At 52.2% G+C, this 43,412-nt stretch carries 40 protein-coding genes, 2 tRNA genes and 2 other RNA genes (2 of these 44 cut by a window edge); 8 read left to right on the top strand and 36 right to left on the bottom strand.

The features are described 5' to 3' along the window. From V2S86_RS21975 to V2S86_RS21935, 9 genes are all read right to left on the bottom strand, one after another. A non-coding RNA gene (locus V2S86_RS21975) (RtT sRNA) lies at window positions 1-74 on the bottom strand; it reaches 155 nt to the left of the window's first position. Between the two features lie 34 nt (window positions 75-108). Beyond that, window positions 109-237: non-coding RNA, RtT sRNA (locus V2S86_RS21970), on the bottom strand. 34 nt (window positions 238-271) lie between these two features. Then, a tRNA-Pro gene (locus V2S86_RS21965) sits at window positions 272-348 on the bottom strand. 119 nt (window positions 349-467) lie between these two features. Then, a complete protein-coding gene (locus V2S86_RS21960) occupies window positions 468-1,799 on the bottom strand; it encodes an MFS transporter (RefSeq protein ID WP_330764128.1) in 1,332 nt (443 codons plus the stop codon). Between the two features lie 96 nt (window positions 1,800-1,895). Then, the gene (uhpB, locus tag V2S86_RS21955) at window positions 1,896-3,437 is read right to left on the bottom strand and encodes a signal transduction histidine-protein kinase/phosphatase UhpB (protein WP_330764127.1); all 1,542 of its coding nucleotides are present in this window, start codon (window positions 3,435-3,437) and stop codon (window positions 1,896-1,898) included. After that, complete coding sequence (gene uhpA, locus V2S86_RS21950) at window positions 3,437-4,027, bottom strand: transcriptional regulator UhpA (protein WP_006316823.1); 591 nt, start codon at window positions 4,025-4,027, stop codon at window positions 3,437-3,439. Before uhpA ends, uhpB begins: the two co-directional genes overlap by 1 nt. Window positions 4,028-4,221: 194 nt before the next feature. Beyond that, the gene (gene eptB, locus V2S86_RS21945) at window positions 4,222-5,916 is read right to left on the bottom strand and encodes a kdo(2)-lipid A phosphoethanolamine 7''-transferase (RefSeq protein ID WP_330764126.1); all 1,695 of its coding nucleotides are present in this window, start codon (window positions 5,914-5,916) and stop codon (window positions 4,222-4,224) included. Window positions 5,917-6,139: 223 nt separating this feature from the next. Beyond that, on the bottom strand, window positions 6,140-6,565 hold the full coding sequence (locus V2S86_RS21940; protein ID WP_004950797.1) for an organic hydroperoxide resistance protein: 426 nt from the start codon (window positions 6,563-6,565) through the stop codon (window positions 6,140-6,142). A gap of 158 nt (window positions 6,566-6,723) precedes the next feature. After that, on the bottom strand, window positions 6,724-7,188 hold the full coding sequence (locus tag V2S86_RS21935; RefSeq protein WP_330764125.1) for a MarR family winged helix-turn-helix transcriptional regulator: 465 nt from the start codon (window positions 7,186-7,188) through the stop codon (window positions 6,724-6,726). 110 nt (window positions 7,189-7,298) lie between these two features. Here V2S86_RS21935 and V2S86_RS21930 point away from each other — a divergent pair, with 110 nt between their 5' ends. Further along, a complete protein-coding gene (locus V2S86_RS21930; RefSeq protein WP_330764124.1) occupies window positions 7,299-7,898 on the top strand; it encodes an HD domain-containing protein in 600 nt (199 codons plus the stop codon). Window positions 7,899-7,901: 3 nt separating this feature from the next. Here the strand turns inward: V2S86_RS21930 and V2S86_RS21925 are convergent, their stop codons facing one another. The 4 genes from V2S86_RS21925 to V2S86_RS21910 form a co-directional block, all read right to left on the bottom strand. Then, window positions 7,902-9,296 carry a carbohydrate porin gene (locus tag V2S86_RS21925; protein ID WP_330764123.1) on the bottom strand — a complete coding sequence of 465 codons (1,395 nt, stop codon included), beginning with the start codon at window positions 9,294-9,296 and terminating at the stop codon, window positions 7,902-7,904. 129 nt (window positions 9,297-9,425) lie between these two features. Further along, the gene (locus V2S86_RS21920) at window positions 9,426-10,829 is read right to left on the bottom strand and encodes a glycoside hydrolase family 1 protein (protein WP_330764122.1); all 1,404 of its coding nucleotides are present in this window, start codon (window positions 10,827-10,829) and stop codon (window positions 9,426-9,428) included. A gap of 14 nt (window positions 10,830-10,843) precedes the next feature. Further along, complete coding sequence (gene bglF, locus V2S86_RS21915; protein ID WP_330764121.1) at window positions 10,844-12,715, bottom strand: PTS beta-glucoside transporter subunit IIABC; 1,872 nt, start codon at window positions 12,713-12,715, stop codon at window positions 10,844-10,846. A 395-nt stretch (window positions 12,716-13,110) separates the two neighbouring features. Beyond that, window positions 13,111-13,305, bottom strand: a complete 195-nt coding sequence (locus V2S86_RS21910) for a hypothetical protein (protein ID WP_330764120.1) — start codon at window positions 13,303-13,305, stop codon at window positions 13,111-13,113. Between the two features lie 359 nt (window positions 13,306-13,664). On the opposite strand from V2S86_RS21910, the gene V2S86_RS21905 reads away from it, so the two are divergent. Next, the gene (locus V2S86_RS21905) at window positions 13,665-14,147 is read left to right on the top strand and encodes a winged helix-turn-helix domain-containing protein (protein WP_330764119.1); all 483 of its coding nucleotides are present in this window, start codon (window positions 13,665-13,667) and stop codon (window positions 14,145-14,147) included. Between the two features lie 415 nt (window positions 14,148-14,562). Here the strand turns inward: V2S86_RS21905 and V2S86_RS21900 are convergent, their stop codons facing one another. The 12 genes from V2S86_RS21900 to V2S86_RS21845 all read right to left on the bottom strand — a co-directional run bounded on the left by V2S86_RS21900 (window position 14,563) and on the right by V2S86_RS21845 (window position 28,138). Next, the gene (locus V2S86_RS21900; RefSeq protein ID WP_330764118.1) at window positions 14,563-15,624 is read right to left on the bottom strand and encodes a fimbrial protein; all 1,062 of its coding nucleotides are present in this window, start codon (window positions 15,622-15,624) and stop codon (window positions 14,563-14,565) included. Between the two features lie 63 nt (window positions 15,625-15,687). Next, a complete protein-coding gene (locus V2S86_RS21895; RefSeq protein ID WP_330764116.1) occupies window positions 15,688-18,219 on the bottom strand; it encodes a fimbria/pilus outer membrane usher protein in 2,532 nt (843 codons plus the stop codon). A gap of 22 nt (window positions 18,220-18,241) precedes the next feature. After that, the gene (locus tag V2S86_RS21890; RefSeq protein WP_330764115.1) at window positions 18,242-18,985 is read right to left on the bottom strand and encodes a fimbrial biogenesis chaperone; all 744 of its coding nucleotides are present in this window, start codon (window positions 18,983-18,985) and stop codon (window positions 18,242-18,244) included. 101 nt (window positions 18,986-19,086) lie between these two features. Continuing rightward, the gene (locus tag V2S86_RS21885; protein ID WP_330764114.1) at window positions 19,087-19,629 is read right to left on the bottom strand and encodes a fimbrial protein; all 543 of its coding nucleotides are present in this window, start codon (window positions 19,627-19,629) and stop codon (window positions 19,087-19,089) included. 139 nt (window positions 19,630-19,768) lie between these two features. Beyond that, window positions 19,769-20,005 (bottom strand): hypothetical protein, encoded by a 237-nt coding sequence (locus V2S86_RS21880; protein ID WP_330764113.1) that lies wholly within the window; start codon window positions 20,003-20,005, stop codon window positions 19,769-19,771. An 18-nt stretch (window positions 20,006-20,023) separates the two neighbouring features. Then, complete coding sequence (locus V2S86_RS21875; protein ID WP_330764112.1) at window positions 20,024-20,236, bottom strand: hypothetical protein; 213 nt, start codon at window positions 20,234-20,236, stop codon at window positions 20,024-20,026. 58 nt (window positions 20,237-20,294) lie between these two features. After that, a complete protein-coding gene (locus V2S86_RS21870; RefSeq protein WP_330764111.1) occupies window positions 20,295-20,612 on the bottom strand; it encodes a hypothetical protein in 318 nt (105 codons plus the stop codon). A gap of 298 nt (window positions 20,613-20,910) precedes the next feature. Continuing rightward, window positions 20,911-23,082 carry a peptidase domain-containing ABC transporter gene (locus tag V2S86_RS21865; RefSeq protein WP_330764110.1) on the bottom strand — a complete coding sequence of 724 codons (2,172 nt, stop codon included), beginning with the start codon at window positions 23,080-23,082 and terminating at the stop codon, window positions 20,911-20,913. Window positions 23,083-23,122: 40 nt separating this feature from the next. Further along, on the bottom strand, window positions 23,123-24,382 hold the full coding sequence (locus V2S86_RS21860; protein ID WP_330764109.1) for an HlyD family secretion protein: 1,260 nt from the start codon (window positions 24,380-24,382) through the stop codon (window positions 23,123-23,125). Next, on the bottom strand, window positions 24,382-25,752 hold the full coding sequence (locus tag V2S86_RS21855; RefSeq protein WP_330764108.1) for a TolC family outer membrane protein: 1,371 nt from the start codon (window positions 25,750-25,752) through the stop codon (window positions 24,382-24,384). Before V2S86_RS21855 ends, V2S86_RS21860 begins: the two co-directional genes overlap by 1 nt. Window positions 25,753-25,797: 45 nt before the next feature. Next, window positions 25,798-26,463 carry a response regulator transcription factor gene (locus tag V2S86_RS21850; protein WP_330764107.1) on the bottom strand — a complete coding sequence of 222 codons (666 nt, stop codon included), beginning with the start codon at window positions 26,461-26,463 and terminating at the stop codon, window positions 25,798-25,800. 916 nt (window positions 26,464-27,379) lie between these two features. Then, window positions 27,380-28,138 (bottom strand): SDR family NAD(P)-dependent oxidoreductase, encoded by a 759-nt coding sequence (locus V2S86_RS21845; protein WP_330764106.1) that lies wholly within the window; start codon window positions 28,136-28,138, stop codon window positions 27,380-27,382. A 114-nt stretch (window positions 28,139-28,252) separates the two neighbouring features. Between V2S86_RS21845 and V2S86_RS21840 the strand changes: the two genes are divergently transcribed. Next, window positions 28,253-29,116: a LysR family transcriptional regulator gene (locus V2S86_RS21840; protein ID WP_330764105.1), complete on the top strand. Its 864-nt coding sequence runs from the start codon at window positions 28,253-28,255 to the stop codon at window positions 29,114-29,116. A gap of 92 nt (window positions 29,117-29,208) precedes the next feature. Continuing rightward, entirely contained in the window at window positions 29,209-29,958 is a 750-nt protein-coding gene (locus V2S86_RS21835) for an NAD-dependent epimerase/dehydratase family protein (RefSeq protein ID WP_330764104.1), read from the top strand. Here the strand turns inward: V2S86_RS21835 and V2S86_RS21830 are convergent. Both V2S86_RS21830 and V2S86_RS21825 read right to left on the bottom strand, forming a co-directional pair. Next, window positions 29,955-31,403, bottom strand: a complete 1,449-nt coding sequence (locus V2S86_RS21830; RefSeq protein ID WP_330764103.1) for an alpha/beta hydrolase — start codon at window positions 31,401-31,403, stop codon at window positions 29,955-29,957. The genes V2S86_RS21835 and V2S86_RS21830 overlap by 4 nt on opposite strands. A 131-nt stretch (window positions 31,404-31,534) precedes the next feature. After that, window positions 31,535-31,771 (bottom strand): DUF4282 domain-containing protein, encoded by a 237-nt coding sequence (locus tag V2S86_RS21825; protein WP_004950762.1) that lies wholly within the window; start codon window positions 31,769-31,771, stop codon window positions 31,535-31,537. Between the two features lie 154 nt (window positions 31,772-31,925). Between V2S86_RS21825 and V2S86_RS21820 the strand changes: the two genes are divergently transcribed. Beyond that, entirely contained in the window at window positions 31,926-32,513 is a 588-nt protein-coding gene (locus V2S86_RS21820) for a histidine phosphatase family protein (protein ID WP_330764102.1), read from the top strand. A 422-nt stretch (window positions 32,514-32,935) separates the two neighbouring features. Further along, window positions 32,936-33,568 carry an acyl-homoserine-lactone synthase gene (locus tag V2S86_RS21815; protein WP_330764101.1) on the top strand — a complete coding sequence of 211 codons (633 nt, stop codon included), beginning with the start codon at window positions 32,936-32,938 and terminating at the stop codon, window positions 33,566-33,568. Here the strand turns inward: V2S86_RS21815 and V2S86_RS21810 are convergent. Both V2S86_RS21810 and V2S86_RS21805 read right to left on the bottom strand, forming a co-directional pair. Beyond that, window positions 33,540-34,289, bottom strand: a complete 750-nt coding sequence (locus V2S86_RS21810) for a LuxR family transcriptional regulator (protein WP_330764100.1) — start codon at window positions 34,287-34,289, stop codon at window positions 33,540-33,542. The genes V2S86_RS21815 and V2S86_RS21810 overlap by 29 nt on opposite strands. Before the next feature lie 511 nt (window positions 34,290-34,800). Then, entirely contained in the window at window positions 34,801-35,553 is a 753-nt protein-coding gene (locus tag V2S86_RS21805; protein WP_330764099.1) for a nucleotidyltransferase domain-containing protein, read from the bottom strand. 493 nt (window positions 35,554-36,046) lie between these two features. Between V2S86_RS21805 and V2S86_RS21800 the strand changes: the two genes are divergently transcribed. Continuing rightward, window positions 36,047-36,373, top strand: a complete 327-nt coding sequence (locus tag V2S86_RS21800) for a hypothetical protein (RefSeq protein WP_330764098.1) — start codon at window positions 36,047-36,049, stop codon at window positions 36,371-36,373. A 45-nt stretch (window positions 36,374-36,418) separates the two neighbouring features. Here the strand turns inward: V2S86_RS21800 and V2S86_RS21795 are convergent. From V2S86_RS21795 to V2S86_RS21785, 3 genes are all read right to left on the bottom strand, one after another. Continuing rightward, window positions 36,419-36,513, bottom strand: a tRNA-Sec gene (locus tag V2S86_RS21795). Window positions 36,514-36,615: 102 nt separating this feature from the next. After that, a complete protein-coding gene (locus V2S86_RS21790; protein WP_330764097.1) occupies window positions 36,616-37,962 on the bottom strand; it encodes an esterase-like activity of phytase family protein in 1,347 nt (448 codons plus the stop codon). A 76-nt stretch (window positions 37,963-38,038) separates the two neighbouring features. Next, window positions 38,039-39,238, bottom strand: a complete 1,200-nt coding sequence (locus V2S86_RS21785; RefSeq protein WP_442996111.1) for a CynX/NimT family MFS transporter — start codon at window positions 39,236-39,238, stop codon at window positions 38,039-38,041. Window positions 39,239-39,364: 126 nt separating this feature from the next. Here V2S86_RS21785 and V2S86_RS21780 point away from each other — a divergent pair, with 126 nt between their 5' ends. Next, window positions 39,365-40,219 carry a LysR family transcriptional regulator gene (locus V2S86_RS21780; RefSeq protein WP_330764096.1) on the top strand — a complete coding sequence of 285 codons (855 nt, stop codon included), beginning with the start codon at window positions 39,365-39,367 and terminating at the stop codon, window positions 40,217-40,219. Here V2S86_RS21780 and V2S86_RS21775 read toward each other — a convergent pair. The 4 genes from V2S86_RS21775 to xylH form a co-directional block, all read right to left on the bottom strand. Beyond that, window positions 40,193-40,666, bottom strand: a complete 474-nt coding sequence (locus V2S86_RS21775; RefSeq protein ID WP_330764095.1) for a DNA-binding protein — start codon at window positions 40,664-40,666, stop codon at window positions 40,193-40,195. The genes V2S86_RS21780 and V2S86_RS21775 overlap by 27 nt on opposite strands. After that, window positions 40,617-41,237 (bottom strand): nucleotidyltransferase domain-containing protein, encoded by a 621-nt coding sequence (locus V2S86_RS21770; RefSeq protein ID WP_330764094.1) that lies wholly within the window; start codon window positions 41,235-41,237, stop codon window positions 40,617-40,619. The genes V2S86_RS21775 and V2S86_RS21770 overlap by 50 nt, the downstream gene beginning before the upstream one ends. A gap of 61 nt (window positions 41,238-41,298) precedes the next feature. Continuing rightward, window positions 41,299-42,477: a D-xylose utilization transcriptional activator XylR gene (xylR, locus tag V2S86_RS21765; protein ID WP_330764093.1), complete on the bottom strand. Its 1,179-nt coding sequence runs from the start codon at window positions 42,475-42,477 to the stop codon at window positions 41,299-41,301. 221 nt (window positions 42,478-42,698) lie between these two features. After that, a protein-coding gene (xylH, locus tag V2S86_RS21760; protein ID WP_330764092.1) for a xylose ABC transporter permease XylH crosses the window boundary here: on the bottom strand, window positions 42,699-43,412 show its 3' portion. 471 nt of this gene lie beyond the right edge of the window; the window shows 714 of its 1,185 coding nt (coding positions 472-1,185); the start codon falls outside the window, past its right edge; the stop codon is at window positions 42,699-42,701.

The raw sequence follows: 43,412 nt of genomic DNA, 5'->3' as shown, positions 1-43,412 counted from the left end.
TAAAGCAACGTGGTCTCGCTACGCTCGGCTCAAACCTCCTTCGGAGGTTCTCATCCTCATAAACTCCAGGCGAAAAAAAACCTGCTTGAAAAGCAGGTTTCTTAAATGTGGTCGGCGAGAGAGGATTACGCGCATCTTTGATGCTTGCCCTGCGGGCCGTTGCTAAAGCAACGTGGTCTCGCTACGCTCGGCTCAAACCTCCTTCGGAGGTTCTCATCCTCATAAACTCCAGGCGAAAAAAAACCTGCTTGAAAAGCAGGTTTCTTAAATGTGGTCGGCGAGAGAGGATTCGAACCTCCGACCCACTGGTCCCAAACCAGTTGCGCTACCAAGCTGCGCTACTCGCCGATGGGGGCGCATGTTACTGCCGGCCATCCTGGGCGTCAACGACTTTTTCAACCGCGCCCGTCAAGTGGCGATAAAAGCGGCACAAAGCGCTGCACCAGAGCCTGCGCAGCGCTTTTTCATTATGCCTTGGCGGTATTGAGCGCCGGCGACTGAGCGCGCAGGAACGGCAACAGGAACAGCGCGGAGAGGCAGGCAGCGATGGAGATCACCACAAAGAAACCGTTCCAGTGCCAGATTTCCATCACCCGCGCAATCGGGTAGCCGGACAGCGCCGCGCCAAGGTAAGCGAACAGGCCGACAAAACCAGTCGCCGCGCCGGCAGCATCCTTGTGCGAACATTCCGCCGCCGCCATGCCGATCAGCATCTGCGGGCCAAAGATGAAGAAACCGATGGCAAAGAAGCAGGCGGCCTGCAACAGGAAGGTGACGCCCGGCATGATCCACAGCGCCGCAACCGACAGGAAGATACCGATGGCGAAGATCAGGTTCATCGGCCCGCGGTTACCGCGGAACAGCTTGTCAGAACCCCAGCCGGCCACCAGCGAGCCGATAAAGCCACCCACTTCGAACAAGGAGATCGCCGAGTTGGCGGTCATCAGCGAATAGCCTTTCTCCTGCGTCAGGTACAGGTTGCCCCAGTCGTTGATCGCGGTACGTACGATGTACACCAGCACGTAAGACACCGCCAGCAGCCAGATGTACTTGTTGGTCAGCACATAGCGCTTGATGATTTCCCGGTTGGTCAGCCCCTGGCCTTCCGATTCCTGCACCAGTTCCATGGCGTCGTTGCGCCATTTGCCGACGCTGGGCAGGCCCAGGGTGGACGGCTTGTCACGCAGGCGCCAGCACATCAGCAGGCCCAGCACCACGCCGATGATGCCTGGAATGATCATGCCGTAGCGCCAGCTGAAGTGCAGCGAGATAAAGCCGACCAACAGCGGGATCAGCGCGCCGCCGAAGTTGTGCGAGGTGTTCCAAATGGCCCACCAGCCGCCGCGCTCGGAGCGGGAGTACCAGCTGGTGAGAATTTTTGAGCATGGCGGCCAGCCCCAACCCTGAAAGAAGGCGTTGAGGATCCACAGCGTACCCAGCATCAGCAGCGACGAGCTGAGCCCGAAGAAAATATTGAGTATGCCGGTCATGATCAGGCCCAGCCCCATGAAATAGCGCGGGTTGGAGCGATCGCTGATCATGCCCGAGATAAACTTCGAACAGCCGTAGGTGATGTAAAACAGCGTGCCTAGGATGCCGACATCGGACATCGTCAGGCCAAGATCGCTCAGCATTGCCGGCATGATGAAGTTGAAGCTTTTGCGCGTGAAGTAAAACGCGGCATAGCCGATGTACATCGTCCACATCAGTTGGATACGCCAGTATTTATAGCTGGCATCGATCTGTTTTTGATCGGTGACCTGCGGCACATCCTGGCGGCTTTTAAGGAAAGACCACATGTGAAACCTCAGAAAGAGTGGGAAAAGTGCCGCTATCATGCTGCGCGTGCGCGCGAATGGCTTACGCCGGATTCCCGACGCGGCTAGGAGTATTTCCTAGTTTTGCCCCTCTGTCGGCGAAACTGTGGGTAAGATCACATTCAAACAGGTGCCCTGTTCTGACGTTAGCCGCAACCGGCCACCCAGTGCGCTGATACGCTCCTGCATGCCACGCAGACCGTAACCCGGCTCGTGGCTGGCGGGATCGATACCCACACCGTTGTCGCGAATAGTCAACAGGATGTGCGGCGGCTGCCCTTTGCGGCGGCCAAGACGCGCATCCAGCTCAATCCGGCTGGCGGCCGCATGACGACAGACATTGGTCACCCCCTCCTGACATACCCGATACAACGTAATCTTCAGCGTTTCGTCCAGCAGTTCATCCGGCACCTGCCACTGCATCACGCTCACCAGCGAGGCATCTTGCGGCAGTGATTCACGCAGCATCGCCGCCACCGCCGCCGACAGCGGCAGGTTATTCAACGCCGCCGGCCACAGTTGAGTCAGCACGTCATGTACGCCGTCATAGACCCGCAGCGCCAGCGTATCTATGGCTTCGGCGCACCCCACCACCTGCGGCTGCGGTGCCAGGCGTTTAATGATACTGGCCTGGGTACGGATGACGGTGACGGTCTGCCCGACCTCATCGTGCAGTTCCCGCGCCACTTCACGCCGGGTCTGTTCCTCGGCGGTGACCAGCGCACGCGCCAGTTGGCGGTTCTCCGTCAGCCGCAACCGCAGTTGCTGGTTCAGTTCGCGCTGGCGCTGGATGCCCGCGCCGAGCAACAGGCCGGTCAGGCTCTGGGCCAGCAGCGACAACAGCAGATCGCGGTGTGATTCCGGCTGCGGCGGCTCGTTGGCCACCAGCACCACGCCGTTGAGCAGCGTCGCCAACAGCGCACCCTGCCAGCCATAACGATAGGACATAAAGACAATCGGAATAGCCAGGCAGAACGGTGCGAAGCGGCGCAGTTCGGCGGCGTTCACCTGCTGCTGCAGCCAGATGCTGAGCGCGAACAGCAGCAGATAACTGGCCAGATGGTGCAAACGCAGCGTCACCGGTTTATGGATCAGGCCCGGCTCGAGCGGCACCCAGATTTGCCGCGCCAGATAATGCCACAGCAGCAAGCAGGTCGGCGCAATGGTGAAACCGCCCGCCAGGCCAAGCAGCAGCGCGCGCGCACCCTCACCGTTCACCAGTTGCCACACCATGGCCTGCAACAGTGCCGCCACCGCCACCACCGCGCCCTGCAGCAGCGGCCATTGCCATTCGCTGTCGCTTTGCTGATGGCGCAACAGCCAGGGGGAGGCCAGCAGGCTGAGCAGCACAGTCAGCGCCAGTACCACCACCGAAGCCCACAGCGCCGGACCATAACCGAACTGATCCGCCAGCAGCACCATCAGCAGCAGATCGGCCAGCAAAATCCCTGGCCAGAAACGGTAAGGGCTTTGCAGCAAAATGCCCATCCGCAGGCCAAACGGGAACAGCAACAGCGCCTGCCACGGCGGGTCGATCAGCGCAGTACCTATGCCCCATAGGCAAAAAGCGCTGGCGGCATAGATAAAAAACAGTGCCAGCTGGGTGATCAGGCGTTGCATCACAGGTTCAGCATCCGCTTGGCCAGTTCGACGTTGTTATTGATGCCCAGCTTGGCGAACAAATTGGCGCGATGCACATGCACCGTTTTCGGCGACAATCCCAGTGCGACGGCGATCTCCCGCACCTCCTGTCCCTGCGCCAGCAGCAGCGCGATTTCGCGCTCGCGGCGGGTAAGCGGATCAACCTTCACCCGCGCCAACTGTTGGGCGATTTCAGGCATCAGGTACACGCCACCGCTGGCGACGGTGCGCACCGCGGTGATCAAATCTTCCGGCTTGCAGCGCTTGGACAAAAAGCCGCAGGCGCCGCGTTCCAATGCCAGCTCCACCAGCGCCGGATTGTCATGCATCGACAGCATCACAACCCGGATCCCGGATGGGATGTCCGCCAGCAGATCCAGCCCGCTGCCGTCCGGCATCGAAATATCGCAGATGCAGATTTCCGCCTCCAGGCCCGGCAATCCGGCGCGCGCCTGAGCCGCGCTGCTGAACTCTCCGACCACCTGAATGTCCGCCTCCAGCGACAGCAGTTGTACAAAGCCCGATCGCACAATGTCATGATCGTCGATAAACGCCACGCGCAAGGTCATGGAAATCTCCGGTCCGAGGGGAAAGTGCGCAAGTATACCGCAGCCTGAGCCAGATGAATTGATGAAGGAAATGTATTGAAGAGAATATATCCCCAAAATAATTGGCGTTGCATCACGGCCGCAGCCAACTCAGATACAGCTTCAAATATGACGGGGATATTAACACCGGGCGCAACCGCGCCCGGCATGGGGAGTTACAGCGGGGTCGCCGCCGCTTTTTCCTGCGGGATGTTGCACCAGTTGTTTTTATCGACGATGCCGCCATCCGGCGAGGTATAACCGAGGCAACCGAGAATGGTATCAAACAGCTCGACGTGACGGTGGGTCTTACCGATACGCTGCTGCGCCTGCAATTGCTCAAACGCGCTGCGATGCTGCGGATCTTCCAGGAACTTGTCAGAGGTCCATACCATCATCGGCACGCGGAATTGCTCCGGCGGCGCCATTTCGCGCGGCGTGCCGTGCAGGTGTGAATTCTCGCCTATCGACTCGCCGTGATCGGACGAATAGAACACAATCGCCTTCTTATCGCGCACCTGGTCGATCACATTGGCGATAAAGCTGTCGGTATACAGCACCGAGTTATCGAAGGCGTTAACCAACTGATCTTTTGAACAGAAGTCGTCAACGCCGATGCACTCCGGCTGATAGCGCGCGTAGCTGCGCGGATAACGCTGCGAATAGAGGTAATGCGAGCCTTTGGTGTGCAAGATCACCATGTGCTTGCCTTTCGGGTAACGCGACAGCGACTCCTTCATTTCGTCCACCAGCAGCATATCGTCGACCGATTTGCCGTCGTTGCGTTTCTCGGAGGCGATCATCTCGCGGAACGAATAGTTATCCACTTCGGTATTGTTGTAGAACCAGACCTCGCTTTGCATGGCGAACAGTTCGGAGGTGAAGCCCAGGTTTTTCAGCACCGCGAACACGTTTTGCTCTTTCAGCGTGCGCTGCGGATTGTCCGACGTGCCGCCTTCGCGCACGAACATGCAACGCAGCGACAGCTTGGTGGCGGTATCGCAGGATTCACCGCGGAACGCCACCAGGTTTTTCTCCTGCGACAACCTTGGCGTGGTATCACGGTCATAGCCGAGAATGCCCATGTGATCCCAACGCGTGGTCTCACCAATGATGAACACCACGTAGGTATCATCGATATCCGCCGGCGGCACATAGGTAAAATTCTTGGCCGGATCGAACAAATTGGCCTGATCCAGGCTTTCGTCGTAGCGGGTATAGGCAAACAGCCCCAGCGCCGAGATCCAGTTGGATGGCAGGTAGGAATGCGCCACTACGCCGCCGTAACTGGGCAGATCGACGTTGGTGATTTTTTCCTGTGCGCTTTGCTCTTTGTCCAGCATGCGCAGCGGCAGCCAGACCAACGCCACCACCGCCACCAGCACCACCAGCGGTTTTATCCGGTGCCCAGGGGTTTTCAGCTGTTCGATCAGCGTGTAGCGCAGGTTGTTTTTCCAGATGCACAACAGCGGCAATGCGCTGAGCACCAGCATCCACAGTACGAAGTGCATTCCGACCACTTCTTTCGACAGGTCGATATCCGTGGTCATCACCGAGACGACGATACCGTAGCCAATCACCACGTTGAAGAACGTCATGTAATAGCTGGCGGCAACGGAAATCAGCACCAATAGCGAAGCGATAATGCGGTAAAACAGCCGGCCGCCCAGCGATACCAGCCGCATAATGAAGAAGGTAAACAGAACGATAGCGATCACTTCGGTGACCGCAGAAATAACCTTAATCCCCTGAATGCCGTGCGAAAACGAATCAAAGCGACGATAAAAAACGGAAAGGTTCAAAAAGATGCCGATATAGATCGCTAACAATAACGATAAATTCTGCTGTGATAGCGATTTAACTTTGTTCATGTAACGCGGTGGCTCCGGAGCTTTAACAGTTCTGAATCAGTCAGACATTGGATGCGGCTGCAGGTTCAGCCGATCGGCAATAAGCGCTATTTTGGGGGTAATAATCAAGTGAATTCTCAAAAAATAGGCATTTTTTGCCGTTTTTTGTGATGAAGATAAATGCGGGGCTGAGGGGGAAATGGAGGGTTATCCCTCCATTTTTTCCGTGGTGTCGGCGAAAACGTTATTTAACGTTAAGAGTTACATCAATATTGCCGCGGGTGGCGTTGGAGTATGGGCACACCACATGGGCTTTTTTCACCAGGTCTTCGGCTACGCTGCGTTCAATGCCCGGCAGCGTGATATCCAGCTGCACTTCGATGCCGAACCCGTTGGGGATTTCACCGATGCCGACGGTACCGTCGATTTTGGCTTCGGCCGGGATCTTCACTTTTTCTTTCGCCGCGACAAACTTCAGTGCGCCAAGGAAGCAGGCCGAGTAACCGGCGGCAAACAACTGTTCCGGGTTGGTGACTTCACCGCCCGCGCCACCCATTTCTTTCGGCACGCCCAGTTTTACATCCAACACGCCGTCGGATGAGGTCGCACGGCCATCGCGGCCACCGGTGGCGGTTGCATGAGCGCGGTAAACAACTTTTTCAATGGACATAAATCGTTCCTTCTTGCTGGGTTGGAGGTATGACATCGGGTTCAGTAGGCTGAACGCCGTCACTGGTCTATCTTTCACGATTAAATCGTACACTACTTATATTCAGCGCTTAACTCAGTGTAGTGCACGATCGGCGATCGTGCTTCTGGCACTGGTCATCAAATCTGGTCGATCAGCTTGCCGCGCAACTTTTCCAGTTGCTGCTTGATATTCACTATTTCGTCGAGGCTGCAATCGGTGGCGCACATCACCGCTTCCGGCACCGCCTGCGCTTTTTCGCGCAGCGCGCGGCCGTTATCGGTTAAGGCGATAATCACCTGCCGCTCATCGGTGGTGGCGCGATAACGCACCAACAGGCCGGCGGTCTCGAGCCGCTTCAGCAGCGGCGTCAGGGTGGCAGAATCGAGAAACAGCCGTTCACCGATGTCCGAGACCGTAATTTCATCCCGCTCCCACAGCACCAGCATCACCAGGTATTGCGGATAGGTGAGTTCGAGTTGGCTCAACAGTTTGCGATACACCTTGTTCAACGCCAGGTTGGCGGAGTACAGGGCAAAACACATCTGCTGGTCGAGCAGCAGCAGGTTTTTCGCAGTGGGTTGTTCGGTGTCTTTGGTTTTCATGAGGTAAATATAGATAGTGCACGATGCAATCGCAAACTATTTTTTTCGCGATGTGCTACATTTTTAATGCAGGGGATGCCACAGCAGGGTGCTGTGCGGAGGGGAAGGATATGACAACCACACTGGTAGAACGTGCGCGCCGTTACGCCACCAAAGCGCATGCGGCGATCGATCAACGCCGCAAATACACCAATGACCCCTACATTGTTCACCCGCAGGCGGTGATGGAAATCGTCAGCAGCGTACCGCACAGCGAAGCGATGCTGGCCGCCGCCTGGCTGCATGACACGGTGGAAGACACGCCGACCACCCTCGGGGATATCGCAAGCCATTTTGGGCCGCAGGTCGCTGAACTGGTGGGCATGCTGACTAACGTCAGCGGCACCGGCGGCGGCAACCGCTTTGAACGCAAAAACCGCGATCGGCGGCACAGCGCCGGCGCCTCGCCGCAGGCTAAAACCATCAAACTGGCGGACCTGATCGACAACACCCGTTCACTGCTCGAATACGACAGCCACTTTGCACGAACCTATCTGATTGAAAAACAGCGGTTGCTGGAAGTACTGACCGAAGGTGACCCGACGCTGTGGCGACAGGCCAGCCATATCGTCGAACAAGGGCTGGCCAGGCTCCAGTTGCCGCCGCATAACGTCCCGGCAAGCTGGTTCGAACATGCGCGCCGGCGTTACCGGGAAAGCGATACGGCATAACCGTCAGAACGTCACCACCGTTTTCAGCGCCGTCACCCAGGCGTCCTGGGTTTCGCTGACGCCCGCCGGGTGATGCCAGTATTGCAGACCCGGCTGCAACTGCAGCCAGGGGGTGACGTTGAAGCGATAGAACAGCTCCGCCGTCACCGAATGCCCCGGCACCGGACGATAGGTGGGATCCTGGTAATCGGTGGCCTGGTTGATTTGATTCAGGTAACGCTGATTATCCCGGTAACGATCGCTCAACTTGACCATAGATACCCCCAGCCCCAGCCAGTCGTCCGGCCGCGCGTCGAACAGGCCGTGATAACGAATGCCGGTCGACGTGGAATAGTGCATATAGTTAGAGCGCTGATCCGCCAGCCCCAGGCTGTAGAACAGGCTCAGTCCCCGGCTGGCATCGCCACGGTGGCGCGTCACCTGCTGGTTGAAACCGCTGTACAGGAACCAGGTGCGGTTGTGGCTGCGATACCCGTTAGGATCGGTCGCGCCGGCCCCACCGGAAACCCCTTCATACAAATCCTGCTGCCTGGCGTTGGTGAACAGGACACCGATGTTGTACACCCCCGGCAACTGATTGACCGCGTTGGTTTTCAGCTCCAGTTCCATCGGCAGTAAAAAGCCCTTGCTGCCCTGGGTGGTGGTGCTCCAGGCATGGCCGCGACTCGTGGCGTTGGGGTTCTGCTCCATCACGCCGGTTTTGAAGGTCAGCCCGTCGGTCAATTTGTACTGCAGGGTGGTGCCCCAGTAGTGCACGTTCCAGTTATACCAGGTCAGCGAGTTGGCGGACTTGCCGCCGCATAGCGCCAGCGTCTGGAAATCGCAGGGAATGATTTGATCGAAATCCTGCACCTTGTTCATCATGCCGACGCGCCACTGCAGCCGGCGCTCGAGAAAACTGCGGCTGAAGGTCAGCCAACCCAAGCGGGTGATCGACTGGCCGCCATAACTTTCCTGCGACAGATCGGTCGGATTGGCGCGCGGATCCTGCAAGCGGTCGCGCGTCAGGTTATTGTCGTGGTTGCGGTTAACGATATTACCCTCGATCGCCGCGTCCGGAATACCGGTCAGCGCCTGCAAATCCTGACTGAAGGTCAACGAGAACTGATCGATATATGAAGCCTGCTTATCCTGGTTATACCCACCGCCGGCGTTATACGACAGCTGGCTGAGATAACCGAGGTTATAGTGAAAGCCGCTCTCTTCGAGAATCGGTCTGATCCCCAGCATATCGCCCAGCAGCCCCGGCGAAGGTGGCTCGAAACCGAGCGCCAGGCCATCCCATTTGGCGGTTGGCGCTTCGACGTCTTTGCCGGTTTGCAGCGTTTCCGCCTGCACGCTGCTGCAAAACAACAGCAGTGCCGCGAGTGTCCCGGTGTGAAGTAATGGATATTTCATTATTATATTTCTCCGCATATAAAACGCTGACTGCGGGCAACAGCATTCCCTGGGCGAGAATTCCCCATAATTGACAGCAGTGAATAAAGGTCATTGCCCGACGATGGCCGCCGGGCGGATTGATGAAAGTTAGCCTTGGTCTTTCAGGCTGTTACCGTTGCTCTGGATCACATCGCGATACCAGTAGAAACTCTTTTTGCGGCGACGCTCCAGGCTACCCTTGCCTTCATCGTCGCGATCGACATAAATAAAGCCGTAGCGCTTGGACATCTCGGCTTTAGAGGCGCTGACCAGATCGATCGGTCCCCAACTGGTGTAACCCATCACCTCCACGCCGTCGTCAATCGCTTCGGCCACCTGCACCAGATGATCGTTGAGGTAGTCGATGCGATAGTCGTCGTTGATGCTGCCGTCGGCTTCAATGCGGTCCTTGGCACCCAGCCCGTTCTCCACGATAAACAGCGGTTTCTGGTAGCGGTCATACAGCACGTTGAGCAGGTAACGCAGGCCAATCGGGTCTATCTGCCAGCCCCACTCCGAACTGGCCAGGTGCGGGTTCGGTACCATGTTGAGAATGTTGGCGCGGGCGGTCTCGTTCTGCGCCTCGTCGGTAGTGACGCAGCCGCTCATGTAGTAGCTGAACGAGATGAAATCGATAGTCTCGCGCAGCGCCTGTTGATCCTCGGCGGTGATCTCGACCTGAATGCCGTTTTCGCGGAAATAGCGCTTCATATAGGCCGGATAACCGCCGCGCGCCTGCACGTCGCCAAAGAACAGCCAGTCGCGGTTCTGACGCTGGGTTTCCAGCAGGTCTTCCGGCCGGCAGCTCAACGGATACAAAATACCGCCCAACAGCATGTTGCCGATTTTGCCTTCCGGTACAATCTCATGGCAGGCCTTCACCGCCTTGGCGCTGGCGACCAGCTGATGGTGGATCGCCTGATAAATCTCGCTCTTGCTGCTGCCTTCCGGCAGGCCGACGCCGGTAAAGGGCGCGTGCAGCGACATATTGATCTCATTGAAGGTCAGCCAGTGCTTTACCTTGTGCTTATAGCGTTCAAACACAGTACGCGCATAACGCTCAAAGAAGCCGATGGTCTTGCGATTGCCCCAACCGCCGTACTTTTTCGCCAGCCCGTACGGCATCTCATAGTGCGACAGCGTAATCAGCGGCTGGATGCCGTACCTGGCCATTTCGTCAAACAACCGATCGTAAAACGCCAGCCCCGCCTCGTTGGGGGTTTCCTCATCCCCCTGCGGGAAAATGCGCGTCCAGGCAATCGAGGTGCGCAGGCACTTGAAGCCCATTTCCGCGAACAGCGCGATGTCCTGCGGGTAGCGATGGTAAAAGTCGATCGCCACGTCCTTGATGCCGCTGTCACCGTCAACCCGTGGCGTCACCGCGCCGAAAATGCCCTGTGGCTGCAGATCGGACGTCGATAGCCCTTTACCGTCGGTCTGGTAAGCCCCTTCCACCTGATTTGCCGCAACGGCGCCGCCCCACAGAAAATGGTCTGGAAATTTGCTGCTCATCGCTTTCTCCTTGGTTAACGTAATAAAGTCAGCAGCGGCGCCTGTTCCTGCACCCTGCCCTGGCCGCTGGCCAACACGTCGACGTAGTCATCGCTGTTGCTGACGATGATCGGCGTGGTGGTATCAAAGCCGGCGGCGTGGATCGCCGCCTGGTCAAACTCAATCAGCAGATCGCCCACATTGACCCGATCCCCTTCTTGCACGTGGGCGGTGAAATGCCGCCCATCGAGTTTGACGGTATCTATGCCGACGTGAATAAGGATTTCCGCGCCGTCGTCCGACTCAATGCCGATAGCGTGTTTGGTTTTAAACAGTGAAGCCACATGCCCCGCCACCGGCGCCACGACCCGGCCTTGCAATGGGACGATCGCCGCACCTTTGCCCAGCAACCCGCTGGCGAAGGTGGCGTCGTTGACCTGTTCCAGCGGTATCACTTCGCCGGCTATCGGGCTGACGATAACCTCCCTGCGGTTAAGCGGTGCGACGGGTACCGGCTCCTGTGGTGCCGCCTCTTCTGCCGGCACCACGCCGAACAGATAACTGGCCACCGCGGCGAAGCAGAACGACAGCAGGGTACCGCCAATCGCCCCCCACACCGTGGCATCGAAGCCGCCGGCGGGAATAATCTGCGCAAAGGTAAAGACGCTCACCAGACCGAAAGAGTAAGTGGCGGTATGGAAATAGCCGATTACCGCGCCGCCGAGCGCACCGCCGATACAGCCAAAGATAAAGGGCCGTTTGTTCGGTAAGGTCACGCCGTACACCGCCGGCTCGGTAATGCCAAACACCCCGGCACCGATGGCCGAGCCGGCCAACGCCCGCAGCTTGGCGTCGCGGGTGCGCAACATCACGCCCAGCGTGGCGCCCACCTGCCCCATCACCGCCGGCAACAGCAGCGGCACCATGGTGTCGCGCCCCAGCACGCTCAGGTTATTGATCATCAGCGGCACCAGGCCCCAATGCAGGCCGAAGATCACGCACACCTGCCACATCGCCCCCATAAAGGCACCGGCAACTATTGGGTTAAAGGCATAGATACTTTGATAACCATTGGCCAGCAGGTGGCTGAGCCAGGTTGCTGCCGGGCCGATCAGCAAAAAGGTCAGCGGTACGGTGATGGCCAGGCACAGCAGCGGCGTAATGAAGTTGCGCAGCGCGCTGTGGATCACCCGGTTAAACAACGGCTCCAGCCGGCAGGAGACCCAGGCGGCGAAAATAATCGGGATCACCGATGAGCTGTAATTGATGAAGGTCATCGGGATGCCGAGGAAATACTCGCGCACTGCGCCTGGCTGCTGCGCGGCTTCGAACGCCGCCATCATCAGCGGGTGGGTCAGCGCGCCGCCGATCGCCATGGTGACGAACGGATTGCCGCCGAACTTTTTCCCGGCGGTATAGCCCAGCATGATCGGCAGGAAGTAGAACAGCGAGTCGCTGGCGGCAAACAACATTTTAAAGGTGCCGCCGCTTTCCAACAGCCAGCCACAGGCCAGGCTCAGCGCCAGAAAACCTTTCAGGATCCCTGAAGCCGCCATTACCCCCAGCAGCGGGGTAAAAATGCCCGACACCACGTCGATAAAACGGCTGAACAGGTTTTCCTTCTTGCCATCGTCCCCGTCGCTCGCAGCCGCACCGTCGCTCAGGCCGGCGACCTGATTGACCGCGTTATAGACTTCCGCCACATGGTTGCCCACCACCACCTGGAACTGCCCGCCGCTCTCTACCACCATGATGACGCCGGGGTTGGCTTTCAACGCCGCAGCATCGGCGCGTTGACGGTCACGCAGCTTAAAACGCAAACGAGTGGCGCAATGCTCCAGGCTTTTCACGTTGTCGCGGCCACCGACGCCGGCCAAAATCTCACTGGCTAATGTTTCATATTTCATAGCGTTATCCTTACAAGCGATGTACTGCCGCTCCGGCATAACGATGGCCAATCGCCGTGACGGAATTCAGCGCAAAAAAAAACCTAAACCTCATGGCCTCTGATCCCAATAAGGGCAGAAGCACGAGGTTTAGGTTTTGCCTGCCAGAGCAGTGACAACCCTAAATCGGCTGAGTTATGACGTTAACATCCGGCTTTTTGCCGAGGCAAGATTTTCTGGCAGCAAATTACAGAACTGTGATTGCACTCTCATGATTCTTGGGACTGAAAATATATAAAAAAGCCATTACCGTAAAAACACATTACCGCCAGTCAGACGCTGACTGGTTGAAAATTCCAATGATAAAAACCGTGATGCTATTAGCATCACGGTTTTTTATTAAAACAACGCTAAAATTACACTTTAGCTGGCAGAGGACGTACTTTTGGCATCAAGATAAAGTCTTTAATTTTCGAAAAAATATTACCTAACCAGCAAGTTTTCCCAACGCTAAAGCCAGGATCAACCATCACATCTTTAATGTTCAGCAGAGGGAAAGCGCTGATGCCACCTGAAACGCTTTTCATTTCACCCATAGAAATATTTCTCATTACGTACTGCTCCTGTTTTATCGCCATCGGGGATAAATTATAAATCGCCACGAAATTTCACGAATTAATGTATATTGGTTTTAAGGCAAGGCATCCATTACGCCTTGTCGTTAACTATAAAATCACACAGAAAACAAAAAACAAACCCTTTAATTAAAGTTTATAAAAATATAATTCAAAAACCATAAAAAACAAAGATATAGATGAAACCCATGTAACAATATATAACTATCATTAAGCTACATTTAACAATATTAATAAAACTTTATTTGAATAAATTATTTCTACACGTAAAATTATGGTATATTTTCCTTAAATGTTAAAAAAGAGAGCTACAGGAAAAGGATAATAGGGAAATCATGTATATAATTAACGGGAAAATCCTATTTGATGAAAAAAGATGTTTAATAATCCATTTACCCCACAAGAGCCGAAAGGGAACTATAAAGCTTAATTTGCCGGTATGCCGGTGTTTGACCCTGTTGATAGAAAGCCAGGGAGAGATCGTATCGCAAGAGAAATTCATCAATGATGTATGGCGCAGAAATGGCATAGAAGTATCAACAAATACATTCTACCAAAACATTTTTCTGCTCCGTAAAAACTTGAAAATAGCGGGGGTCATGGATGACATAATCATAACCATACCTAAAAAAGGTTTAAAACTTTCAAAGTTAGTCATCATAAAAAAAACTGACGACTACGACAACGATCTTCATTCACAACCAACTAAAAAGGAAATCACGAGAGGAGAGGTAAAGTCAGCACTGAGGATATCGCCCTATATCATTATTACCGCTATAATTTCATTTATTTTTATTTGGTATTTTTCTCAACAATGATCAAAAAAAATAAGACCGACATATAATAATACTTCTCATTGTAAATAATATGTCTATCAGCACGATGATAAATTATCGCATTAGTTAAGATTAATGAATAAAGCCCGCTACGACGATGACATTAAATATGGCGCCAGGGGAGACCCGCCTCACCGGTGCCATGTCACTCCTCGTTAGGAAGTCCTTATCGATTAGACTAGGAGGAAAAAGATGCTACAGCCTTCTGAAGCACGGCACCTTCACTTAGCCTAATACGCGTGATCAAATAGCTCGTTGGAAACGGCAGCGCCTGAGACTACGACGAAAAGCAGGTCAAATCTAACACCATGATATAATATAGATGATTCGGTTAATTTATATAGTTATAAAAAAATCTTCCCCAAATGGCAATCCATTCGGGGAAGGAGATTTAATGCTATTGATAATTAACGGTATAGGTCACCAGACTCTTTACCATACCCGCCTCAACCTTGGCATTTGTTGTTCTGTAATAACGTGCTCTGAAGGGTACACTTATCAGCGTTTGACCCTCGCCAAACTGGCCAATCTTAAACCATGCACCATTGGTGATTTCTTCATAAGCCGAGGATGAAAGTTGGCGTAACATCTGCACGCCGAGACCGGATATAGCGTCACCTGACGTCGAATTTCTAAACTCGAACACACCGTTAGTTCCCGTCCCTCCGGCTGATGTTCCTGCGAGAGACATCATGATATTCATCGTACTCCATATATCAGCACTACAATTTAAATTTATTGTAAAATCTTTGCTATGTCCTTCTATCGGCCCCACTGTTCTTAACTCATTGATATTGAGATCGGGCAAGGCAATCTGAATATTTTTATCGCCGGAGATATCACAGGTTTGCATTGTAAATTGCAGATTATTCGCATTATTCATCAGAAAGCTCAGACTACCGTCAGACTGTGAGCCAACACTAAAAAGTATCTGATAGAATCCCCCCTTAGCTTCGATTATATTATTTGGCCCCGTCTTAACCAGCTCAATACGCACTGAGGTTTTAAAATTTAAATAGTTTTCCACTGGCAAACCCTGAACATAGGGTATATTAGTAGAATAGCCAGTATCAATCATTTCATACTTATCACCTCGCTTGCCATTCAACGTAACAAAAACGGTCAAGCCACTATCCTTGCCCAAAACATCCGTTAAATCCATCCGGTTTAAATACACAGACTCAGCCCCAAAACTGCCCATTTTTTTAGCACACCAAATAGGCAGTTCAACCGTTTTATCATAGATAGTGCTACCCATCGGCAAGTCTTTTGGAATTTTATTTGGAAAAGACAAGAAATCAAAGAGCACATAACTTGGCGCCTGAGGAGTTTGGATGAACTCACACCGCAATGCAGCATCAGAATAAAAACCCCAGGAAATTAAGCATGAAAAGGTCAGGTACTTTATCCATAAATTTACTCTGAAACTATTTTTCATATACTTCGCTACAGATAACATATATCACCTCTTCATCCCTGCTTTTTACTGCTAATGGCATCAACATTAACGTAACATTCTTGCTTAACCACATGTCACATCCAGACGTTCAAATTTTTTCTGCGATGCACTGGATTCATATTTCTTCAGATTGACATCGAATGAACAACTTCTATCGTTTTTACTTCCCCACATCACCTTGAGGCGATTAGTTTTCTCGTTAAGACGGGCATAAATTAGCCCCCCTTGAGCCACTACACCAACGTCATTATCATTACTATCTTTAACAACAGCACCGAAGGGAAGTGATTTTCCTTCCGGCAGCTTTGCTTTAATTAATACCATCCGCCCCTTGGTAGTTTGATAATTCAGCCGGACAATGGCTCCTGAGTAAGGTGCAATTTGTTGGCTAGTCGTTTGCAGTTCAACATCTAACGGCAATCCTTCCGGATTGATGGCAATTTGGTTCATTCGATATGGCGTAATATAAGGAACAAGAGCATAACCTGAATCATTTAATATCACGCCAGGATAACCCTCGACTCTGGCCCCTGCCGCACCTTCCGCTTTCACCACCGCCATGGTTTCTCCCATATAGGGGCTTGCGATCATCCCATCGGATATCCCAACCAAGCTTCCCGATAATCCTGCTGAGTAAGAATGGTAACCTTTACCTTCCGCGTATCCGCCTTTCAATTTGGTCTCTCTAAAACGGTAACTTCCTGAAATATTTCCAGAATTATTATTTTCTGCGTCTTTGACCAGACCTACGTTATAAGCGAACTGATCGCGCTCGCCCAAAATGCCATCCATACCCAGCTGACTAGAAATCCCCCTGCTATCATGGCTGGTGTAGCTGGACAGATTAGGTGAATGCATCAAACCGCCTAATGGCAGGGAAAGCATAAACATATACTGGGTTTCATTACGTCCAAGAGACTTCGACTGATTGACAGAGAGCCCATAGCTCAGACGCTGATAACGGTTGTTGTAACCAAGTTGATACTGCGTGTCCCTGCTTGCTTGTCCCCAATAATTTTGGGTATAACCGCTAACATACAGTTGCCCTCGTGCATCACCGAGGTTCTGGCTTAAGGTCAATGAAAATTTGTTTCTTGGCAGATCAAAGGGTTGCTGTCCGATTTTTTCTTCCCCTTTTTTATTCATATCGGCTAAAAGCACTGAATTATGAAGATCCAGATAGCCAGACGATGAAAATCGGTATGCAGCAATGGAAATGCTGCTATCGGTGGCAGAAATAAATTTACTGTAGCTGGCCCGCAGGCTACTGCCCTGCCGTTCATCAATACCATCGCTAAAGTGAGAGCCTGTAATATCTAATGCAAAAGCCCCAAGCGGCGTACCCAGAGCTCCCCCAGCTAATGCCGCGTAATAATCATTAGCCCCCATCAGGCCGGTGTAGCCCGTGAACCAATTATTAAAACCATACTGTAATGTCGACTGGAAAACTTTGGGGGACCAGGATACATTCTGATTACGCACTGTCCCCATAACAACGCTATATCGATAGTTACCCGGGCGAATTAGCTCGGCAACAGAAGCATAGGGAACCGTAAAGGTAGATACCCTGCCATCAGATTCTGTTACGGTGACCTGCAAATCGCCACCATAACCGGTTGGATAGAGGTCATCAATCGCAAACTCGCCCGGTGGCACAGTGGTTTCATAAACGACAGAGCTGTTTTGCCTGACGGTAACACGGGCATTACTTTGCGCTATACCACGAATTACCGGGGCATAACCGCGTTGAGAATCAGGTAACATCTGCTCTGCCGTCGCCATTTGCACGCCGCGAAAAGCGAAAGAATCAAACAAAGCGCCAGACGTATTGGAATCACCCAATAAAAAACGCGACTGAAGCGAGGAAATATCGCGTTGAACATTATTATTAATGGTCGAATAATGGCCTCTGCTCTCCTTATTCCAGTTGAGTGCGCCATTGTGACGAAACATCCAACCATTGATGTTCATTCCACCTTGCAAACCACCATAAAACGACTCCGTCGATGAGCCACTATTATTTTGCTGAAAGTACATAGTGTCGTAATTTGCGAATAAGGCATTTTCGCCCTTTTCCCAGAGTGACGGATCGACATAACCGTGTACATTACGCAGGAGGAAAGCTTGTGGCACAGCAACTTCCAATCGCATATCGGAAACATTTAGCCGAATGCTAGCAGCAGGGATTAACTCTTTCAACGTCAAACAGTTTGCCGACAGCTTAAGCAACTCAGTTTTCTGTTGATGCTGCGAGTCCAGTTTCAGGCCTAATTTATCAACCAGAGGAGAGGTCATGCAAACAACGGATTTCCCGTCCATTTCACGAACAGTTATTTTTTGCCGACCAAGCAATTGTTGATTAACATAAATATCAGGTTCATATATCCCAGGTAAAACTTTATATTCCCCATTAAACCTGGAAACATCAACCTCACTCCCCGTTGTTTTATTCAGGAACAGAGGATCAAAGTGAACAGCAGCGGCAACAGAATCAATTTTGACAACTCCAAAAATAACTGCAGAAGCGCAAGATGAAAGAAAAAAAGCTCTTTGGCAAAAGAGTATCTTCTCGTAAATAATACTTAGCACTCTCATAAATACATCCTTGTTTCACTTTTTATACTGAAAGATCTCGCTCTTTGGCTGTCACTACGGTTCCATAATCATTGATATACTGATACTTTATTTTACTCGCCGATAGATTTGTTTTTATTTTGAATATTTCTTTACTAAATGGCGAAATCATTCCCCCTTCGTCATCCTCTGCTCTATTCTTATTTTCATAAATTTCTACAGAGGCCAGAGATATATGGAATGGCGAGTTGTTTTTTGCTTCCAGATACACGTATCCTTTTTCCTTCGATGGCAAGGTTCGCCAGGTTATGCCTTCAGACGCATCAATAAGAGAAAGTTTTTCCAAACTCCTTGGCCTGAAAAATAATTTAATTCGCGTTCGGATTGCCATTTGCAAGGTATTAGCGTTAGAATTCTCTAACTGTGGTGGAATATCCAATACATTTAACCAATATACCGACTCTCTGTCTTTTGGCAGTGAACTCCCTGTGTAAGAAATTCGTAATGTTTGTCCTTGGCTCGGTTCAATACGAATAACCGGCGGTAAAATAACAAAAGGAACATCCATTTTATCTATTTGTGCATTAGCGCGACCGTCATCAATCCAAGATTGAACTAACGAAGGTTCAGAATTTTTGCTCTCAAGGCGCACGGTAACTTCACTATTACTCTCTGGATAGATAACACGAGTGCCAATGATGATGATACTTGCCAAAGCAGAGCTACTGGCAAACGTCACACCTAATAGAAAAAAGGCAATGAAATATAGTTTATTGCGAAATTTCATGCTGATAGACTTCCATCCAGAATATAATAACAATGGTGTAATGCAAGGAGCTTAATAGCTCCTTGCATTGTATTAATCCAACGAATACCTAACTAAAATAATTAGTTGTAGTCGATTGAATAAGTAACTGAAGTATTCAATTTACCTGCAGTGGTTTTACCTGTAGCAAAGTAACGAGCTTGATAACCCAGAGTAGCCGCACCATCAGTCAGGGCGGTACCATCCAAGCTACGCTGGCTGGTATTACCGGCTTCCAGAACGTTATCTTTAGCATCCAACAGTTGGACATCAACCTTTCCTGCGGCTTCAGAGGCTAATGCGGTATTCTTCAGGCGACCGGTAGCGGCATCAACATTAGCGCCGGCTTCAAAATAAGCACGAACGGTACCGGTTTTTGGAGTACAGTTGCTCAACTTCATAGTGAAATTGGTATTACCCGCAGTGGCATTTGCTGCAGCAAGCTGAGATACCGGCAAAGTTGGAAGGGTAATTGTAGCATTACCATTCGCACTGTCATTAACCTTAACATCACAGGTTGAGTCGGTCAGTTTTCCTGTAAAGGTAATGGTGCCTATCGGAGCCGCCATAACGACTGCAGGTGAAAGGCCCAATACTACCAGTGAAACGATCAATTTCATTTTCATTATAAGTTCCTTTTACATTTCTATATTATTTCAGTGCCGCTATTAAACTATTAAATGACGACATCAAGAGCGCAATCAACCTGTCAAGGCATATGCTTGAGTAATGACTCTAAAGGCAGGTTAAATTACGATATTAGGACTAACGTCTAAATGTCATTAGCCCAGAGAAAATAGCAGCGACTGCTGTAAGTGCAAAAAAACCTATTCCAGCGATACGCGATTGCACATTATCAGGTGACGGAATCTTAGAAGCTCCATTCCATTCAACGATTTTATCTTCTTTATTTCTATCCGGACGAAGGAAATTAAGAATATCAGAAGTGGTTATGACACCCCCTGATACTTTTAGCATCTCATCACTATCTACCTTGCGCATCAAGTCACTCCTCTACGATCAAGATTTATTTTTCAACCATGGTGTAATAAACGCGTCAATGAAAGAAAGCATAACGCTTACACCAAGCCCACCCACCATAGCACCTAAATTCTGACCGCTGAGTGGGTTTTTATCGCTCTTCAAAAATTTAATTAATCCTTCCGCGCTTTCTTTAAAATTAAAAGCACCGCCGGAAACTTTAGTTAACGATATATTATCAAGTTCTTTCATAACGCCCCATACCAAAAAATTAATGCCATATTGAATAGTATGGCATTAATTAAAATAGTTAGACCTTAGGAATTGGGAGAGTGTTATCGCCCCATTGCTCTACGGATTTGTTAAATAAAGACAGAGTTTTTGTCCAACCATTAGTTATACCATACAAACCGCCTTGAATCCCGCCCATAACAGCACCTACAATCAAACCTACACCGGCAGAAACAATACCAACACCCAGCATACCGCCAGTACTACCGCCAGAAACGGCTGCTTTATACATCAGGTTGGTTGAGCCCGTTACTGCACCTAAAACGCCAGCACCCATGGTATCAAAGAAACCGGCACCAGAAACCTCATCCACTTCCATAATTGTCAATTCACGCATGTATAACTTCCTTTCTTTTATACTAGAACAAAATAATGATGATAATGACAGCTTTCATTTCCTATGAAAGCGCATGTGGATGATATTGACTTTATCTCTCACCTACAATAGTAAAAAATCCATTTATCCATATTACCAATCAACTCAGACAATAAAAATGAAAATGAGAAGTAATGGAAAAGAATAAAATAACCTATCGAGCAAAAAATTCTAAAGCCGAGAGAAACATCCCCCTCGGCTCTAATTATTGACATCACTAATATCAGATTAAATTAACAGCCTTGCGTCCTCACGAGACCTATTCACAATGACCAGAGATATCCCCCCCTTCAAAAGCAGACATAAAATCATCTTTTTCGATTTCTTGCGCAACACCTTGGCTCAATAGTATTACCCTGTCAGCACTGCGAATGGTTTCAGGCCGATGTGCAATAATAATTCGGGTAATTGACATCGATTTAATGGAATCGTTAATGAATCGTTCGCGCTCTATATCAAGATGACTCGAAGCCTCATCCAGGATCAGGAAGTCAGGTTGTCGATAAAGGGCTCTGGCAAGTAAAACTCGCTGAATCTGCCCACCTGAAAGTGATGATCCCATGTCTCCAACCAAGCTGTGATATCCCATTGGCATCGCCAAAATATCGGTATGGATTTGGGCTATAGTCGCTGATTTTTCGATCAACGCTTGATCTGGCACTGAATCAAAGAAACAAATGTTATCCGCAATAGAACCGGCAAACAAAATGTCGTCCTGCATTACACAGCCGATACGCTCGCGGTAGTTATGCATACCTATTTTTCTAATATCAAGACCATCGATGGTAATGATGCCAGACTCCGGCTTTAACAAGCCCAACAGGAGCTTTGCCAATGTGGTCTTCCCCTGGCCAGAAGGGCCAATAATCGCCACGGACTCCCCCGGACGAATGGAGAAATTGCAATGGTTGATGACCAGGGGTTCGGTTTCCGAGTAACGGAAACACAGATTCTCTATATTGACTGCAGGCGCGGACCTATCAGACAACGTGGCGGGCAACGCTACCGTACTTTCCATGTCTTGCTCTGTATCCGTCAGCACAATGTCGGCCAAACGCTCCCCATGTAAACGAAGCATCGTAAATTCGATGACCGCATCGACCAAACCGGATGCTCGAGACATAAATTGATCGGAAAAACTGACGTAAGCAACCAGCATACCGCTGGTAAAGTTACCTTCCAGCACCTGCGTTGCCGCCAACCAGACAAGCACAATGCGCCCAACGCTTGAAATCGTGCCTTGCAGGGTACTGAAACCAATAGAAAGGCGCTCTATGGCAATACCTTTATTTGTCGCCTCCACCAACGCGTTCGCATAAGCCGCAATACGCGTTTCCTGCTTGTTATTAAGCTTTACCGCCTGGACGCCACGGATAGATTCAAGCAATTGAGACTGAGCACGAGCAGAAGCTACGATTTGATCTTCATTCGCTTGCCTGAAGGGGCTAAAAGCCACCCATCTAATGATCATATACGCCAGAAATAACCCTAATACCAACCAGGTTAAACTGCTGCTGTAGGCAAACAGCATTCCCAACGTAACAATCGCCATCACGCCGTCCAGGATCGAGCTGATAAAACGCCCGGTCAGTGTGCTCTGGATCGTGGAAATAGAACCAAAACGTGATACCACATCGCCAATATGCCGTTCTTCAAAATACGACATTGGTAGACCAAGCAGATGCGAACACACATTCGTTGTCCATTGCACACTAAGCAGGCTGGAAAACCAGGTCGTAACCCAAGAACGCAGCGCTGCGATGATATTTTGCAATATCATAATGATAATAAATCCAGTACCTAACAGCGTCAGCAAGTCGTAGTCCGCTGAAACCAGAACCTGATCCATTACCCATTGCATATAAAAAGGCGAAAGAATACCGAATACCTCAAGCGCAATAGAAAGGATCATAATCTGTGCAAAAGCAGACTTGATTCCTGTCACATTGCCAATCAGCTTCAACATCGAGATAGATTCTTTTTCACTCGCCTTCTTAAAAGAGGCCGAAGGTAGCAACTCAAGAGCAACGCCCGTAAAACAGCGTGAAACTTCATCCATCGGAACATCACGTTTGCCGCGAGCGGGGTCGTGAACAGTAATTTTATCTTTTGAAACACTCTTCAAAACAACAAAATGGTTCAAATCCCAATGCAAAATACATGGCTGCCGTAATTTTGCTAATTCATCCAAATCCAAACGCAGTGCTCGCCCCACCATGCCTAATCGGCTAGCCATTAACATTATATCGGCAAGCGTCGCGCCTTTTAACGATGTGGAAAAACGGCGACGTAAACTGACCATATCAATCGAATGACCATAAAAACTAGCAATCATACCTATGCATGCGAGACCACATTCTGCCGATTGAGTCTGTTGAATGACAGGTAAACTCCGACGCCAGCCAAAATTCAGGGACTCTAAAAACTTCATAACTGAACTATTCCTTACATGCTGTTCTCAAAAATAGAGATTAAACCGATGAATTCCGCCCCAATGCATAAAGTGGCTCAAGCACCCATTCATATAGACGGCGGCGATCAATAATAAAATCGGCTTCGACCGCACTCCCTGGTCGCAATTTTTCATTTTGGCCATAAACATTAATTTCTTGTTTTTCAAGCTCAACCAATACACGGTAATGTTGCTCCTGAACATTTCCCATTCCCGTCAGCGTCGCTACTTCTTGAGGTGAAAGCGCCACGCGTGAAACCTCTGAAACTTTGCCATATTGCTGACCAAATTTTTGGTAAGGGAAAGCTTGATAACGCAAAACGACTTTCTGTCCAGGCCGAATAAAGCCTATCGCTCTGCTACTCACCATAATTCGCGCCTGCAGGCGCCCATCTTCCGGCAATAGAGAAACCGCCGTTTGGCCCGCATTAACCATTTGCCCCAACTTCACTAATACTGTGCCCACCATGCCGTTATCCGGTGCACGCAATACAAAGGTGCGGCGGGATTCATTTTCAGCTAGCGATTGATTAATCTCAGAAAGTTTTCTTTCAATATCGTTATGCTGATTACGCATATTCAAGGGTTGCTCACGCAACTGCTGTTTTGTCTGTGCTAATTGCTGTTGTAAATCAATCTGTTGTCGTGCAATGTCCTGCAATCTTGCATCCGCTTCCAGCATGGCGGTTTCCTGCTGCTCAACCTGGACATTGGATGCATAGCCCTGCCCGCGCATCAACTGAGTTTTTTCCATTTGCCGACGAGCTAAATTCGCCTGCCTGACGCGTTGCTGGTGCAGTACATCCAGTTGCTTCATCTGAGAAGCCAATAAATCCTCACGCTCTTTCATCCCTCTTATTGCTTCACGGTTTAGTCCCTCGAGGCTTTTTAAATCCATTACAAGCCCATCTCGCTGAATTTTTAATTGGTCAGCTATCTTTTCACGCGTTTGCCCTAGCGCTGTGGAAATTTCCGATGAAATCGTGACCAGAGGATCGCCTTTTTTCACCAACTGCCCCTCATGCAAAGGAATATCGATGACAGTGCCTGCAACCATTGGCACAATATTCATGACACCATCCAGCGGAAGCAATTCTCCTTTTGCAGCTTCTCTTTTGGTATAGCTGCCACATATAAAAAATATCACAATAGATAGCGTAATAAACCCTGCGATGGCAATAACCAACCAGCGATAAGGTGGGCAATATAGAGCCACACTGCCAATAAGCTTAGATTTATTAGCGTCAAGAACTTCCTGACGGAATAATGAATCGCTCATTAAATATCATCCTTATAATAATCTATGCTTTTTGAGTTTTCCTTAGCACAGTTATACTCACTCAACGTTGAGTAATCCAACTGACCGATCGCTGCTGAAAGTTTTATTTTTGAAGTTAGAAAGTTGTATTGCACTTCAGCAAGATCCTGCAAGGTTTTATAGTAATCCTGCTCAGCATTTAACTCATCTATCGCCGTTCTTAATCCAATCTCTCTGCCGTATTTTGTAGACTTTACTTTATTTTTTGCAGAGATAAGGGATTTTTGCTCTGCTGAAAATAGTGCAACACCGTTCTTAACGCCTAAATACGCAGATTGAGTTTCTTGTCGCGCCTTGCGTCTTGCGTCCTCCAACATATCTTTCCCTTGATCACGGCGACGGAGTGCTTCTATTGACTGGGATATTTGCGCACCCCCAGAAAAAATGGGAATTGAAACGTTGACACCGATGGTACTTGAACGGGTTTTAGAGGTCGTGCCAAAAACCCGGTCTAATCCATTTTCATCTTCAGCTTTACTCCAGTTGCCACCGTAGCTGGCCTGCAACGTTACAACAGGCAGATGTGCACCATTTGCGGCCGTCAGATCCGCTTTGTTTTGGTCCAGTTGAAAAATAGCTGACTGTATACTCAAATTATTTTTCTCTGCCCGCTGCTGCAGAGAGGCAAGATCCACCTCAGAGTATGATGGCATGCACTGCATATTTATGGGTGAAATCGTATCTGGATTCAGCCCCGTTATTCTAAAATATGCAGTATTTGCGTCGGCCAGCTCATTAGTAGCCGAAATTTCTTTAGCTACTGATTTATCATAATTAGCCTGAGCCTCATCAACATCCAAAAGTGTCCCTTCTCCTAATTTCAACGCCATTTTTGCTTTGGCCAACTGCCTGGAATAGGTTGATTTGGCGCTCTGGTTGGTGTGTAGCACTTCCCGTTGATAAAGGACCATAAAAAAACTGTCAGCCACACTACTGATCAACTTCTGCTGAGCAATCAGCAATGTAATATCAGCGGAATTGGCGATGGCGACTCCTCGTTCCCAGGCGGCATACTTTGACATATCAAATAATGGCTGCGTGAGATTCACCGTATAATTATGTCTTTTCACCCCGGTTGCGTATGAAGCATGGGGTTGCTCTTGTTTCATATAACTGGAGTCAAGGCTGATATTGGGAAGAAGACCCGCAATCCCTTGAATTCGGCGCTGGCTATCCGCCTCTTGAGCATTACGTGCAGCGCTAATCTCCGTATCATGAACGCTTGCCGCAAGAACAGATTCCTGCAGCGTAGTGGCATAAATTACGTGAGAAAAAAAAAGCCCTCCCCAAAAAAATACCACAGGAAGCACCCTTGAATAATAATATTTCACGTCCAGACATCCTAATATAATAAATTAAAAAAACGGATTAAGTTATTACCGAATCATTTCATGTATATATGCATATTTTATCAACTCACTATTAGATTTTATCTTCAACTTCTTCATTGCATTATACTTTTGAGTTGAAACTGTACTCACAGAGCGGCTTTGAATTTCTGCAATTTGAGAAAGTGAATGCCCTAAAGAAAAAAGGCGAACAATCTCCCATTCCTTCACCGTCAAATCCGTAATTTTATTTTTTACGTCATCATTAATGGCTGTTTTCTTGGTTAATACCTCCGACAGATAAAACCCACGGCGATCCAATATAGATTCGCACGCGTATTTTATTTCATTAATAGCATCTGACTTGCTGACAATAGAGCTAACACCACAGTTCATCGCTTTTTTGATGATAGCGATGCTCCCGCTCTCAATGTATAAAATGATCTTTGATTCCGGTGAGATATCTCTAATTGTTCTAAGTTTAGAAAACCCGACAACATCATTGTCATTAACATCACAAAACAAATCAGTAATAATAATATCAATTTTATTTATTTTAATAAATTCAATTAAATTTTTAAAACCCCTATCATGCTTTCCGAATTCAACATCATAGCCAAGCTCACCCTTTATATAACTACAAAGAGAGTATTGAATAATTGGATACTTATCAGACACTGCCAGTTTTGGTCTAATTCTGTTTTTATCATCCATATTAAACCCTCCTTGAGGAAAATTGTTATAAAAATTAAAATAAAAAATCAAAATTTAAGAAAAAATAAAAAACCCCGCATAATCACCACAAACATAAAAATACCCTTTCCAATCCACTTTTGCCATCCTATATTTTTTCAATGTATAAAAAATAATAAAAAACATTTTACATGACAAAGTAAATTGAGATTAACCAACTGATTTAAAAGGATTTAAATGAAAAATACTTAAAGGTAAAAAATTCAATAATTATATATTCTATAGATATAAATAGGTGAATGTAAAAAAAACACGCCAATCCACATCTAAAAACATTAATGGCATACCTCAGATGTTGTACTGTTCGTAAAAAATATATGTAACCCTAAATATTTCACTTAGCTATAAATACGAAAAAATCGTTATTTTTTGACCAAAAAATACCATAAAATCAGATGATGTAAGTGGGCTATATTCTATTGCCATATGACCATATCGCATTTTATCCCGTAATACTTAACTGTGTCAGCGGCAGAAAATCCGGTACACGATCCGTTCCATGCCTCGCCGCATTGTCACAGTATTATTGCCCTGATGACGGACGGCATCACCCACAAAAGGCCAACGATAATTTCCAGCAGGGACGAATACCACACCGGAGAACGTTATTTATTTTTCGAAAGAAGTTAATAGTAGATACAATCGATATGCTGCCCTCAGTGACATACCGCCAGTACTCATTATGGTTCGCGTATGGCTGAATTCAGCAAAAAAACCTAAACCTCATGGCCTCTGCGCCCGTAAAGAGGAACAAAAGCACGAAGTTTAGGTTTTCAGTGACAACTTTATATAGGCTTAACTTTGGCATTTATACTCTATTTTTACCTCAGCAAACTCTCCGTCGGCAAATTATAGAATGATGATCCGGCATGTCCCTTCAGTGGGCGAAATAGTGCATGCCGCCATCTACCGGGATCACGGCGCCGGTGATATATCGCGCCAGCGGGGAACAAAGAAACGCCGCCAGATAAGCCATGTCCTCCGGTTCGCCAAAGTAGCCGATCGGGATATTCTGCTTGATGAACGCCTGGCGCGCGGCTTCGGTCGGGTGCAGTTTTTCGCGCACCTGTTCGCTGTTAATTCTCCCAGGCTGCAGCGTATTGACGGTAATGCCCTGCGCCGCCAGCTCGCTTGCCAGTCCCTTGGCCCACAGGTGCAGTGCGCCCTTGGCGGCGGTGGCGGCATTCAGGCTGCGCGGTTCCATCGAGCCGCTGATGTTGATCACTCGCCCCCAGCCCTGCGCCTGCATGCCCGGCAACAGCGCGTGGGTCACCCGGCGGGCCGGCGTAAAGTTCAGGGCAAAAGCCTCTTCCCAACCGGCATCGCCTTCACTCAACGCGGTTGGACGAGCGCCGCCGACCGCATTAATCAGGATATCAATCGTCCCCACTTGCCGTGCCGCCTGCGCCAGCATGCTGTCGAGCGCCGTCGCGTCGGTGATGTCCGCCGCGATCGCATACGGCCGCCGGGCACCGCTTCGTTCAACCTCGTCAGCCAGAGCCAGCAACCGGTCTTCGCGGCGGGCGGTCGCCACCACGGTGACCCCCTGCGCCGCCAGAACCCGAACCATACCGGCGCCGATGCCTTCGCTGGCGCCGGTAATCAGCGCAACACGATCCTGCAGCTGCAAATCCATAAGATATCCTAATTAAATTATTCAATTTCGCTAAAGAGATAACGGCATTGAATCACAGCCCACTCTGTGTGAATATTCCTTAAAATCGCGGCAATACTGTGCAGGAATTCACTGATGTTCGATTGGCAGGATTTAAAACACTTTGTGGTACTGGCACGCACCGGTTCATTGTCGGCGGCAGCGCGGGAGTTGGGCTGCGACCACGCAACGGTCGGCCGGCGGGTGGCGGCGCTGGAGAAGGCGCTCGGGCTGCGGCTGATCCTGCGGTTGCCACGCAGCACGCCGCTGACGCCGGACGGCCAAAGGGTGGCCGGACTGGCGGCAGAGATCGAAAATCAAAGCCACGCCATTGCCCGCCATGCCCGCAGCGCCGGAGAAACGCCGCAGGCCCAGGTGCGCATCAGCGCGCCGCCGTCGGTCGCCGCACGGGTGATAGCGCCGCATATCGCCGAATTTCACCAGGCTTTTCCGCATATTACGCTGGTGCTCTCCGGTGAAGCCTCCATCGCCGAACTGGATCGCGGCGACGCCGAGGTGGCGGTACGCATGGTGCGGCCACAACAGCCGGATCTGCTGGTGCAACGCATCGGCATGATGCGCTACAGGCTTTACGCTACCCCGCAGCACGCTGCCCTGCCGGAAGCGGCACGGGCCTTTATCGCCTACGACCATCACTACAGCAACCAGCCTCACCAGCAGTGGTTGCAACAGCTGTTGCAGGGCCGCCCGGTGGTGTTTCAGGCCAGCGATCTATTCTCTTTGCAGGAAGCCGCGCGATCGGGGCTGGGTGCCGTAGTATTGCCGACGTTCGTTGCCGATAACGACCCGGCCTTGGTGGCGTTGCCGACGTCTATCGCACCGCCAACGCGCGAGTTATGGCTGGTCACCTACCCCGATCTGGCGCGTTCCACCGCCATCCGCACGGTCATGACTTTCCTGAGCGATCTCATCGGGAAAAAATGCCCGACGGTAACGTGAAACATCAGAATGGCTAATTGAATGCTGGACAAAAGTGACGCAGGGGATTATTACTGATCACCGCGGAATTTACTTTATGGACGGCTGTGATCATGACATTGCGTACTGAGTTTGGACGAATTTTGATTACCGGCGCGGGCGGCCGGGTCGCCACGGCATTCCGTCAATCGGTAGGCGATCGCTATCAACTGCGGCTGGCGGAAAGAGACATCAGCCTGTTGACCGGCCTGCAACCCGACGATGAAGTAATCAGCTTCGACATTGCCGATCTCGACGCCTGTCGCGCGGCCTGCGCCAATATCGATACCGTGCTGCACCTGGCCGCCGATCCTTCCCCCGACGCAGATTTCTGCAACTCGCTGATGGATAACAATATCCTTGGCACCTACAATATTTTCCGCGCGGCGAAAGACGCAGGCTGCAAGCGTGTGGTGTTCGCCAGCAGCGCGCAGGCGGTGGAAGGCTACCCGCTGGATTATCAGATCCGCCCGGAAGACGCGCCCAAACCGAAAAACCTGTACGGCGTCAGCAAGGCGTTCGGCGAAGGCATCGCCGCCTATTTCGCCCATCAGGAAGGGCTTTCCGCGCTGTCGGTGCGCATCGCCAACTTCACCACGCTGGAAGCCGGCGAGCAGTTAAGCGCCCGTGACATGAGCGCTTTCCTCAGCCATCGCGACGCCGCCGATCTGCTGGAACGCTGCGTCCGCATTGAAGGCGTGCACCATGCGGTGGTGCACGGCGTCTCCAACAACCGCTATAAGCGGCTGTCGCTGGAAGAGACCAGCCGCCTGCTCGGCTACTACCCGCAAGACGATGCGTTCAGCATTCTGGGCTTCGCCTAAAGTTTGTTGTCGATGCGCTGCAGCAGGTAGGGGAAGAACGGGTTGGAAGCGATGCGCATCAACGAATCGAGATCGACCACCAACACCGACCGTTCGCCGCGCGCGGCGATAGTGCCCAGGCTGATGCCGAACTCGTTGCGCTGCGCCGGGAAACGCCCATACAGCGAATCGCTCACCGGGAACGGCAACGCCACATGCGACAGCGAATAAATATCCGCCGGGTAAGTCATCCCCAGTGGCTGCACGCTTTCCACAGTTTCCCCGGCGGGCGTTATGCGGGCAATCGCCTCACTGCTTTCCAGTGAGGCATTGGCGATTACCGTCGTCTGGTAACGGCGTGGTGGCGCAGGCAACAGTTGGCTGACCGCCGCCGCCGCATTTGGCCGCAACAGCGGCCCGAAGTTGATCGTTCGATTGACGTCAAACAGCACCAGTTCGCTGCCGTTCGCCGGCAATTCGTTGTATAAGGCGCGGATCACTGCCCGGGTGCTGACGGTGGAATCCATCACCGACTGGAAGGTCAGCACCGGCGGCAATGCGCCCAGCTTGCCGTCACGCGCCGCACGGGCGATTTGCTGTTGCAGGCTATTGCTGAGCAGATAAGACTGGCGCGCGCCATTCACCGGAAACGAGTTGTATTTATACGGATTAAACTCCGGCAACACCCCTAGCCACGCCGCTTTGGCAAACGCCGGGAACACCGCTGGCCAGCCGGCGATGCCCGCAAAACGGGCAAAGCTGGTCACGCCGATCATCGGCGAGATCAGAATCAGCCGCTGCGGTGCCGCCAGTTTCGGGTCTTCCAGCGCGTCCAGCGCATATTTCATCGCCAGCGCACCGCCGTTAGAAAAGCCCACGATATGCAGCGGCTTGTCGCCCCCGACTTTACTGCGTGCCTCGCGTACCGCCAACCGCGTCGCCGCCAGCCAATCGCGCCATTCGATATCGGTCAACGCCCCCGGCACCGTGCCGTGCGCCGGCAGGCGAATGCCGACCGCCACAAAACCGCGCTGCCGGTAGTTTTCGGCGATATGCCGCAGGCTGTAAGGGGAATCGGTCAGGCCGTGCAGCAGCACCACCGCGCCGCGCGGTTCGCCCTGCGGCAACAGCTCATAGGAGCGGTTCCAGTCCTGAGCGAAGTGCGGCGGATACACAGGGCTACCGTCGAAATAGCGGTTAAGCGGAATGCGCTCGCTGGCAGCAAGCTTGTCGGTGACGTTGGCCTTCACCTCGTCGAACACCCGGTTTTCGGCGGCCAGGTATGCTTGCCAGTCAACCTTATCCAGCTCGAAGGCAGACAATTCGTGCGGTACAAAAGTGTGCCACGGCTCCAGCGCCGGGCCGCGTTGGGTGTCGTAAACCCGCACCGCAAGCAACGTGAATACGACGGTGACGACCACTATCGTCAGCCGTTTGATCCCTTTGATTATCGCCCTGGACGGCATGCTCACCCCTGAATTCACGGTTATCCAGCAGCGATTATAGGTGCTAAAGGGGCTCAGGGGCAGCGGTGTGCCATGAGAACACCGCGACAGGAATGAACAACGCCGGGCATGGCCCGGCATTTTCAACTAAATTACGGCTTTTCGGCGATTTTGCGCAGGTATTCGTTGTTTTTGAATGCAATGATGATCATTTCAAAACAGACGCGGGTAAACACGCCGCCGAGAATAATCCCGAGCAGGCCACGGAAGAACTCCCCGTAGAACATCGCCCCAATCCCGCTAACAAGAATGCCCAGCAGGCAAAGCCAGTAAACGGCGGTGATGATTTTCGGTGTCAGCATCGCGTCAAAAAAGAAAATATTTTTCATTGTAAATCCTTCCTTAGGTCAGTATTTAATTATCCCAGAGGCGACGCGTCGATATGGCGGCCGGCCCTTTTTGTTACGCCGGTTATGATAACGAGTTATGCGAGGCAAAGCGCAGGAAAATCAACGAACCATTGCATGAAGGTTGAGGGTAAAGATGCGCAACAAGATAGGCCACAACATACTGGGCTGTTTGGCGGCATTGCTGCTGTGCAGCCAGAGCGCACAGGCGCAGGAAACGCTGATCTTCGTCCGGCACGGGGAGAAACCCGCCAACAACAGCGGCCAGCTGACCTGTAAGGGGTTGAACCGCGCACTGGCATTACCGCAGGTGCTGCTGGGCCGCTACGGCAAGCCGGACTTTATCTTTGCCGCCGGGCCGAAGGAGAACAAAAGCGGCAGTTCGCTGCGCGCTTTATCGACCATTATGCCCACCGCCGTGCAGGCTGAGTTACCCATCAACATTCAGTTCCACGCCGACGACATCGCCGGGCTTGAACAAGCGCTGCTCAGCGATAAATACCAGAACTCGCGCGTTTTCATCGCCTGGGAACACAAAAACCTCGACAAGGTGGTGAAGAACATCGTTGCCGCACGCGGTGGCGACGCCAACCAGGTACCCAAATGGCCGGGCAGCGACTTCGACAGCATTTTTGTGGTCACGCTGGATCAGGGCAAAGTGACCTTCAAGCAGGAAAGCGAGGGGCTGACGCAATTGGCGGAGACCTGCCCATCCGCAGGGTAAAGCCAAAACAGCCCTCTGCTGGCTCAGCAAGGTGACAAACAACAAGCAGCCTCGCGGACTTGATATCGGGCCTAATTTTAAGGAACAAGATTGGTACTGTATGTTTAGAGTAATTTTAAATAGCTCAGGACTGGTGACTTATTGATTTGGCATAGTTCTATAATTATTAATCTGTAAAGCCTTCTTACCAGAATCCCTGTTCATATTGCCGGACTGAATGTTCATTACCAGCGATATATGCAAATCACTCCTTCTCCGACCAGGGATGGCTCCATTATGTAAGACGGAAATGTCGGCAGTTGGGTCCCTTTTTATTCCCCAGCATGATCTTGTTTTTATATGCAAGCTTAAAATCTTTGTAGAATACTGGCAGGTTGTTTGAAAACTGCGATATGTACCGCTAATAATAAAAGGGTAATGGAATGCTTGAACTATTTGATGTCAGCTACGAAGAGCTGAAAGTGACACACTCGAACGAACTTTACCGACTGAGAAAAAAAACCTTCAGTGACCGGCTGGGATGGGACGTGGCATGCAACCTCGACATGGAGTTTGATGAGTTTGATAGCCCCGGCACGTGTTACATTCTCGGGCTGTGCAAAGGACAGTTGATTTGCAGCGTGCGCTTTACCGCACTAAGCCAGCCCAACATGATAACCCATACATTCCGCACCTGCTTTGACAGCGTGTATATCCCCATCGAAGGAATAGAATCAAGCCGCTTTTTTGTCGACAAGGCTCGAGCGCGACAACTGCTTGGTGAACAATATCCTGTCAGCCAGGCTCTATTTTTGGCCATGATCAACTGGGCGCATCACCATGAACGCAACGGCATACATACTATCGTGAGCCGGGCGATGCTGAGAATCTTGCAGCGCTCAGCGTGGCAAATCAGCGTACTTAAAGAAGCATTCCTCAACGAGCGCGAGCGTATTTACTTGGTGTTTCTCCCAACCAGGCCAGAAGATCAAAACCGGATGGCATCGGGGATCATCACCGAGCTTGGTTGTCCAGCACCGTCCGTTATCACCTGGCCTCTGTCGCTGCCGGTGTAATAAGTTCCAACTCAACGCCCAGCCGGATGGCCTGACGGGCGTTGCTGACGCCCAGTTTAACCACAATATTGCCCATGTGGAACTTCACCGTACTCATGGAAATACCCGCGATGGCGGCAATCTCTCCATAGGTTTTTCCCATGCTGGCCCAATACAGCACCTCATTCTCCCGTGGGGTGAAAATGGGTTTGTCTGCGTCCGCATGATATTTTTGACTGCTGACTGAAGCAGCCCCAGCGAGACGATACATCTGTTCATTAATATCGATCAGTAGCATTTGCATGGCCCCACGATCGGACGAGAGCCGCTTTTCCAATTCATCTTGTCCGTTGCTGGCGATGATGACAGACAACAACGCCAGGTTGTTCATATGGTCATGCAGTACAAAGGTGAAACCGTTAACGATGTTGTACTGTTTGGAAAGGGAAAAAATTTTGGTGAACTTCAGATCCGACATCAGGGTGATATTTTCGTCCCATGCAAAGGGTGAGGTGCGTTTGAACGCAGTCAGTATCACCGGGTCAGTGAGCTGGAAATTATTGGCGCGGTAGAGATCCACCCATTCGTCGGGGTAACTTGAAATAATAAGCACATCTGACGGATTTTTTTTTCTGACAACCGTGTAAGCGTATTCAGGGCTGCCGAGCGAAGACAGTTTCCTGTCTATATGGTCCCGAAGTGTTTCCGTTATCGTTTGATTTTTATTGAAGATAGAAAACATACAGGCTCCGTAGTGGTTTGGCTTTTCCCTTTAGTGAAAGAACCTGTACTTAAGTATAGGCACGGACAAGACTTAAGTACAACTTACGTTTAGTGGTCCGCGATATATAATAAACCTCGTTCGGCACTGGTAAAAAAAACCTGACCTTTACGGTCAGGTAGCCAATATAGCCAACACCAGGGAAAATTTTCCGGCCAGACAGGGTATGCAAAAGTCGCTGCTGGCCGGGGTTGTTACTTTAACATTACTAACCTATTCTTTCAAACCTATCTTCGCCAAGACAGCAAATCTGTAGTTAGCCGACCGCTGTCCATTTGAGTTTGTCTCCTGTGCCAGGCACTGCCAGAGATAACATCTTTGATCAGAGAATCCGCTGGAAGGTCTGAAACTCTTGTAGAACCAAACTGTTTTTGTACGTTTTGCGAACAATGCGTTAAAGCGGAGCGAACGCGTGTGCAAACCGTTCACATGGGTAACAGTTTTAAACCCGCATGGCAGACAGCTCTCCCTATTATTGGCGCTCAAGCCAGTCGAGAAAGTCCCTCGCGTTATCGGCAAATGCCGCATCGTTAGCCGTGCCGGCGGCATGCGCCAGCAGATATTCCACCTCTGCCGTTTTATCAGGATAAACAGCCAAAAATTGCTCAACATAATCATTAAACGCGATCGGCCAAAACCGGCTGTCTGGATCGCGCAGCATATTGGTTGCCCTGACCAGCTTTCTGGCCGCCTCACGTTTAAGCCGCTGCAGCTCTGCGGGCACTCGCTCGCCTGCGATGTTTTGGAAATATTGCTCAAGCACAGCCCGCAGATCGGCATTTACCGCCTGCGCAATGCGGCGGTCCGGCTGAAAAAGCGGAAACGCGGAGGAGAGATCGCTGCCCCAAATACATCGGCAATGGTGTTTCAGCCAATAGCCCCAGCTAAAGAGATGGCTCGGTTTCAGCGCCTGTTCAACCGTGCCGATATCAAAATCCACCTTGCTGACTATCGCGTGCTGTTGCTGAAAATTTTGGCGCCACTGCTCGATATGCTGTAACTCCACCGCGGCGGCTGGGCGGGCCAACAACAGGGTAACGTCCAGATCGGAAACACCGGGTATCGCTTCACCCCGCGCGACGCTGCCGTAGAGATAAATGCTGTGGATCAGTTCAGGAAATTGACGCGGCAACCCCGTGGTCAAAGCCGCCAGCACGGGCGCGAACGCATCCTGTAGCTGAAAGCCGGTCACCGTGGGAATAAAGATATCGCCGTTCAATGTCATGGGCTGCTCCGAAGGCGTGATTTGGTCATCACAAGAATCGCATTTGATAGCTAACTTTATGGATTTTGCTCGCGGGGGCAAGAGGTATTCAGGCTACTTATTGGTATCAGTTTTCCACAGTCACAAACCGGCCATACCATTTCTCATTCGGCTTCTGTTAAGCGGCGCTGCGACTCACTTTGCGATCCTGATTCCAATCTCTGCAACAAATCCCTGTAAATCCATCCAGCCTGTTTCCTGCGCGTTATCGCCGGGATAGAGTCTTCTTGCTGCGGCAAAATCCGTAGCCGGGATTGGAACCCCCGATTATCTCAGAACTGAAAAACCTTGTGTTTTTTCAGCGCCTACGTGCACACTCTCTTTGGTGGCTCAGGCAGGGCAACCGCAAGGTTGACCGGTTTTTCTGAGAGCCGGGGTTCCAAACCTGTCTGGGCCACCACCCGAGATTGGAACCTCGCGTGATGGTAGCAATCACTACTATCTCGGAAAAAACATGATGAACACGACAATTGAAAACACCGCATCCTCTATCACCCTCTTCCGCGACCTCATTGCCGACCTGCAATTCTGCAAACTCAGCGATATCCAGTTATGCGATCTCAGCGCCGTAGCTCAGGAATCCGCAGAAGGGTTATGTCATGGTTTATTGTATCTGGCGGAATCGCTGGAAAACGGGGAACAGAGCTCAACAAGCAGCAAGGTACAAATCAGCGCCTGGCTCAAAGCCGCCGCGCATGTGCTCCCTGCCCTGTTAGAACTTAGCGAGCAGGCGAACAACCACCTGTTGCAGATGCATGAAGGCGGTGTTTATCAATCCTAGCCCTGTATCAGCGTACGGTCGCGGGAGAGTTTGAAAGACATTGAATGGCGGAAGATCACAGGAGTCGAACCTGCCCAGGACCGCTGGCGGCCCCGACCGGATTTGAAGTCCGGCCGCCCCACCGGGGACGAGGATCTTCCTTCGGGAGTCGGAAGCAAGAGGCTGATTATAGCGCAGTTTATCCCTGGCGCTAAGAGGGAAATAGCGGTGGCCCCCGGCAGCGATACCGGAGGCCGGCGGGGTTAAGGCTTCAGCAAATCTTTCACGTCCAGCAGGATAAATTCGTTATCGTCCGCCACGTTCGGCTGGCGGCTGGAAGAGAACGGGAAGTTATTGTCGTTGCCGACGATAATATGGCTGTCGTCTACCACATCAACATTCTCGATAGTGAAGAACGGGAAGGTCAGCACGCCGTCGTTCAGCGGCTTGCGCGCCAGCTTGTTCGGGTCCTGAATGTTCAGCAGATCGATATACGCCAGCTTTTCCACCGGTTTGCCGACGTTGGCGTCCGAGAAGGCGATTTTATACACCCGTTTGAACTTCGCCACCTGGCTGAAGCAGTTGTCGGTCGGTGCACCCGCAGCGCAGGCTTTGTCGGGCGTGCCTTCGCCGTTGTCGCGCTCAATCACCAGGCCATGCGTGGCGTCGATCATATTGAAATCGCCGATGGCGTTCTGGTTGTCTTCCAGAACGTATTGCCAGCTGCGGCCGGTCCATGCCTGCTGTTTCACGTCAAACTCCAGCACCCGCAGGTAGCGTTTTCCGTCGACGTTTTCAAACTTCTTGCCGTCCCACAGCGCGCCTTCCAGCAGCGGGTAGAGTTTGCTGCCGTCCGGCGACGCCGCCATGCCTTCAAAGCCTTTGGAACGCGCCACCTGGAAGTTCTGTTTGCCGTCCGGTGCGCCCGGCAGGGTCAGCGTCGGGTTGTCCGGCGATTTCACCACCTTGCCGTCCACCTTGGTGTCGAACACCGCCAGCACCTTGCCGCTCAGATCGGCCTTGATCAGGTAAGGGCCGAACTCGTCGCCGATCCACAAGGCATTGTCGGCGAACTGGAAGCTTTCCGGGTCGAAATCGCTGCCGGTCAGGTAACGTTTTTCGGTGCTTTCATTGATGATATGGAAGGGCACCTTCTGGTCCGGGTCGTGCAAGAATACCGTCTTCAGCGGCGTGACCGCGCCGGTGCTGAAGTCGATTTTGTAGTGATTAAGATACAGCATGGCGTCCGGCGAGTTGGCCTTGCTGCCAAAGCCGTTGTCGGTCAGCACCCAGTAGGTGCCGTCGGGCATATGTTTGATGCCGGAATGACCCTGCAAGGGTTGGCCGTTGATCGGCAGGCCGATGCCGGTCATGCGATCGGCAGATTTGCCCGCCACGCTGCCCATTTCGCTCACGCGCTTGCCGCTGGTGTATTTGCCGCTTTGCCGTAAATCGGTCGGCGCATCCTGTGGCGCGGAGATGCTGGATTTAACCGGCAGCAGCGCATGCCCGGCCAGTATCGCCTGCGCCGGCTGCGCGTCGGCCCACAGGTTGCTGCTTAATGCCATACAGCCAGCCAACAGCGCCAAACGGGTTTTGGTGATGTGCATGTCATGGTTCCCTAATTGTTGTTATCGCCCCGAGGTAAAAGCAACGTCACTATAGGGAGCAGCAATGACAGAAATATTATTCGCGGAATGCCTGCCGGTAGCTGCGCGGATGAAAACGCCCGGTGATGGCGATTAACACCACCACCAGCAGCGCATGGATTTGCCAATCCAGCACAAAGCCGCCGCTGTAGTCGCGCAGCAGGCCGGAAAGATATGGCGTCACCCCCGCCAGCAGAAAACCGATGCCCTGCATAAACGCCACTAACCGCCCCGCCTCCGCCGGGTGCGGGATATGATCGAGCGCCAGCACCAGGCACAGCGGGAAGGCGCCGCCCAGCCCCAGGCCGGCGATCAGTACCCACAGCCACGGCAGCGTCTCCGGCAGGTAAATCAGGCCGATAAAACCGATCAGTTGCATCACCAGCGCCAACCATAACAGCGGCCGACGATCCTGCGCCCGCGCCACCGCCGGCAGCAACAGCGCGCCAATCACCTGGCCGAAGGTCATCAGCGCCAGCAGCGTTCCGCTGGCCTGCGGCTGCCAGCCAAGCTGCATGTAATACGGCGGCAGCCAGGCGATCAGGCTGGTATAGCCGCCGTTGATCAAACCAAAATAAGCGCCCAGCAACCAGGCGCGGCGGCTGAACAACAGGTTTGGACCGGCAGTAGCGCCGGATGGCGCAAGGCGAGCCAACCCACGGCTGACCGGCCACCAGGCGATCAACGCCACCAGCGCCGGTGCCCCCCACCAGGCCAACGCACTGTGCCAGTCATGCCCGGCGCTCATCAGCCACGGCGTTATCGCCGCTCCCAGTCCGCCGCCGCCCATCAGCGCCGCCGACCACAGCCCGGCCACCAATGCCATCCGCTTGAGAAAGTGATGCTTGATAATCCCGGGCATCACCGCCTGGATCACCCCAATCCCCAGCCCGCCCAGCACCGCGCTCAGCATCAGTTGCACACTGCCCGGCGCCAGTTCGCGCCAGGCGGCACCGAGGCCGATCGCCAGCAGGCTCAGCACCACGCTGGTTCGTTCGCTGAACAGGCGGTTGATCGCCCCACCCGCCAGCGCCATCAGCCCCATCATCAGCACCGGCAGGGTGGTCAGCAGCGCAGCGCCGCCAAAGCTCAGCCCGGTGGCCTGCCGTAACGTCGGCAGCAGCGGGCCGATCGAGGTCAACAAGGGCCGCATATTCAGGCCAATCAGCACCAGCGCCCACAGCAGCGGGTTAAACCCGCGGCGCGGGGTGGCGGAGGAAACGGAATGATTTAACACGGCATAATCCTGGTCTTGCGGGATGAAGAGTGCAGCGTCACAGCCTGTGCGCCACAGCGTTGCGTTACTGTAGGCATCGCCGCTAGTATTGGGAAATTAAATAATGAAATAGCCGGCAGTGGGAAAATGAATCGTTACCCGATGTTCAATCCGCAGTTATTGCTCAGCTTTGTCGCGGTCTGCGACAGCGGCAGCTTCACCCGCGCCGCGGATCGGGTGTTCCTGTCGCAATCGACCGTCAGCCAGCAAGTGCGGCGGCTGGAGGAGATGCTCGGCAAGCCGCTGTTTGAACGTTCATCCCATCAGGTATTGCTGACCGAAGAGGGCGTCAAGCTATTGAGCTATGCGCGGCGGATTATCGCGCTGAATGAAGAGGCGCACGACGCGCTGACCGGTATCTGGCGCGACGGGGTATTGCGGCTGGGGATGCCGGAGGATTTCGCGGTGCCGACCACCGAGCTGCTGGCGGAATTCAGCCGTGCGCACCCGCACCTGCGCCTCGACGTCGCCAGCGGTCTGAGCGCCGATCTGCACAGCGCCTACGCCCGTGAAGAGCTGGATCTGATCCTGGTCAAACAGCGCCGCAGCCAGCCGCCGCGCGCCGCCAGGCCGGAACCGCTGCTGTGGCTCGACAGCCTGGCCTTCCCGGCGATCGAGCAATCCCCGGTGCCGTTGGCGGTGTTTCCGCTCAATGGCCTGTACCGCGAAGAGCTGTGTCAGGCGTTGGATAACCTCGGCAAACGCTGGCGCATCGGCTACAGCAGCGCCAGCCTGGCGGCACTCACCGCCGCCTCCGCCGCCGGGTTGGGCGTCACCCTGTTACCGGCCGGCTGCCGGTTGCCGAGCCACCAGGTGCTGGGTATCGCCGAAGGGTTACCGCCGATCGGCAGCTTCGAGCTGGCGCTTTACTACCGCGACAGCGCACCCGCCGCCACCCCGGCACTGGCCGAGCGGCTAAGGGCGTTCTGCGGGTTGGTGTGAGGGACATGATTCCAAAAGCTGGGGATGTTTGAGTCGAAGCCAGTCATTGACCGCCAGCCATAATGCCTCGGCCTGTTCCAGACAAGCCTGCACCGCCGCATCTGTGACCAAATCACCTGAATAATCCGCAATGTTGCGTTGTTTTCGCAAAGTATCCAGACAAATCATGGTTTCACGGGGGATCCCCACCGTAAGCGGCAAAGATTGAATCACAATCTGGTGATGGCCTGGTTTGCTGGTCAACGTCCGAAAGCCTTGTGCCTGCAAAGCGGCATTGGCCATTTGCATTACCGCTTTATACGCCGTGTCAAAACGGCTTTCATTGCTAAGCTGCGTAATGCTGGCATCACGTCTATTCCGTGCAGCGGCGGAGAGTAATTTTCTAATAGCGCCCGAATCAGGCGGTATCGCCTCCAGGCCGATGCCGACCAAATTGTCCAATGTCATCCTTGTCTCCCAAAATCCATAATTGCGGTTTATTCATAATGTCCTGAATAAACGCAGAACCCTCAGCCAAAGCCAACTGCCATTCTGCTGAAGAGTACAACTTAGGGTTAATTTCCCTGCCCAGCGTCTCCTGTAGCGGATAAAAAGTTTTGATAATCTCCGTGAAAGACACATCGCCGACGATCAAAACATCTATGTCGCTGTCTGCATTGGCTTTGCCACTGGCGATTGAGCCAAAAACAAAGGCCAACTCAAGCTCGGCATCGAGCCCGGACAAGGCCTGTTGCAAACACCCGACAATCCCGGAGGTTTTGCGGAAAACAGCCGCCAGCTCAGTAAAAATCAGGCAGTCGGGATTAGCCCTGTAACAAATTTGATTCCCCTGTTGCTGCCTGAGCAAAATGCCGCCCTGCGCCAGTTTATTCAACTCTTTATGCAGAGTGCCGGCCTGAGTTGCGGTCCGGCGCGCAATTTCACGCACATGAAACGCTTGCTCCGGCTGAGTTAGCAGCAGGCTTAGCACTTTTCGCCGATATTCGCTGAACAGGATGTCGAGCAGAGGATGGTACATGACGCTTCTTCTTGTAGCTTTATTTGCTACAAATGTAGCCTTTAAGGCTACAAAAAGGCAACTAATACCCGGCTTCACCGTGGCGTTCGCGGTACTCTTTGGGCGTTGCGTCATAGCCTTTTTTGAACACCGAATAGAAGTATTGCAACGACGGGTAGCCGCACATCTGGGAGATCTCGTTGATGGTCAGCGAGGTCGCCGTCAGCAGATTACGGGCGCGCTCCAGCTTTTCCTGATGGATCATATGGTGGATGGTTTCACCGGTCTCGTCCCGGAAGCGTTTTTCCAGGTTGGAGCGCGACATGCCGACCGCATCCAGCACCTGCTCGACCTTGATGCCCTTGCAGGCGTGATGACGGATGTAATGCATGGCCTGAATCACCGCCGGATCGCGCAGCGAGCGGAAATCGGTGGAGCGGCGTTCAATCACCTTCACCGGCGGCACCAGGATGCGTTGCAGCGGCAGTTCGCGGCGGTCCAGCAGTTGATGCAGCAGCTTGGCGGCGCGGTAACCCATCTGGCGAGTGCCCTGCGCCACCGATGACAGCGCCACCCGCGACAGGTAGCGCGTCAGCTCTTCGTTATCGATGCCGATCACGCAGAGTTTCTCCGGCACCGCGATATCCAGGTGCTCGCACACCTGCAGCAAATGGCGCGCCCGCGCGTCGGTCACGGCGATGATGCCGGTCTGCTGCGGCAGGGTCTGCACCCAGTCCGCCAACCGGTTCTGCGCGTACTGCCAGTTCTCCGGCGCGGTAGCCATGCCCTGATACACCACGCCCTGATATTGCTCCGCCGCCACCCGCTGGCGGAAAGCCTGTTCGCGCTCCTGCGCCCAGCGTTTTCCGCCTTCCGCCGGCAGGCCGTAAAAGGCAAAGCGATTGACCCCTTTCTCCTTCAGGTGCATAAACGCCGCCTCCACCAGCGCCTGATTATCGGTGGCGATATAGTGCACCGGCGGGTAATCCTCTTCGCGGTGATAGGAGCCGCCAACGCCGACGATCGGCACATTGACGTTATACAGCAACCGCTCAATCTCGCGATCGTCGTAATCGGCGATCACCCCATCGCCCAGCCAGTCCTTGATGTTGTCGATACGGCAGCGAAAATCCTCTTCGATAAAGATGTCCCAGTCACACTGTGAAGCTTGTAAATACTCGCCGACGCCCTCGACCACCTGGCGGTCATACACTTTATTGGCGTTGAACAGTAACGTAATGCGAAAGCGCTTCGCGAACATGCGGCATCCCCGATAAATAAACTGCTCTCTGGGATAACATAACCCTCTGCGAGAGCAGCAGGCGTCAACTCATAATTGTGAGCTCAAGCGCTACATCCAAAATAATTGGAGTTGTATCAAGGCGGCAAAGGAACTCATCCCGATGAGCTTACTAAAGTAAGTGATTCGGGTGAGTAAGTGCAGCCAACACAGATGCAGCTTCAAGTATGAAGGATATATTCTTATGCCCGGCGCTTGGTGGCAGAGTCCATCCACACCGCCAGCAGCAGGATCGCGCCCTTGACGATGTACTGCCAGAAGGTCGGCACGTCCAGCATGCTCATGCCGTTATCCAGCGACGCCATGATAAACGCCCCCATCACCGCGCCGGCTACGCTGCCGATGCCGCCGGCCAGGCTGGTGCCGCCAATCACGCAGGCGGCGATGGCATCCAGCTCGGCGATATTGCCCGCCGACGGCGAGCCGGCGCCCAGCCGCGAACTGAGGATCAACCCGGCAATCGCCACCATCAGGCCATTGATGGCGAACACCGCCAGCTTGGTGCGTTCGACGTTGACCCCCGACAGGCGCGCGGCATCGATATTGCCGCCAATGGCATAAATCCGGCGGCCAAAAGCGGTGCGGGTAGCCATGAATATCCCCGCCAGCATCAGCGCGGTGAGGATCAGTACCGGCGTAGGTACGCCACGGTAATCATTGAGCAGATAAATGGCCCCCAGCACCACCACCGCCAGGATACTTTGCCGGACCACATCGCCGGTCGCCGCGGCCACCGGCAGCCCGAGCTGCGCGCGTCGGCTGCGTCGCCGCCATTGCCAGGCGACGAACAGCATCAGCCCGACGGCGCCGATGCCAAAACCCACGCCGCTCGGCAGATAGCTCTGGCCGATCTGCGACATGGCGCCGCTGGTCGGCGCTACCGTGGTGCCGTTGGT

The sequence above is a fragment of the Serratia sp. C2(1) genome, assembly GCF_036352655.1.
GTDB classification, from domain to species: domain Bacteria; phylum Pseudomonadota; class Gammaproteobacteria; order Enterobacterales; family Enterobacteriaceae; genus Serratia; species Serratia inhibens.
This window is presented reverse-complemented; position numbering and strand designations above follow the sequence as displayed.

Coding starts and splice junctions, on each gene's coding strand:
- V2S86_RS21815 (WP_330764101.1), top strand. CDS start 32,936: ATGCTTGAACTATTTGATGTCAGCTACGAAGAGCTGAAAGTGACACAC.
- V2S86_RS21775 (WP_330764095.1), bottom strand. CDS start 40,666: ATGACATTGGACAATTTGGTCGGCATCGGCCTGGAGGCGATACCGCCT.
- V2S86_RS21800 (WP_330764098.1), top strand. CDS start 36,047: ATGATGAACACGACAATTGAAAACACCGCATCCTCTATCACCCTCTTC.
- V2S86_RS21900 (WP_330764118.1), bottom strand. CDS start 15,624: ATGTTATCTGTAGCGAAGTATATGAAAAATAGTTTCAGAGTAAATTTA.
- V2S86_RS21810 (WP_330764100.1), bottom strand. CDS start 34,289: ATGTTTTCTATCTTCAATAAAAATCAAACGATAACGGAAACACTTCGG.
- V2S86_RS21865 (WP_330764110.1), bottom strand. CDS start 23,082: ATGAAGTTTTTAGAGTCCCTGAATTTTGGCTGGCGTCGGAGTTTACCT.
- V2S86_RS21820 (WP_330764102.1), top strand. CDS start 31,926: ATGCGCAACAAGATAGGCCACAACATACTGGGCTGTTTGGCGGCATTG.
- V2S86_RS21770 (WP_330764094.1), bottom strand. CDS start 41,237: ATGTACCATCCTCTGCTCGACATCCTGTTCAGCGAATATCGGCGAAAA.
- V2S86_RS21920 (WP_330764122.1), bottom strand. CDS start 10,829: ATGAGCAGCAAATTTCCAGACCATTTTCTGTGGGGCGGCGCCGTTGCG.
- V2S86_RS21845 (WP_330764106.1), bottom strand. CDS start 28,138: ATGGATTTGCAGCTGCAGGATCGTGTTGCGCTGATTACCGGCGCCAGC.
- V2S86_RS21890 (WP_330764115.1), bottom strand. CDS start 18,985: ATGAAATTTCGCAATAAACTATATTTCATTGCCTTTTTTCTATTAGGT.
- V2S86_RS21885 (WP_330764114.1), bottom strand. CDS start 19,629: ATGAAAATGAAATTGATCGTTTCACTGGTAGTATTGGGCCTTTCACCT.
- V2S86_RS21840 (WP_330764105.1), top strand. CDS start 28,253: ATGTTCGATTGGCAGGATTTAAAACACTTTGTGGTACTGGCACGCACC.
- uhpB (WP_330764127.1), bottom strand. CDS start 3,437: ATGCAACGCCTGATCACCCAGCTGGCACTGTTTTTTATCTATGCCGCC.
- V2S86_RS21910 (WP_330764120.1), bottom strand. CDS start 13,305: ATGAGAAATATTTCTATGGGTGAAATGAAAAGCGTTTCAGGTGGCATC.
- xylR (WP_330764093.1), bottom strand. CDS start 42,477: ATGTTCGCGAAGCGCTTTCGCATTACGTTACTGTTCAACGCCAATAAA.
- V2S86_RS21825 (WP_004950762.1), bottom strand. CDS start 31,771: ATGAAAAATATTTTCTTTTTTGACGCGATGCTGACACCGAAAATCATC.
- eptB (WP_330764126.1), bottom strand. CDS start 5,916: ATGAACAAAGTTAAATCGCTATCACAGCAGAATTTATCGTTATTGTTA.
- bglF (WP_330764121.1), bottom strand. CDS start 12,715: ATGAAATATGAAACATTAGCCAGTGAGATTTTGGCCGGCGTCGGTGGC.
- V2S86_RS21925 (WP_330764123.1), bottom strand. CDS start 9,296: ATGAAATATCCATTACTTCACACCGGGACACTCGCGGCACTGCTGTTG.
- V2S86_RS21835 (WP_330764104.1), top strand. CDS start 29,209: ATGACATTGCGTACTGAGTTTGGACGAATTTTGATTACCGGCGCGGGC.
- V2S86_RS21935 (WP_330764125.1), bottom strand. CDS start 7,188: ATGAAAACCAAAGACACCGAACAACCCACTGCGAAAAACCTGCTGCTG.
- uhpA (WP_006316823.1), bottom strand. CDS start 4,027: ATGACCTTGCGCGTGGCGTTTATCGACGATCATGACATTGTGCGATCG.
- V2S86_RS21830 (WP_330764103.1), bottom strand. CDS start 31,403: ATGCCGTCCAGGGCGATAATCAAAGGGATCAAACGGCTGACGATAGTG.
- V2S86_RS21870 (WP_330764111.1), bottom strand. CDS start 20,612: ATGCGTGAATTGACAATTATGGAAGTGGATGAGGTTTCTGGTGCCGGT.
- V2S86_RS21940 (WP_004950797.1), bottom strand. CDS start 6,565: ATGTCCATTGAAAAAGTTGTTTACCGCGCTCATGCAACCGCCACCGGT.
- V2S86_RS21930 (WP_330764124.1), top strand. CDS start 7,299: ATGACAACCACACTGGTAGAACGTGCGCGCCGTTACGCCACCAAAGCG.
- V2S86_RS21860 (WP_330764109.1), bottom strand. CDS start 24,382: ATGAGCGATTCATTATTCCGTCAGGAAGTTCTTGACGCTAATAAATCT.
- V2S86_RS21895 (WP_330764116.1), bottom strand. CDS start 18,219: ATGAGAGTGCTAAGTATTATTTACGAGAAGATACTCTTTTGCCAAAGA.
- V2S86_RS21875 (WP_330764112.1), bottom strand. CDS start 20,236: ATGAAAGAACTTGATAATATATCGTTAACTAAAGTTTCCGGCGGTGCT.
- V2S86_RS21805 (WP_330764099.1), bottom strand. CDS start 35,553: ATGACATTGAACGGCGATATCTTTATTCCCACGGTGACCGGCTTTCAG.
- V2S86_RS21905 (WP_330764119.1), top strand. CDS start 13,665: ATGTATATAATTAACGGGAAAATCCTATTTGATGAAAAAAGATGTTTA.
- V2S86_RS21850 (WP_330764107.1), bottom strand. CDS start 26,463: ATGGATGATAAAAACAGAATTAGACCAAAACTGGCAGTGTCTGATAAG.
- V2S86_RS21960 (WP_330764128.1), bottom strand. CDS start 1,799: ATGTGGTCTTTCCTTAAAAGCCGCCAGGATGTGCCGCAGGTCACCGAT.
- V2S86_RS21780 (WP_330764096.1), top strand. CDS start 39,365: ATGAATCGTTACCCGATGTTCAATCCGCAGTTATTGCTCAGCTTTGTC.
- V2S86_RS21880 (WP_330764113.1), bottom strand. CDS start 20,005: ATGCGCAAGGTAGATAGTGATGAGATGCTAAAAGTATCAGGGGGTGTC.
- V2S86_RS21790 (WP_330764097.1), bottom strand. CDS start 37,962: ATGCACATCACCAAAACCCGTTTGGCGCTGTTGGCTGGCTGTATGGCA.